The following is a 56,632-nucleotide window of genomic DNA, read 5'->3' on the forward strand; positions in this document are numbered from 1 at the left end:
CGACCGCGCCGACGTCGGCGAGCGTCGGCCGCGTCACGTGGCCGCCTCCCCCAGCGTGGACCCGCGGCGCACGAGCTCCACGGGCAGCACGAGCGTCCGCGGCCCCGCCGGACCGGCGCCGACGAGCCGGTCGTGCACGAGCTCGAGGGCCGCCCGGGCCAGCGCACGCGGCCCCGGGTCGACGGTGGTGAGCGTCGGCGCCGAGAACCGCCCGTCGTCGAGGGCGTCGTAGCCCACGACCGCGACCTGCTGCGGGACCATGACGCCCGCCGCGGCGAGACCCGCGAGCGCCCCGAGCGCCACCTCGTCGTTCGTGCACAGCAGGACGTCCGTCCCGGGGTGCGCGGCCAGCGCCGCCACCGCTGCGCGGGCGCCGGCCGCGCGGTCCGCAGGCGCGGGGAGGGCGACGAGAGGCGGGCCGGGTGCGGGGTCGGCGCCGGGCGCCGCGGCCGCCAGCGCGGCCCGCAGAGCCGCCGACGGGCGCGCGCGGTCCTCCGCCGGCCCGTGCGCGCGGTCCGGCCCCAGCAGCACCGGCCGTCGGCGCCCCATGACCGCCAGGTGCCGGGCGATGAGCACCACGGCCTGGACGACGTCCTCGTCGACGCGGTCGACGAGCGCCACGGGGACGGCCGGCGGCACCTCGTCGACGGCGACCGGCCCGCCCTGCACGACCACCAGCGGCCGGTCGGCGGCACCCTCGTCGAGCGGGGCGCCCGGAGGCAGCGGACCGACGTGCACGACCGCGTCCACCGACCGTCCCCGCGCGGCCAGCAGGGCGCGCAGCCGCCCGGGGTCCCCGTGCAGGGGCTCCACCGCGACGGGCATGCCCCGCCGCTCCGCCTCGATGACCAGCGCCTCGACCAGCGTCGCGAGGTACGGCCGGCGCAGCTCCGCGACGCCCACGCCGAGCATGCCGGTCCGGCCCGTGCGCAGGGTGCGCGCGGCGCCGCTGGCCACCCAGCCCAGCTCCGCGATGGCGGCGTGCACCCGCGCGACGAGCTCCGGCCGGGTGTGCGGCTCGAGGTTCACCACGCGCGAGACGGTCTTGACCGACACGCCCGCCAGCGCGGCGACGTCGCGCATCGTGGCTGCCACGGGGCCCAGCGTAGGGTCGCGCCCCTCACCCCTCCCGCACGACGAGGACCGACTTGCCGCGGGTGCGACCGGCGACGAGGTCGGCCACCGCCTCGGCCGCCGCGGCCAGCGGGTACGTGCGCCCGACGGCCGGTGCCACGTCCCCGGCGACGACCCGCGCGACCAGCCGCCCCAGCGCCTCGCGCCGCTCGGTCGCAACCAGCATGACGAGGCGCTGCCGCACGAAGGGAGACGTCGCCGCGGCGGCGAGCTGCCGCCCGAGGCCGCCCGTGAGCCGGCCACCGCCCTCCCCGCCGACGAGCACGAGGGTCCCCGCGGGCGTCAGCACCCGGCGCAGGCGGCGCACCGGCGTCCGGCCGCCGATGTCGACGACGGCGTCGTACCGCTCGTCGCCCGCCGTGGCGTCCTCGCGCGCGTGGTCGAGCACCCGGTGGGCGCCGAGCGCCCGGACGAGGTCCGCCTTCCCCGCGCTGCACACGCCGGTCACCTCGGCCCCGGCGGCGACCGCGAGCTGCACCGCGTAGGTGCCGACGCCCCCGGACGCACCGAGCACGAGGACCCGGTGGCCGGCCCGGACCGCCGCCACGTCGTCGACCGCCCCCTGGGCGGTCAGCCCCGAGACCGGCAGCGCCGCGGCCGCCACGACGTCCAGGCCCGCCGGCCGGCGCACCAGCCGGTCGACCCGGGCCCGCGCGTAGGGGGCGAAGGAGCCCCTGCCGGTGCCCAGCACCTCGTCGCCCACGGCGAGGTCCGTCACCCCGGGCCCGAGCGCCACCACCCGGCCGGCCAGGTCCATCCCCGGCACGGGCTGACGCGGCGAGCGCAGGCCGGTGACGAGCCGCACCACCGCCGGGTCCCCCGCGACGAGGTGAGCGACGCCGCGGTCGACACCCGCGGCGTGCACCTCGACGAGCACCTCACCCGCCCGGGGCACCGGCGTCGGCACCTCCTCCACCCGGAAGCCCTCCGGCCCGCCGTAGCGCCGCTGCACGACGGCCTCCATCCGCGTCGGCACCGCGACCACGTCCATGCCCCGCTCCTCCCGTACAAAGTACGACCACTGATGTGGCGGACCGTACTCGTACTTAGTACGGTCGTCCAGGGCCGCGTGGGGACGACGAGCGACGGCGGCCGTCGGAGAGGGACGGGCATGGCGGCAGGCACCGGGGAGCCGAGGGGCACCGGTCGACGGCCTGCGCTCACGCGCGACCGGGTCCTCGCGGCCGCCCTCGCCCTGGCGGACGCGGACGGGATCGAGCCGCTGACGATCCGGCGGCTGGCGGCGGCCCTCGACGTGAAGCCGATGACGCTCTACCACCACGTGCCGGGCAAGGAGGCGATCCTCGACGGGCTCGTCGACCTCGTGTTCGCCGAGGTGGAGGACCCGCCGACGGACGTCGGGTGGCGCGAGGCGCTGCGGGTGCGCTGCCACGCGCTGCGGGCGGTGCTGCGCCGGCACCCCTGGGCGGTGCCCCTGCTGGAGACGCGGACGACGCCCGGCCCGGCGACGCTGCGGCACCACGACGCCGTGCTCGGCACGCTGCGGCGCGGCGGCCTGTCGCTGCCGCTGACGGCGCACGCCTACGCGGTCCTCGACAGCTACGTCTACGGCTTCGCGCTGCAGGAGGCGACGCTGCCCGTGCACGACGACGCGGACCTGCCCGCGCTGGCCGAGGCGATCGTCGGCGGGCTGCCGCCGGGGGCGTTCCCGCACCTCGTCGAGCTCACGACGCAGCACGTCCTGCAGCCGGGGTACGCGTTCGGCGACTCCTTCGCCTTCGGCCTGGACGTCCTGCTCGACGGCATCGAGGAGGCGGCGGCGCGGGAGGCCTGAGGCGGGACACGCGCGTTGGCGGCCCCCGCCGGGGGGACCGCCGTCGCGTCAGGAGTGGGAGACCGTGTCGGCCTCGCGTCAGGCCGTGCGGGCCGGGGTCGGCGCCTCGACGGCCACCGGCAGGGCACCCTCGCGCTCGAGCTCGCGCTCGAGGTCGAGCACCTGCTCGGCCTCCGACAGCCGCTCGCTCTCCGGCCGCGGCCGCAGGTACCCGACGAGCACGAACGTCCCGAACCCGATCACCCCGGCCACCAGGGTCGCCCACCCGTCGAACCCCGCGCCGACGAGGTCGTTGGGCACGTACAGCAGGTCGTTCGGGACGCCGTACAGCGTCGGGGTGAGGGCGAGGAGGACCAGCCGCACGACGAGGCCGACGCCCGCCGCGGTGAGCGCCGCGACCGCCCCGGGCCGCCGCCAGAACAGCCCGATGACGAAGGGCGCGGCGAGGCAGGCCAGCATGAGGTCGAACGCGAGCGTCAGCAGGATCCCCGTCTGGGACACCCGGATCGCCAGCACGCAGCCGAGCACGCAGATCGGCACCATGGCCAGGCGCGTCCACCGCAGCAGCGGGTCCGGCCCGCCGACGACGATGCGCCGCTGCTGGAAGAGGTTGCGCACGGCCACGGCCGAGGTCGCGAGGATCGCCCCGGAGGCGGTCGAGAAGGACGCGGCGACGATCCCGGACAGCACGAGGACGGCCAGCAGCGGCGGCGCGTAGTCCGCGAGCAGGGTGAACAGCACCGGCCCGTCGTCGACGGAGATGCCGAGCACCGCGCTGGCGGTCAGCGCGACGAGCGCGAACACCGTGCCGATCGCGGCGGTGAAGCCGGCGGCGACGAAGCACGAGCGGCGGGCCACCTCGGGGCTCTTCGCGCCGAAGATCCGCTGCATGAAGTCGATGGCGACGATGTCGCCGATGCCGAGCGCGACGAGCGTGGCCCAGTTGATGGGGGCGCCCTGCGCGCTGTCCGTGAGCTGCCCGACGTCGAACGGCCCCAGCCCGTCGGGCACGACGATCCCGTAGCTGACGGCGACCCAGCCGAGCAGCGCGACGGACGCGACGACGGTGATCGTCGTCTGGATCGCGGCGGTGTAGGCGTCGGAGAACAGCCCGCCCGCGACGGTGTACGCCAGGACCAGCGACACCGACAGCACCACGCCCCAGGCGTACGGGACGTTCGCGAACCGCTCGAGCAGGAACCCGCAGGCGACGAGGTTCCCGGCCAGCAGCGTCACGAACGACAGCAGCATGACCAGCGACGCGACGACCTCCGTGGGCCGCCCGTACCGGATGCGGAAGAAGTCGGCGAGCGTGAACAGCTTCATGCGGTTGACCGGCCGCGCGAGGAACAGCCCGGTCAGCAGCAGGCAGATCGCCAGCCCGATGGCCAGCGACGCCCCCGACCAGAAGCCGAACTGCGACGTGAGGTCGGTGTTGCCGACGGTGGCGTTCGAGTCGACGGCCGCCGCGGTGAGCGACACCGCCACGAGCGGCACGCCCAGCCGTCGGCCGGCGACGAGGAAGTGCGCGCTGTCCCCGTCGATCTTGCGCGCGACGGCGATGCCGACCGCGAGGACGACGAGGACGGTCAGTCCGACTCCGGCGATGATCATGCGGGCTCCAGCGGGTCGCGGCGCGAGGACGGGTCCGGCGACAGGGCGTGCGTGACGGCGATCCGTCACCACGTTTCTGTCGTTCGACCCGTATTCATCCGCGCCGACGTCACCGCGCTGGGTCCGCGACGAAACGATCGTGTTACGACCCCCTCACACCGCCTCCCCGCGCCTCCCCACCGGAACGCCGACGACCGCCAGGACCGCGTCGGCGACGAGCGCGGGGGTGCGCTCGTCGAGCGTGGCCGGGGCGCGGCGGCGCTGGAGGATGACGCTCTCGACGAGGCCGAGGACGAGGGCGGTGCGCCGGCCCAGGTGGTCCGGACCGGCCGCGGCGGTGGCGCCCGGGTCGTCGGCCGCCTCCGCCACGCACTGCGCGACCAGGGCCGCGTAGGCCTCCTCCAGCTCGCGGCGGCGGGCGTGGAAGGGCGCGAAGCGCTCGTCGTCGAGCTCGGGGAGCAGGTAGAGCGCACCGAGGTTGTCCTCGCCGCCGGACAGCAGCCGCACGTCCCCGGCCGCCAGCGCCCAGAGCCTCGCGGCGGCGGGCTCGTCGCGGGCCAGCAGGGCGCGGGCGGCGTCGAGCGAGGGCTGGACCGTGCCGAGCAGGAGCTCGAGGAGGACCTCGTGCTTGCCGGCGAAGTGGTGGTAGAGCGTGGCCTGCCGGACGCCGGCGACCTCGGCCAGCGCGTGCGTCGACGTGCTGCCGTAGCCGACCGTGCAGAACAGGCGCGCGCCGGCGTGGAGGATGTCCTCGCGCGTGCCGCGGCCGGTGGGCGAGACCCCGGCGGTCCGCGGTCGTCCGGTCGGGCGGGGCACGGTGGTCGACCGTAGCAGCGGCCGGCAACGGCCCGGGCGGCCCCGGGCGGGGGCCCGCGGCCCCTCGTCGGGCCCGAGCCCGTCAGCTCACCAGGGTCTGCGTGCCCAGCACCGCGAGCAGCCGGAGCTTGCCCTCCGCCTCGCTGCGCGGCGCGGCGGTGAGGACGAGCAGCGCCTGCGACTCGTCCTCGGTGAACAGGGCCTGGCAGTCGACCTCGACGCGCCCGACCTCCGGGTGGACGAGCACCTTGTGGTCCTCGAACCGGCGCGCGACCTCGTGCGCCGCCCACGGCCGGACGAACTCCTCGCTGCGCGCGCTCAGCACCCGCACGAGCTCCGCGGCCTGCGAGCGCGGACCCGCCGTCCCCAGCGCGGCCCGCAGCGAGGCGACCTGGGCGCGGCTCTGCCGGTCGCGGTCCTCCTTGGGGTAGCGCAGCCGCTCGCTGCCGGGGTGGACGAACCAGCGGTAGACGGCGCTGCGCTCCCACCCGCGCAGCCCGGCGACGTCCCCCAGCAGCGCGCGGGCCAGGTCGTTCTGCACGAGCGTGCGACCCAGCGGGTCGATGACGAGGGCCGGTGTGTCGGTGAGCCGGTCCAGCACGCGCTGCAGCCCGGGCGCGACGTAGTCGCTCACCTCCCCGCGGTCCGGCGCGCTGTGCCCGGCGACGCGGAAGAGGTAGTCGCGCTCGTCGGGCGTCAGGCGCAGCGCCCGGGCGAGCGCGCCGAGCACCGGGACGCTGGGCTGCGGTCCGCGCCGCTGCTCCAGGCGCGTGTAGTAGTCGGTGGAGATGACGGCGAGCCCCGCCACCTCCTCGCGGCGCAGGCCGGCCGTCCGACGACGGGCGCCCGGGCTCAGGCCGACGTCCTCGGGACGCAGGGCCGAGCGGTGCACGAGCAGGAAGTCGGCGAGGGCGTCGCGGTCCACGTCGGCATCATGACGCCGGTGGACGCCGCCCCGACAGGACGCAGGCAGGGACCGCCGGTCCCCCGATCGCCCGGTCCTGGTGGCCCCCGTCGTCCCGGCGCAGGCTGGACGCCATGCAGATCACAGGGAAGACCGTCTTCATCCCCGGCGCGACGAGCGGCATCGGCCTGGCCCTCGCCCTCGCCCTCCACGAGCGCGGCAACGAGGTGATCATCGGCGGGCGGCGCACGGAGCTGCTCGAGCGCATCGTCGCCGAGCACCCCGGCCTGCACGCCGTCCGCGTCGACACCGCCGACGCGACGAGCGTGGCGGCGGCCTGCCGACGGGTCGTCGCCGAGCACCCCGGGCTCGACACCCTCGTCGCCATGGCCGGGATCATGCGCGTCGAGGACTGGACCCATCCCGAGGGCTTCCTCGCCTCGGCCGAGGAGGTGGTCACGACGAACCTGCTCGGCCCGGTCCGGCTCGTGGCGGGGCTCGTCGAGCACCTGCGCACGCGGCCCGACGCGACGATCGTGACCGTCTCCTCGGGCCTGGCCTTCGTCCCGCTGGCCGCGACCCCGACGTACAACGCGACGAAGGCCGCGGTGCACATGCTGAGCGAATCGATCCGCCTGCAGCTCGCACCCGCCGGCGTGCGGGTCGTCGAGATCGTCCCGCCGTCGGTGGCCACGGACCTGCTGCCGGGTCAGCGCGAGAGCGCGATCGCCATGCCGCTCGACGCGTTCGTCGCCGAGGTGATGGCGATCCTCGAGCGGGAGCCGGAGCCGCGCGAGGTCCTCGTCGAGCGCGTCGGCTTCCTCCGCCACGCGGAGGTCCGCGGGGACTACGACGAGGTCGTCGCCACCCTGAACGCCAGCGACCCGCACGGCCGTCCCGAGGCCTGACGAGCAGGGCCCGGTCGCAGTCAGAGCGACTTCCGGGTGACGCGGCGGCCGCTGTGCAACTAGTCTGCGAGGTGGGCCGCAGGTCACTTTGGGTCACCGAGGTGCGCCGGTCCACCGTCGAGCCGCTCCGCGAGGGGCGGCTCGTCGCACGTCAGGGCCAGCGCATCCGGTACGTCCGCACCTGCGGGAGCACGTACTCGTCGACCAGTCGCACGAGTGCGACGTTGCCGGCCGACATCGAGTCGCGGACCCTCTCAGCCCGCGCCAGTCCATACGCCGCCAGGTCGGCGAGCTGCACTCCCCGGTTGGTCTCCGAACGCACGAAGTGCACGGTGTCGACGATGTGCCGCAGCTGGCGACCTGCGACCACGCCCGCGCCCGTCGCCTGCAGACCCTTCACCATGTCGAGCGCGAACGCCTCGTGCTCGTTGGTCTCGTCGGCGACGAGCAGTGCGCGCTGCCGCAGCGGGTCTCGCTGGTAGGCCAGGTACCCGTCGAGCTTCTCGACGAGGAACTGCAGCGCCAGCAGGTGCGGTGGGTGCGGGCGGAGGTGTCGGGCTGCCAGCCGCCGCTTGTCGACTGAGGCGTGCGCCACGGCGCAGCCGTGGGCCTGCAGGAGCCTCAGCGCCTCCTCGTACACCTCCAGCCGCGTGCCGGGTGGCACGCCGCGCCAGCGCTTGTCGCCGCCGAACAGCTCCGCCCCGTGCAGCTCCCGGCGGGGGTCCTGCGGGACGTGCGCGGCGACGACGGCATCGACGGCAGCGGCGAGCGGGAGCACCTGCTCCTCGGGCACCAGCACGGCGACGAGCCAGTGTACGGGCTGGTCCGGGTCGTCGAGGCGTGAGCCGGTGTTCCCGCTCTCGTCGAGGTACGTAAGGAACATCCGTCAGAGGACCTCGCGGACGACGAGCACCTCGTCGCCGTACGTGTTGATGGCCTTCACCGCGATCTTGCCGCTCGTCGGGCGGGGGAACGGGCGGGACGTGGTGCTGTACAGCGACTGCCACGCGGCCTCGTCGATCTCGGCCTTCAGCGACGTGCGCAGCCGCTTGTACGGGTCCTGCCCGCCGGAGAAGTAGGCGTGCCGGACGAAGAAGCTCTCCTCGTCGTAGTCGGTGTCGATCATTCACAGCGCGATGCCGTCCGCCGAGTTCGAGCGCACGTCCCCCGTGGTCGGGTCGTAGACGTCGATGCCGCGAATCTCGACCAGGACCCCCTCGTCCGTCACTCGCACGTCGATGTCGGGCTCCCCGAAGACGGTGAAGAGGTTCGCGGCCGACGAGTTCTTCAGCAGCTCGTCACCCATCGCCAGGTCGGCGTTCATCCGCACCAGCAGGACGGGGAGCCGACCCAGGCGGTGCTCGGCCGCCACGTTGGCGAAGCCCTCGCGCTGCGCCTCCTCCACGGCGTCCAGCGCGTTGGCCTCGAAGGCGTAGCCCAGTACCAGCAGCATCTCGACGCCCGGCATCGCCAACGCCTCGCGCGCCGCGGCCTTCACCATGCGCGCGTCCACCGTGCCGTACTCCGGCCCGAGGGCGACGGCCACCTGCTGGGTGGCGGGCTCCGCCGTCGACGAGACCGCGCGCGCCGCCTCGAGGTTGGCCTCGGTCGTCGCCGCCGCTACGGCCTGCACGAACCGGCCCGGGTACGGGTCCACCGACGTGAGCAGCAATCGCTCCTTCCGGCGACCGTTCTGCACGCCTGCGGTCCGCAAGTTGTCGAAGATCGTCTCCTCGTACGACGAGGTGGGCGAGACGTCCTCGGCCGCCACGTCCGTGACGCGCGGAGCGGCGGCGTCGGCGGGGAACGCCGCGTCGAACGACGCCGAGCGGTGCGGCGACAGCGACTCGACCGTGAACGTGCCGGCGACGCGCACCTTCTTCGGGTTCTCGTACGGCTGGTCGTACAGCGTCTCCGTCTCCGCGTGCCGCGCGATGGCGGCGTCGATCTCGGCGCGCGTCATGCCCTCACGGATCTCGGGGTTGTTGGCGATCGACTTGAGGGTGACGTGCGGAACGCGCTTGTAGACGAACCCCTGCCGGATGTCGTCCCCGTGGGCGGTGGTGATGGCGTCCGCCGGCGTCCCGAGGCTGCGCTCCTTGGCAGCCCCCTCTGCAGAGTCGGCCAGCAGGTAGTACGGGAACCGCGCGGCCATGACGCGCTGCCGGGCGATGGTGATGGCAACCCGCGAGGTGTCGATGGTGATCCACCGTCGTCCCCACTGCTCTGCGACGTAAGCAGTCGTGCCTGAGCCGCACGTGGGATCGAGGACGAGATCACCGGGGTCCGTCACCATCAGGAGGCAGCGCTCGATAGGCCGAAAAGCGGTCTGAACCACATAGTGCTTTTCCGAGAAGGTGCCGAGCACCGTGTCGGACCAGATGTGCGTGAGTGGAGCAAGCGGGAAGTCGTCCTCGAATCGCTTGTACGCCAGCACAGTCTTCTGCGCCACGACGCGTCCAGCCGCGATAGCTCGCCTAACCGTCGGCGCGCTCCAGTGGCGACCTGGCGATGGCAAAAACTGGCGTCCAGCGAAATGCACGGCCTCAGGCGCTTTTGCCGACGCGCCCTGGCTGGAGATGTCAGCGGCACGGAATGCTCTTGAGCCAACAGGTCGCCGTTGCGGTTCGCTCCGCTCTTCGCTAGTCATGCGGCGGGAAGTGCCATCTGCCAGTTCGAGCCACGTGAAGGTCGACTCGCCCCGTTCGACGCGAGGGGACCACAAGCGTCGTACTTTCATCTGCGTTCGATCCTGCGCGAACCAGATAATGTAATCACTAGTGCGCGCAATAACGTCCGAATCGGTTGCGCCCGACTTAGCGAAAGCTATTTGGCTGACGAAATTCTCTACACCGAAAACTTCGTCGAGAAGCGACCGGACTAGATGGGCATTCTCTTCGCCAATCTGCACGAAAATGCTGCCCGACTGCGTCAGCAGCCCCCGCGCCACCAGCAGCCGGTCGCTCAAGTAGGTGAGGTAGGAGTGGATCCCGTCCTCCCACGTGTCGCGGAAGGCCTTGATCTGCTCTGTTTCACGCGCTATGTCGGCGAGGTTGCCGTCCTTGACGTCCCGCTTGTCCACGCGCGGCTGCCAGTTCGAGCCGAACTTGATGCCGTACGGCGGGTCGATGTAGATGGCCTGCACCTGCCCCCGCAGGTTCTCGCGCTCGGCCAGCGACGCCATCACGGCGAGCGAGTCGCCGAGGATCATGCGGTTGGCCCACTTGGACCGGTGCCGGTAGTACTCGACGGACTCGAACGGGCCGAGGTCGTCGAAGGACTCGAACAGCGTGGCCTCGGGCTCGCCCTCCGGCCGCTGCGCGGTGCGACGGAGGTTCTCCACCAGCGCGCGGGGGTCGATCTTCTCCTGGATGAAGATCGGGGGCGTCGTCACCTCCAGCACGTCAGCCTGCGCGTCCTTGCCGCGCCACACGAGCTGCGGGTCGAGCTCGGTCTGTCGCGGCCAGCGGGTGGTCACGGGCGCGGCGACCTCGTCTGCCACGAAGTCCTGACCGTCGACGGTGGGGATGTTGACGCGGCGGTCGTCGTGCCGGACGGCGGCGACGGGCGTCGGGTCCTTCGGCGCGGTGTGCTTCGGCGCGGGCATGTCAGCGGGCTCCTTCGGTGCGCGCGCCGGCGGCGGCCAGCACGAGTCGGGGGTCGTCGTCGAGGCCTGCGAACAGGTCCTCGCTGTGCCGTGGCGCCAGCGGCTGCCCGGTGATCGGCAGGTCGTCGTAGAGGTTCTGGATGGCGGCGGCGACCTCGGTCCGGATGGCGAAGGGGTCCGTAACCTCGACGTAGCCCCAGCGGCCGAACCGCCCGTCGGCGTTCACCGCCGCGCACCACAGGTCACGGGCCGTGTCGGCCTTGGCCTTCTTGGCCGCCTGGTCCTTGCGGCCACCAGAGACCTCGAGGATCAGGTAGCGCTCGCCGTCGCCCTCTCGCCGTTCCAGCCGGACCAGGAAGTCGGGCTTGTAGCGGCGGCCCACGCCGTCGTGCACGTACGGGATCGAGAACTCCAGGTGGTCGTTCTTGGTGTACGCGGCGACGCCGTCCATGACCTCGAGGTCCTGCGCCGCAATCTTCTCCCACGTGTTGCCGCCACCCACGGCGCTGCCGTCGAGCACGACGTGCGAGACGTGGCTGCGCGCGTTCGTCTCGTGCACCTGCTTCGTGGTGAGGAAGTCCACCTCCTCGGTGGAGCCCGTGGGGTCGTCCGCGCGGATGAGCGCGCGGACCACCGGCTCGCGCGTACCGGACTGGCGCATGACGAGACGCTCGATGGCCTCGGCGGCGCGGCTGGCCTCCGTCCCGATGAGCAGCAGGCCGGGGAACGCCTCCCCCGTGTACCGGACGCACTGGTCCATCCAGGTCCTGGTGATCCGGACGAGCTCAGGCACGAGCCACGGCTTCGGCGCCTGGTGCGGGTCGGCGAAGCGCTTGAGCAGCGTCCGCACCGCCAGCTTGAACGCGACCTCCGTCGGCCGCATCGCGCGCCACTCGTCCAGCGTGTGCGTCTCACCGACACCGACCACGCCCTCGACCTCGGTCGCCGTGGCGACGTGGCCGTTGCCCAGCTCGTAGATGGGAGCGTCGTCGAGGTCGAGGTGCAGACGCTCGTCGGGGAGCTCGAACCGGTAGCCCTGCACGCGCGGGAACACGATGCGCGCGGCCTCGCGACCCGCGACGGCCTGGACCCGCACGGCCGGCGGCCGGGGCGGCGGGTCACCGACCGGCCGGTCGGACGGGATGAAGGCGAACGGGATGCCGTACACCTCCGCGTACTCGGCCGGGAGCATCCCGTCCTCGTCCAGCGCGTACGAGCGGCGCCGCAGGCCACGGCCCACGACTTGCTCGCAGAGCAGCTGTGACCCGAAGGCGCGGACGCCGAGCACGTGCGTCACCGTGTTGGCGTCCCACCCCTCGGAGAGCATCGAAACCGAGACCACGCAGCGCACCTGGCCGCCGAGACGGCCTGGCTTGCCGACCGTGTTGAGCACCTCGCGCAGGAGCTGGGCGTCGTCGAGCTCGTCGGCAGCCGCACCGGTCCGCGCGACGTACTCCCGGCGGAACGCCTCGATCTCGTCGGCCGCTGCCGCGCGGAAGTCCTTGCTGACCGACTCTCCCGACTCCAGCTCCGCCGAGTCCACGAGGATCGTCCGGGGACTGGAGACGCGGCGGCCCTCGACGATGTTGGACAGCAGGGCGAGGGTGCCGGGCTCGGTCCGCGGGTGCACGACGCCCTCGTCGTCGGTCATCTCGTACTCGTACCCGGCGATCTGGTCGTACACCCACTTCGACACCGTGGTGTTGGGGCAGACGACGATGAAGACCGGCGGTGCGCCGGCTGCGTCCGGCGTCTCCAACGCGCGCTCCTCCCACCGCGCGAAGGCACGCTGGTAGGACGAGTACAGCGTCTGCAGCGCTCCGGCGAGCACGGCCGGCAACGGGCGCGTCGTGTCGTGGCCACCGCGGCCCGCGCGCTTCGGCAGCTCGTCACTGACCAACGGCCACAGGTCGCGGTAAGCAACAGTGCTTCCCTCGGCGTCGTCCTTGACCGGCAGCCGAGGGATCTTCACCAGCCCCGACTCGATGGCGTCCATGAGCGAGAAGTCCGAGACGACCCACGGGTGGATCAGCCCCTCGGGGTAGCCGGAGCCCGCAAGGAAGTAGGGCGTGGCGGACAGGTCGTAGACGGCCTTGATGCCCACAGCGGCATGGATGCGCTGCAACCCCGAGAACCAGACGCCGGCGTCGTCGTTGGCCTCCTTCGCCTCCTTCCTGACCTCCGCCTGCAGCCGCCTGACGTCCTCGTCGGTAGAGCGCGGCAGGTAGCAGTGGTGGGCCTCGTCGTTGAGCACCATGACGCTGCCCGCCGCGGCCCTGCCCCGCGCCCCACCCACGTCCCGGAGCACCCGGGCGACCATCTGGGCCTCCGTCTCGACGAAGGGGTCGGGGCCGGTGCGCTGGGCTGCGAGCAACTTCTTCGTCGTAGCGGAGATGCCCTGGCCCTCCTTGCGCGTTCGGAGCATGAACGCGTGGAAGTTCGTCACGGACACGCGCGCCTGCGACATCTGGGGCCAGAGGTCGGCCGGCACCAGGTCGCGCTCGCGGTAGTAGGACCCCGCGTCGGCGGGGTGCAGGACGCGCAGGCGGTCGCGGATGGTGATGCCTGGCGTGACGACGAGGAACCGCTGCGTGAACCGGGTGTCGCGCGGGTTGACCGCCTTGTTGAGCGTCTGCCAGGCGATGAGCATCGCCATGACGACGGTCTTGCCAGTACCAGTGGCCATCTTGAGGGCCACGCGAGGCAGGCCCGCGTTGTGCGTCGCGTTCTGCTCCGCGAGGGCGTCGAGGACCCAGCCGGATCCCTGCGCGCCCGCGGAGCGGCCGGTCTCGGCAGTGCGGCGACGTCCTGCCACCTCGGCGACGTAGATCGCCGTCTCCACCGCCTCGCGCTGGGCGAAGAAGACCCGGTTGTCTCGATCGGGGTCGGACCAGTGCATCAGCAGGCGACGTGTCGTCATCGTCACGCCCGGCCATCTCGCCGTCCGCCACGTGCGGACCTCGGCCCGCAGCTGGTTGATCTGCGAGTTGACGTCCTTGCGCTCGCCGGTGAGCGTGACGTCCAGCTCGTCCTGGACGAGCAGGGCCGCGGCCGCCACCGACCGACCCTTGCGGACCTGCGGCACCGGGACCCACGACTCCGAGGGGCGACGCCGCGGCGCGATGTCGCGGGTGAGGTGTCCTGCGGCGTCCTGCATCCAGTGCCGGGACGGCTCGTCGTACGGGCGGTTGAGCACGGGGTTGTCGATCATCTCCGCAGGCACCCGGTCATCCTGCCCCGAGGCGGACCCAGCACAGCCAAAGCGTGACCGAGTCCGTCGCAATTCATCCGCTACTAGGACCGTCTCGAGGCGATCGGAGGTCAGCCCTGGTCGAGCCGGCGGACCACCTCTCGACGTCGGCGCCGAACCGCCCGTCACCGAGGGCACGAACTGCACCGGGACCGCGCAAATGGCTGCGCCAACCGCCCGCGTTGCCCCACCCGGAACTACTCTGCGGCCTGCTGCGGCTCCTGGACAGCATGTCGACGGCTCCGGAACATGGCGCACATGATCAGGTATGCCCTTCGCACAGATCCGACGCATCCCGCCCCGCAACGAGAGCTTTGCTAGGTCGGGCTGCCTGGGTCCATCCGCCGCGAGTCAGGAGCTCGTGTCGATGATCGGGGCGCCGGGGTTGGCGTCTATCAGGGCCTGCTTGGCCGCGATCGCCTCGGCGGCCGAGTCGCGAATCGTGTTTGGGTTCGCCGCAATGGCTTCCTTCGCCCCTGCGATCGCTCCGTGCGTCAACACGACGTACTGCGCAGAGACCGCCTTGCCCTGCTCGAACTGCGGGGCCCGGATGACGATGAACGCGCCGACACCGGCGTCCTCCATCGCCCTAGCGTTGGCCGCCCGGTCCAGGTTCTGCTGCCCGAAGGACATGACGTCGACCGGTATGCCCCCGGCGACGGCGCGCACGTCCGCCTCCGCCTGCGCCGGCAGGCCCGCGGCCACGTCGATGACCACACCGGACCCGTCACCCCTCGGCGACACGTAGACCGCCGCACCAGCCTCGCGGGCCGCGTCGACGTCGCCTTGCGGCACGAGAGCGCCGACGCTCGTGTCGATGGCAGGAGACGCGGGCACGCTAACGGTCGCCTCCGCCACAGGCACGTCGACGGACGTGCTGACGCTCGACGCCGGGGCAGGGGTCTTCTGCGCGGTCACGCACCCGCCCAACAGCATCGCCAGGCTGACGCCGGCAACTCCGACGAATCGCTTCATCATCGTGGTCACGGTCGCCTTCCTTCCGTCCCCGCTGGGCGCCCCCGCGATGCGCCACGTCGACATGGCGATGGGCACGGGAACGGCGGCCGGCACCAACGAGAGCACACCGGCTCCGGACAGGCTAACTGGGGGCACTGCCCGCGATCTGTACGTTCAACCGGCATCCTGCGCGCTCGCCAACCATGGCGTCTGCACGCCGCAGTCCGGCCGAGATGCTTGCCGTCGCGCCAAACAAGTCAACGGTTTCGTGAGGCACGGCAGGTTCCGGTCGGTGGCCGACCTTGGCTGACGCGTGCCGGCGCCAGCCCCGTACGACCGAGACCCCCGATCGATGCTGTTGGGTACGCCGCCATGGGTAGCAGCGACGACTGCGCGGCGAGCGGCAGTAGGAGGCGCCAGTAACACGCCCGCAACACGGGGCACACCGCGGCGACACAGCAGTGGGGTTCCCTGCTTTCTGTCACCGGACAGAAAGCAAGGGACCGCCATGACGCAGACGACCACCGGCACCGGCACCACCGCTGGCGCCCGCGCCCACGCACGGGCGCAGGAGGGCTCGCCCGAGGGCCTCGCCGTCGCCGAGCGTCCCTGGCTGCCCGCGCGCACCGCCCCGCTCGACGGGCCGGACGCGATCGTCGGCGGCCTGCCCGACGGCGTGACACCCGACGACCTCGTCTGGGCCGAGCGCGTCGCCGCCGGCGGCTACACCCACCGCGAGGTGGCCCGCGGCACGCACGTCCGGCTCACCGACGTCACCGGCGACGCCTGCGCCTCGGTCCTGCTGTTCCACGCCGGCCACAGCCACGAGCGGCTCAACGTGGCCGACACCGTCAAGGTGCAGTGGCAGGTCTACCCCCGCGTCGGGTACCTGCTGCTGTCGGACCAGGGGCGCGTGCTGGCCAGCGTCGTCGACGACACCTCCGGCCGCCACGACGCCGTCTTCGGCACCTCGACCGCGGCCCGCAACGTCGATCGCTACGGCGACGGCAGCCCCCAGGGCCGCTCCCCCGCCGGCCGCGAGCTGCTGGTCCTCGCCGCCGCCAAGCACGGGCTGACCCGCCGCGACGTCGCACCCTGCGTCTCCTTCTTCCAGGGCGTGCGCGTCGACGACGAGGGCGTCGGCCGGTTCGAGGGCTCCGCCGGGGCCGGCGCGAGCCTCGTCCTGCGCGCCGAGCTGCCGCTGGTCCTCCTCGTCGCGAACACCGCCCACCCGCTGGACCCGCGACCGGCGTGGACGTGCGGCCCGCTGGAGGTCACCGCCTGGCGCGGCGCCCCGACGACCCCCGACGACCCGCGGTGGCACGCCACCCCCGAGGGCCGCCGCGCCTTCGCGAACACCGCCGACCACCTCACCGCCCGGGGGATCGCATGAGCACGACGACGAGCACCACGACGAGCAGCCGGACGAGCACGGGCACCGCCCACCGCTTCGGCCGCGAGCTCCACCGCGAGACGGTCGCACCGCGCGCCCCCTGGTCCTGGACGCTCCGCGCCGGCCAGGTCCTCACCATCACCGACGTCGACGGCAACCAGGCCGTGGACTTCCTCGCCTACGACGCCCATGACACCGCGAACGCCTACAGCGCGCAGGCCACGCTGCAGGCGCAGGGCTCGGTCTTCCTCACGCTCGGGTCCGTCCTGCGCAGCGCGGAGGGCGACGCGCTGCTGACGGTCGTCGCCGACGACGTGGACCGCCACGACACCCTCGGCGGCGCGTGCTCGAAGGAGTCGAACACGCTGCGCTACGGCCACCACACCTGGGCGCAGCACGCCTGCGCGGACAACTTCCTCGCGGAGCTGTCCCGGTACGGGATGGGCAAGCGCGACCAGGTGAGCAACGTCAACTGGTTCATGAACGTCCCCGTCGACCCGGACGGCGCGCTCGGCATCGTCGACGGCATCTCGGCGCCCGGGTTGTCCGTGAGCATCCGGGCCGAGCGCGACGTGCTCGTCGTCGTGTCGAACTGCCCGCAGGTCAACAACCCCTGCAACGGCTTCGACCCGAGCCGCGCGGAGATGACCGTGTGGTCCGGCGACGCCGGTACCGAGGCCGAGGAGGCCGACGCGTGAGCGGCGCACGCTTCGACACCCTCCTCGTCGCCAACCGCGGCGAGATCGCGGTCCGCATCCTGCGCTCCGCGCGCGAGCTCGGCCTGCGCACGGTCGCCGTCTTCTCCGAGGCGGACCGCGGCGCCCTGCACACCGAGCTCGCCGACGAGGCCGTCCTCCTCGGACCCGCCCCCGCGGCGGAGAGCTACCTGCGCATCGACGCCGTCGTGCGGGCAGCGCTGGCCACCGGGGCCGGCGCGGTCCACCCCGGGTACGGCTTCCTGTCCGAGAACGCCGCCTTCGCGCGGGCCTGCGGGGCCGCCGGGCTCGTCTTCGTCGGCCCGACCCCCGAGCAGCTGGAGGTGTTCGGCGCCAAGCACACCGCGCGCGACGCCGCGCAGGCCGCGGGCGTCCCCCTGCTCCCCGGCACCGGTCTGCTGGAGACGCTCGACGAGGCCGTCGCCGCCGCGGAGGCCATCGGCTTCCCGGTCATGCTCAAGGCCACGGCCGGCGGCGGCGGCATCGGCATGCGCGCGTGCCACTCCGCCGACGAGCTCCGCGCCGCCTGGGACGACGTCCGGCGCCTGGCCGGCGCCGCCTTCTCCTCCAGCGGTGTCTTCCTCGAGCGGCTCGTCACGCGCGCCCGGCACGTCGAGGTGCAGGTCTTCGGCGACGGCGGGGGCCGCGTCGTCACCCTCGGCGACCGCGACTGCTCCCTCCAGCGCCGCAACCAGAAGGTCGTCGAGGAGACCCCGACGCCCGGTCTGCCGGACGCCGTCCGCCGCCGCATCACGGACGCCGCCCGGGACCTGTGCGCCTCCGTCGGCTACCGCTCCGCCGGCACGGTGGAGTACGTCTACGACCCCGACCGCCAGGAGGCCGCCTTCCTCGAGGTCAACACCCGCCTCCAGGTCGAGCACCCCGTCACCGAGGCCACGCACGGCGTCGACCTCGTCGCCTGGATGCTGCGCCTGGCCCAGGGCGAGACGGCCGTGCTCGACGAGGCCCCCGCCGCCCCGACCGGCGCCGCCGTCGAGGCGCGCGTCTACGCCGAGAACACCGACCTCGGCGGCGTGCCGAGCGCCGGCACGGTGACGCACCTCGCCCTGCCCGACGACGTGCGCGTCGACACCTGGCTCGAGGTCGGCGCCGAGGTCAGCACCCACTACGACCCGCTGCTGGCCAAGGTCGTCGCGCACGGCCCGGACCGCGCGACGGCGTGGGCCGCCCTCGCCGACGCGCTGGCCCGCACCCGCGTCGACGGCGTCGCGACGAACCTCGGCCTGCTGCGGACCGTCGCGCAGGACCCGGACGTCGCCGCCGCCGCGCACTCGACCCGCACCCTTGACGGCCTCACCGACGCCACCCCCCGGTTCGAGGTCCTGCGTCCGGGGATGCTCACCACGGTCCAGGACCTGCCCGGCCGCGTCGGGCTCTGGCCCGTCGGCATCCCGCCGTCGGGGCCGATGGACTCCCTGTCCTTCGCGGCCGGCAACCGCGCGCTCGGCAACGCGCCGGGCGCCCCGGGGCTGGAGTGCACGATGACCGGCCCGTCGCTGCGGTTCCACACCGCCGCGCGGGTCCTCGTCGCCGGCGCCCCCGCTCCGGTGGACGTCGACGGCACGCCCGTGCCGCAGTGGGAGCCCGTCCCGGTCCCCGCCGGCGGCGTGCTGACCATCGGCACGACGACGGCCGGCATGCGCACGTACCTGCTCGTCGAGGGCGGCCTGGACGTCGTGCCCGTACTCGGCTCGGCCAGCACGTTCGACCTCGGCGGCATGGGCGGCGTCACCGGGCGCGCGCTGCGCCCTGGCGACCTCGTCCCGCTGGCCACCCCGGCCGTCCCCCAGGACGTGCGCGCGGTGCCCGACGAGGAGCGCCCGACGATCGGCAACCACTGGGAGGTCGCCGCCCTCGAGGGGCCGCACGCCGCCCCCGAGTTCTTCCTCCCCGAGGACGTCGAGGCGTTCTACGCCGCGGACTGGGAGGTGCACTTCAACTCGGCGCGCACGGGCGTCCGGCTCACCGGCCCGCGGCCGCGCTGGGCCCGCCCGGACGGCGGCGAGGCCGGCCTGCACCCCTCGAACATCCACGACACGCCCTACGCGGTCGGCGCGGTCGACTACACCGGCGACCTGCCGATCCTCCTGGGCCCCGACGGCCCCAGCCTGGGCGGCTTCACGTGCCCGGCCACGGTCGCCAGCGGGCACCTGTGGAAGCTCGGCCAGCTCCGCCCCGGCGACACCGTGCGCTTCGTTCCCGTGTCCGACGACGAGGCCGCGCGCCTGGCCGCCGACCGGCTGGCCCCCGCCGCCGCGACCCGGCCCGCGGTCGACGACGGCGGCATCCTCGGCGCGCGCCCGGCCCTCGAGGGCGCCCCCGAGCTCACCCTGCGCCGCAGCGGCGACGCGAACCTGCTCGTCGAGTACGGGCCGATGCGCCTGGACCTCGGCGTCCGCATGCGCGTGCACGCCCTCATGGAGGCGCTCGAGGCCCGGCGCGCGGCGGGCGACCTGCCCGGCGTCGTCGAGCTCACCCCCGGCATCCGCTCGCTGCAGGTGCACCTCGACCCGACGGTCACGAGCGTCGCGGCCCTCGTCGAGGTCGTCCGCGCCGCCGACGCCGCCCTGCCGTCCACGGCCGACCTGCGCGTCCCCAGCCGCACGGTCTGGCTGCCGCTGTCCTGGGACGACCCGTCGACGCGCGAGGCGATCGAGCGGTACATGAACGGCGTCCGCGACGACGCGCCCTGGTGCCCCTGGAACATCGAGTTCATCCGGCGCATCAACGGCCTGAGCAGCGTCGACGACGTGCACCGCATCGTCTTCGACGCGGAGTACCTGGTGATGGGCCTCGGCGACGTGTACCTCGGGGCGCCGGTGGCCACGCCGCTCGACCCGCGGCACCGCCTCGTGACGACGAAGTACAACCCCGCGCGCACGTGGACGCCGCAGAACGCCGTCGGCATCGGGGGTGCCTACCTGTGCATCTACGGCATGGAGGGGCCGGGCGGCTACCAGTTCGTCGGCCGGACCGTGCCCGTGTGGTCGACGCTGCGGCAGAAGGGCGCCTTCGAGCCGGGGACGCCCCAGCTCCTGCGCTTCTTCGACCGCATCCGCTGGTACCCGGTGAGCCCGGAGGAGCTGCTCGACCTGCGCGCCGACATGGCCGCCGGCCGCCTGCGCCTGCGCGTCGAGGAGGGCGAGTTCGCGCTCGCCGACCACGAGCGGTTCCTCGCGGAGAACGCGGACTCCATCGCGGCCTTCCGCGCGCAGCAGGCCGCGGCGTTCGGCGACGAGCGCGCCGCCTGGGAGGCCGCCGGCGAGTTCGACCGGGTGCACGACGAGCCTGCCGCCGTGGGAGGGACCGGCGCAACGGTCGAGGTCCCGGCCGGCTCGTTCGGGGTCGAGGCCGCCTTCGCCGCCAACGTGTTCCGCATCGACGTGGCCGTCGGCGACGACGTCGTCGAGGGTCAGACCCTGCTCGCCGTGGAGGCCATGAAGATGGAGGCACCCGTGCTCGCGCCGGCCGCCGGCCGGGTCCGCCAGGTCGTCACGACCCTCGGCGCCCAGGTCGGCCCCGGCAACGTCCTCGTCGTCCTGGACGGCCCCGACACCGCCACCACCGACGAGCCCGCCCCCACTGCCGGCACGACCGCCGAGGACGCCGCATGACCGCCGCGACCACCCCCACCACCACCAGCCCCACCACGACCACTCCCACCACCACCAGCCCCGCCACCACCGGCCCCATCACGGCCGCTACCATGCCCGCCCCGGCGGCGGCCCGGGCCGTGTCCCTCCCTGACGACCCTCGCGCGCACGTCGCCGAGCGCTACGCGCGGATGGCCGCAGCCGACCGCCCCGAGGTCTGGATCGCCCTGCGCCCCGAGGCCGAGGTCGCCGACGAGCTCGCGGCCGTCGTCGACCGCGCGCGGGCCGGTGAGGACGTGCCGCTGGCCGGCGTCCTGCTCGCGGTGAAGAACAACATCGACGTCGCGGGCCTCCCGACGACCGCCGCCTGCCCGGCCTACGCCTACCGGCCGGAGCGGGACGCCGTGGCGGTGGCCCGGCTGCGTGCGGCGGGCGCGGTCGTCGTCGGGACGACGAACCTCGACCAGTTCGCCACGGGCCTCGTCGGGACGCGCAGCCCGTACGGCGCGGTCCGGCACGCGACGCACCCCGAGCGCGTGTCCGGCGGGTCGAGCAGCGGCTCGGCGGTGGCCGTCGCGCTCGGGGTCGTCGACGCGGCACTCGGCACGGACACCGCGGGCTCGGGCCGCGTCCCCGCGGCCTTCCACGGCCTCGTCGGGGTCAAGCCGACGAAGGGCACGGTCCCCGCGACGGGCGTCGTCCCGGCCTGCCGCACCCAGGACGTGGTGACGTCCATGGCGGCGGACCTGAGCCTCGCCCGCCTCGTCGCGGCGACGATGACCGGCCCCGACGACGGCGACCCCTTGTCCCGGCCGTTCCCGACGGACCCCACGGTCGCCGCGCTCGCCGGTCGATCCACCGACACCCCCACCGCCTCGCGCCTCGGCGTCCCGGCGACCGCCGACCTCGGCGAGCTGGCCCCCGGCTGGGCCGAGGCGAACGAGCGGTCGGTCGCCGCGTTCGTCGCCGCAGGCGCGGTCACCGTCCCGGTCGACGTGACGCCGTTCCTCGCCGCGGCCCGCATGCTCTACGAGAGCGCCTTCGTCGCCGAGCGGTACGCGGCCGTCGGTGCCTTCGTCGACGCCCACCCCGACGAGGTCGACCCGACCGTCGGCCGCATCATCGCTGCCGCGCGCGACCTGCCGGCGTGGCGCCTCTACCAGGACCTCGAGCGCCTCGACGGGCTGAAGGTCGAGGCGCTGCGGACGTTCGAGGACGTCGACGCCCTGCTGCTGCCGACCACGACGCAGCACCCCACGATCGCGGTCGTGCAGGAGGACCCCATCGGCGTCAACGCGAGCCTCGGCCGCTTCACGAACGGTGCCAACCTCCTCGACCTCGCCGCCCTCGCCCTGCCGGCCGGCCTCGTGGACGGCCTGCCGTTCGGCGTCCAGCTCGTCGGGCCCGCGTTCAGCGACCACCGCCTGGCCGCCCTCGCCGCGACGGTCCTGCCGTGAGCGCGGGCCCGGCCGCCGAGCCACCCGCCGAGCCCTCTGCCGAGCCGCCTGCCGAGCCGCCTGCCGAGCCGCCTGCCGCCGAGTACCCCGACGTCCTCCTCGCCGTCGCCGGCGCCCACCTGCAGGGCCAGCCACTGCACGCCCAGCTCGTCGATCGCGGCGCCTCGCTGATGTCCACGACGACCACGGCCGCCACGTACCGCCTTTTCGCGCTGGCCACGGTGCCGCCGAAGCCCGGCGTCGTCCGCGTCACGTCCGGCGGCGCGGCGTTGGAGGTCGAGGTGTACCGCCTGGCAGCCGCGGCCTTCGGGGACTTCGTCGCCGCGCTCCCCCAGCCCATGGCGATCGGCCGGGTCGACCTCGCCGACGGCACGGCCGTCAGCGGCTTCCTCGTCGAGCCCGTCGCGGTTGAGGGCGCGCAGGACATCACCGCCCACGGCGGCTGGCGCGCCTATCTCGCCGCCCGCTGATCCGTCGCCCCTCCCTCCCTCTCTCCTGATCCGTCGCCCCTCCCTCCCTCCCTCCTGATCCGTCGCCCCTCCCTCCCTCCCTCCTGATCCGTCGCCCCTCCCTCCCTCCCTCCTGATCCGTCGCCCCTCCCTCCCTCTCTCCTGATCCGTCGCCCCTCCCTCCCTCTCTCCTGATCCGTCGCCCCTCCCTCCCTCTCTTCTGATTCGCCGCACCTCGCCTCCCTCCTCCGTCGCCCCTCGCCTCCCTCCTGCCCTCGCCCCCTGGTCCGGCGCACAGAAGTCGCGTGCGCGCGCTACGCCGAGATACCGCGCCCGGGCGGCCCTGGACGGCGTGTCGTGGCATCTCGACGGGCCGGCAGCGGCACACGGCACGGCGACAGGAACGACGACCGCTGCCGGGCGCGCCGACGGGCCGCTGCTGGTGCCGTCGCCCCGCGCGGATGCCGTCGTGCCGCTCGACGGCCCCCGTCGAGGTACCAGGACACGCCGATCGCCGGACGGCTCTGGTGGTATCTCGCCGTAGCGTCGGCGGCCCCGGCGGAGGAGACACACGACGGACGAGGCGTCCGTCGGGCGAGGGCGAGCAGACCCTGTCGCCCCGCCCGCTGCCTCCGCCGCCGTCCGGCGAGCGAGCGGCGACACCGTCATCACAGCCGTTCGACCAGGAGCGGCTACCGCTGCCCCTCCCGCCCGGTTCTCGCGACCGAGTGGCGTTCCCGCAGAGGCATCGGCAACCGGTGCTCGGTGGCGGGCGCAGGAACGGCGGGCTGGCCGTCGATCGTCGCCAGGAGCAGCTCCACCGCGCGGCGGCCGAGGGCCTCGTGCGGGATGGCGAAGGTCGTGAGCCCGGGCCGCAGCCAGCCGGCGAGGGGGTGGTCGTCGAAGGACACGATCGACACGTCCTCCGGCACCGACAGGCCCGCCTCCTGCACGGCCTGGTACGCACCGAAGGCCAGGCGATCGTTGAACGTGATGAGCGCCTGCCCGGGCCCGTGCTCGGCGAGCAGCCGGCTCACCGCGCGGTAGCCGTCCGGCGGCAGCCACTCCGTGCACAGGTGCCCGCTGACCGGCTCGACGCCCGCGGCCGCGAGCACCTCCAGGATGCCGACGAGCCGCTCGCGCCCCGCGACCGTGCCCGGGGGCGTCTGGCCCGGGTGCGCGCCCGCGCCGACGATGTGGATGGACCGGTGGCCGGCGTCGAGCAGCAGCCGGGCGGCGGCGCGGCCGGCCTCGAGCTCGTCGGGGACGGGGGACGGGACGAGGGACGGGACGAGGGACGGGACGAGGGACGGCGCGACGGACGCGCCGGCGGGCAGCGGCAGCGCGTTGAGCAGGACCGTGGGCACGTGCTCGAGGGCGGCGGGCAGCGCCCGGTCGAGCGTGAACATCGAGCCGAGGATGATGCCGTCCACCTGACGGTCCAGCAGCGCGTCCGTGAGCTCGGCCTCGAGCTGCGGGTCGCCCTCGGATTCGCCGATGAAGAGCATGTAGCCGCGTTCGTGCGCCGCCTCGAGCGCGCCCTTGATGAGGTCGCCCGCGAGCTGGGAGGTGGCCACGGTGTCGGAGATGAAGCCCAGCGTCCGGCTCGACCCGCGGCGCAGCCCGACGGAGACGATGTTCGGCCGCCAGCCCAGGCGCTCGGAGACCTCCCGGACCCGCTCCTGCACCACGTCGGAGATCCGCAGCTCCACCCCGCGACCGGACAGGACGAGCGAGGCGGTGGTCGACGAGACACCGGCCTCGCGGGCCACGTCGGCAAGGGTGACTCTCCTGCGTCCCACGGGTGTCCTCCTGTCGGGCGAAGGCTAACCGGCGTCGTCGCCGGCAGCCGCGGAGCGCTTGACACGGCGGGTGGCCGCGCTCACACGCACGCATGCTAAGACGGTTTAGCAGCGGGCAGAACTCCTCACCACGGCTCGGCCCGACCCCTCACGTCCACCCCGAAGAAGAGGAGACGCTGGTGTCTCGACCTCGTGGATCCGCACGGCGCGCCGCGCTCACGGCGACGCTCCTGGCGGGCGCCCTGACCGCCGTCACGGCCTGCAGCAGCCCGGGCAGCGACGCGCCCCAGCCCGCCGCGGACGACGCCTCCACCGCCGCAGGCAGCGGCGGCAGCACCGACGGACCGCCGAGCTGCGGTGAGGAGCCCGTCACCCTCTCGGGCTACTTCGAGACCGGGTTCCCGCTCGCCAAGGAGCTCACCGACGAGTTCAGCGCGCAGTTCCCGAACGTCTCGTTCGACATCCGCGAGGACCAGTTCGCGGTGCTCACGCAGAACGCGCCGCGCGTCCTGGCGGACGACCCGCCGGATCTCATGCGCCTGCCGCAGGTCTCCGAGCTCGCCGGCGACGGCCTGCTCCTCGACCTGGACCCCTACGCCGAGGCATTCGGCTGGGACCAGTGGCCGGCCTCGCAGCTCGAGCAGATGCGGGTCGACGACGTGGGCCGCCGCGGCGACGGCCCGCTGTACGCCATGGGCCTCAACTTCTCCATGACGGGCGTGTTCTACAACAAGGAGCTCGCGGCGCAGGCCGGCATGACCGAGCCCCCGGCGACGCTGGCCGAGCTCGACGGGTACCTCCAGGCGGCGAAGGACGCCGGCCTCACTCCCGTCGCTCAGTTCAACGGCGGCGCCACGGGCGGCCTGGCCTTCCCGCTGCAGGCGCTCATGGCGTCCTACGGCGACCCCGCGGCGATCAACGACTGGATCTACCAGCAGCCGGACGCCACGATCGACACCCCCGAGAACCTCGAGGCGGCCGAGCACCTGCAGCGCTGGATCGACGCCGGCTACTTCGCCGAGGACATCAACTCGATGGACTACGCCACGATGATGAGCCGGTTCATCGGCGGCGAGAGCGTCTTCATCTTCGACGGCGACTGGGAGTCCGGGAACCTCGACCAGCAGATGCCCGGCAACGTCGGCTTCTTCCTCATGCCCCCGCTCGAGGAGGGCGGCACGGTCGGCGCCATGTCGGCGCCGCTGACCTTCGGCATCTCGGCGCGGGCGGCCAACCCCGACTGCGCCGCGTTCTTCCTCGACTGGGTCGCGACCGACGAGGAGGCCCGCACGATCGCCGTCGAGACGGGCGGCTCGCACCCGATGGGTCCGGCCGACGCGTTCATGCCCGAGGTGGACCCGGACACCGTCACGGCGCAGACCCTGGCCGCCGGCGCGGAGATCGGCGAGCAGGACGGCGCCATGGACTTCATCGCCAACGCCACCGGCTCGATCTACGCCAAGAGCTGGACGCCCAACCTGCAGAAGATGGTCGCCGGCGAGCAGGACGCCGCCGGCCTGCTGGAGTCGGTGCAGGCCGACTACGCCGCGGAGATCGGCGGCTGACGCAGGTGGCACAGCGGCTCACGGGGCCCGTCCCCGCCGGCCGCCGCGAGCGGTCCTCCGCGGCCGCCCTCCCCCTCGAGGACAGGCGCCGCGCCCGCCGGGCGCGGCGCCTGCGCGAGGGCGGGGTGGCCCTGGCGCTCGTGGCACCGGCGGCACTGGCCTACGTCCTCTTCGTGCTGCGCCCCCTGGCGTACACGGTCCAGTACTCGTTCTACGAGTGGGACGGCGTCACGGCCTCGACCTGGGTCGGGCTGCGCAACTACACCGCGCTCGTCACCGATCCTGAGCTCGCCGGCCCCATCGTCAACGCCTTCCAGCTCATCGTGTTCTTCAGCTTCGTACCGGTGGCGCTCGGGCTGCTGACGGCGAACATGATCCGCGGGTTCGCGACGAGCCGGCTCGCGGTGGTCGCGCGCACGGTCCTGTTCCTGCCGCAGATCATCCCGCTGGTGGCCGCGGGCATCATGTGGAGCTGGCAGCTGTCCACGAACGGCCTCGTCAACCAGGCGCTGCGCCTCGTCGGGCTCGACGGGGTGACCCGCGCCTGGCTGGGCGACTTCGGCACCGCGCTGCCCGCCGTCGGCGTCATCGGCGCGTGGGTGCTCTTCGGCCTGTGCATGCTGCTGCTGCTCGCGGGCATGACGAAGATCGACGTGTCCCTCTACGAGGCGGCACGGATCGACGGCGCCGGGCCCGTGCGGGAGTTCTTCTCCATCACGCTGCCGAGCCTGCGGCAGGAGCTCGTCGTGTGCCTGACGGTGACGATCATCGCCGCGCTGGCCAGCTTCGACATCGTCTACATCGCGACGCAGGGCGGACCCGGCAACAGCACGCTCGTGCCGGGCCTGGAGATCTACTACCTCGCCTTCTTCGAGCGCGAGATCGGCATGGCGTCCGCCCTGGCGGTGGCGCTGGTGGTGCTGGTGCTGCTCGTCGTGCTGCCGCTGCAGTGGGTCAACCGGGAGCGTGACCGATGATCGTGTCGCAGCGGGAGCTGTGGACCGGGCGCCTGCTGCTCGTCGTCCTCATGGCCGTCACCGTCATGCCGTTCGTCAGCCTCTTCGTCACCGCCCTGCACCCGGCGGGCACCTACCCGAGCGGGCTGGAGTGGCCCGAGAGCCCGCAGTGGTCGAACTTCGCGCGGGCCTTCGAGGCCGCCGACATGGGCCGGCTGCTGGTCTCCAGCGTGCTCATCGAGCTCGGCGTCGTCCCGCTGGCCCTGCTCATCGCCACGCTGGCGGGCTTCGCGCTCGGGCACCTGCGGGCGCCGGGCGGTCGCGTCATCTTCATCGCGTTCGTCCTCGGCCTGACCCTGCCCTTCGAGGGCATCATCATCCCGCTCTACTACCAGATGCGGGACCTGGGGCTGCTCAACACCCGGTGGGCCATCATCCTGCCGCTGCTCGGGCTCTTCATGCCGTTCGCGGTCTTCTGGATGCGGGCGCACTTCGTCAACGTGCCCCCGGACATCTCCGAGGCGGCGCGCATCGACGGCGCCACCACCTGGCAGCTCTTCTGGCGCATCCACGTCCCGCTGTCGACGCCGGCCCTGTCGTCGCTGGCGATCCTGCTGTTCCTGTGGACCTGGAACCAGTTCCTGCTGGCCGTGGTGCTCGTCGACGACCCGTCGCAACGCACGATGGCCGGCGCGCTCGGCGCGTTCCAGGGCCAGTGGGGCACCGACATCCCGCTGCTGTGCGCCGGTTCGCTGCTCATCCACGCCGACGCTGCTGATCTTCCTCGCCTTCCAGCGCCGGTTCGTCACGGCGCTGCTGCAGGGCTCGGTCAAGGGATGACCGCGCCCGCCGGGCTCTCCCGGCTGCCGCGGCCCCCGTTCGACCCCGAGCTCGAGGCGGTCCTGCTCGCCCGGCGGGACGAGGTCGTCACGACGCTGACGGCCGAGGAGATCCCCGGGCTGCGGCGGCGCTCGGCCACGGCGGACGCGCTCGCGCCGCTGCTCGAGGACGGGACCTGGACGAGCAGCGTGCACGTGGTGCCCGGGGCCGCTCGCGGACCGGACGTGCGGCTCGTGCTGCTGCGGCCCGTCGACGCCCCGACGGCCGCGCCCTGCCTGTACCACCTGCACGGGGGCGGCCTGGTCACCGGCTCCGCCTACGACGACCTCGCCGTCGCCGCGCAGCTCGCCGCCCGCGCCGGGTGCGCCGTGGCCTCGGTCGACTACCGCCTCGCGCCGGAGCACCCGTTCCCGGCGGCGGTCGAGGACGCGTACGCCGGTCTGGTGTGGCTGGCCGACGCGGCGCCGGGACTGGGCCTCGACCCGACGAGGCTCGTCGTGGGGGGCATCAGCGCCGGCGGCGGCCTGGCCGCCGCGACCGCCCTCCTGGCCCGGGACCGCGGCGGCCCGCCGCTGCTCGGCCAGCTCCTCGTGTGCCCCATGCTCGACGACCGTGACGGCTCGCCCTCCGCCGAGCAGATGCGCGGCGCCGGGGCCTGGGACGCCGACGCCAACGCGACCGCGTGGCGGGCCTACCTCGGCGACCGGTACGGCGGCGAGGACGTCCCGGCCCACGCCGCCCCGGCACGCGCGACCGACCTCACGGGGCTGCCGCCGGCCTTCCTCGACGTCGGCTCCGCGGAGACCTTCCGCGACGAGGTCGTCGCCTACGCCGAGCGCATCTGGCTGGCCGGCGGCCGGGCGGAGCTGCACGTCTGGCCGGGCGGCTTCCACGGCTTCGACGCGCTCGTCCCGGACGCGGCCGTCTCCCGGGACGCCCGCCGGGCCCGCCTCCGCTGGCTCGCACGCGTCCTGTCCTGAGGAGCCCCCGTCCGGCGGCCCGGGCGGGACACCCGTCACCGCTGGCTCGCACGCGTCCTGTCCTGAGGAGCGCCCGTCCCGCGGGCCGGGCGGGACACCCAGCACCGAGCCGGGTCGGGCCGTGGTCGCCGCCGGCGCCAGGCGTCAGGCCTCGTGCTCCGGACTACGCCGAGATGCCTGTCCCGGCGGCTGCGCGCGGCGTGTCGTGGCATCTCGACGGGGTGTCGCGTGCGCGAGCCGCTCTCGTGCCGTCGCCAGGCACGGGGTGGGGCGAACGCCGGAGCCGTGCACAACTCTGTCGAGATGCCCCGACACGCCGACGGCCGGGGACGTCGGGCGGTACCTCGGCGTAGCGTCCGCCACCCCGCTCGGCGCCCGCGCAGGACGCGCGAGCCGTTCGACGCAGCGGTGGGCGGGTCTTCGATGAGGATGCGCGTGACGGTCGTCCCGTCGGTGCCGCGGCCGTTCAGTAGTAGACGGCGAGGCGGCCGCGGGGGCCGTCGACCACGTCGACCGGGGTGTCGAAGACGTCGGTGAGGACCTCGGCCCGGATGACCTCCGCCGGCGTCCCGGTGTACCGGACGAGGCCGTCCTTGAGCGCGACGACGTGGTCGGCGTAGTGCCCCGCGAAGTTCACGTCGTGCAGGACGACGACGACCGTGCGGCCGAGCTCGGTCGTCATGCGGCGCAGGAGCTGCATCATCTGCACCGAGTGCGCCATGTCGAGGTTGTTGAGGGGCTCGTCGAGCAGGACGACCTCCGTGTCCTGCGCCAGGACCATCGCCACGTAGGCGCGCTGGCGCTGGCCGCCGGACAGCTCGTCGAGGTAGCGGCCCTCGAGCGCGCCGAGGTCGAGGAAGTCGACCGACCGGCTGACCACCTCCTCGTCGTGCGCCGTCAGCCGGCCGCGCGAGTGGGGGAAACGGCCGAACCCGACGAGCTGGCGGACGGTCAGCCGCGTGACGAGGTGGTTCTCCTGACGCAGGACCGCGACGACGCGGGCGAGGTCGGCCGAGCGCGTGCGCGCCACGTCGAGGCCGGCGATCTCCACCGCGCCTGCGTCCATGCCGAGCAGCCGCCCGACGATGGTCAGCAGCGTCGACTTGCCCGCGCCGTTGGGCCCGATCAGCGCGGTGATGCCGCCGGCCGGGACCTCGAGGTCGACCGGACCGATCGCGACGTCGGAGGCGTACCGCTTGGTGACCGAGGACAGGGTGATCACAGGCGCCCCTTGCGCAGCAGGTGGACGAGGAAGAACGTGCCGCCGACGACCTCGACGAGGACGCCGACGGACCCGGCCGCGTAGAAGACGTGCTTGAGCACGACGTACGCACCGCCGAGCACGACGACGCCGACCAGCCACGCGACGGGCAGCACCTGCCGGTGCCCGTACGTGCCGGTGACCTGGTAGGCGATCATCGCGGTGAGGAAGCCGAAGAAGGTCATGGGCCCGACGAGGGACGTCGACACCGCCATGAGCACCGACACGAGCAGCAGCACCACGAGGCTGCGCCGCCGGTGGTCGACCCCGAGGCCCACGGCCACGTCCCGCCCGAGCGCGAGGACGTCGAGGTCGCGCGCCCGCCACCACAGCACCCCGCCGGCGGCAGCCGCCAGGGGCACGGCGACGCCGAGGTACGTGGCGTCGGCGTTCGCCACGGACCCGATGAGCCGGGCCGTCAGCAGGTCGAACTCCGTCGGGCTCAGCAGCCGCTGCAGGTAGGACGCCAGGGCGCCCATCCCGCCTCCCAGGACGATGCCGACGAGCAGCATGACGTGCAGGTTCGCCAGCCGCCCCGTGAACAGCCAGCCGTAGAGAAGCCCGGCGAAGGCGACCATGAGCACCACCTGCAGCACGTACTGCCCGACGCCCTGCACCAGCGCCAGCCCGGCCACGCCGAGGACGGACACCGCCGCGGTCTGCACCAGCCGGTACAGCGCCTCGAAGCCCATGATCGACGGCGTGAGGATGCGGTTGGCCGTCACGGTCTGGAACGCCACGGTCCCCAGGGCCTGGCAGAAGGCCACGACCACGACGACGACGAGGCTCGTCACCCGGAGCTCGGCGATGCGCCAGAAGCCCTCGCTGCCGACCGGCATCGGGTTGTCCCAGCCGACCATCGCGGCGGCGACGAGCACGGCGGCGACCGCCAGCGCGCCGACGAGCACGACGTAGCGGCGGCGGTCCCGGGTCGTCGGCAGCGCGCCGGAGCGACGCTCGTCGGCCCCGGATACGCCGACGGGCGGGCGTGCCGGGCGCAGCGCCTCAGCCACGACGGCGCTGCCGGAGCAGGAGGGCGAGGAACACGACGCCGCCCACGACCGACAGGATCGTCGCGACGGGGATCTCGAACGGCATGACGACGACGCGCCCGAGCAGGTCGGCCGCCGTCACGAGCGCGACGCCGACCACGGCGACCCAGGGCAGGTTCGAGCGCAGGTCGTCGCCGCGGGCCATCGACACCACGTTCGGCACGACGAGCCCCAGGTACGGCAGGTTCCCGACGACGACGGTGACGATGCCGGTCGCCGCCGCGATGAGGACCGTGCCGAGCAGGACCACACGGCGGTGGTCGAGGCCGAGACCCGTCGACACGTCGCGCCCGAGACCGGCGACGGTGAAGCGGTCGGCGGCGACCGCCACGGCGACGACCACGACGACCACGGCCCAGATCGGCTCGTACTGGCCCTGGATCACCGAGGTGAAGGAGCCGAGGAACCACGCGCCCATGCTCTGCAGCAGGTTCGTCGACAGGGCGACGTAGGTGGAGACCGCCCCGACGACGGCGCCGAGCATGAGCCCCACGATCGGCACCACCACCGACGAACGCAGCGCCACGCGCTGCAGGAACGCGAAGAACACGAGCGTCCCGACGAAGGCCGCGAGCACGGCTGCGACCATCTTCAGCAGCAGCGGCGCCCCCGGGGCGACGACCATCACCGCGAGCATCCCGAGCCCGGCCCACTCGGTGGTGCCCGTCGTCGTCGGCTCGACGAAGCGGTTCTGCGTGAGCTGCTGCATGACGAGCCCCGACATCGCCATGACGGCGCCGGCCAGCACGAGCGTGACCGTCCGCGGGACCCGCGTCACGAGGAACATGCGCCAGCCGTCGTCGGCCCCCAGCACGTCAAAGACCCCGACGAACAGGGAGGCGACGACGAGCGCGGCCGTGCCGACGACGGCCGCGACGAACGGCACGGTCACCAGGCGCGACCGGGACGACCGGCGGGACACGTTCCCGCCGGTCGTCGCGCCGGTCGGGCCGCCGGTCGTCTCGCCGGTCGTCGCACCCGTCGACGCCGAGCCGGCGAGGGCCGCCGACGTCACGCCTGCTCGAGGGCGTCCGCGACCGACTCGAAGAACTCGGTGTAGGTCTGGATGCCCTCGTTCGTGTAGGTGTCCTGCGGCATGTACACGATCCGGCCCTCGCGGACGGCCGTGACGCCCTGCAGGGCGGCCGAGCCGGCGAGCAGCTCGTCGGCCGGGACGTACGCGCCCTCCGTGCTCGCGCTCGTCGCCGCGTCGCGGTCCATGACGAGGATCAGCCCGGGGTCGGAGGCGGCGATGGCCTCGACGGAGATGTCGTCGCCCTCGTGGTCGGTGCTGCCGTCGGCCTCGATCGCGGGCGTCAGGCCGAGGATGTCGTAGACCGGGCCGAGCGTGCGGCCGGACCCCGGGGCGGCGTAGTTGATCTCGCCGCCGGAGGTGATGACCGACATGACGGTCGTCGCGGGGTCGTAGGCGGCCTTCACGCGGGCCACCGCGGCGTCGAACTCGTCGACGAGCGCCTGCGCGTCGTCCTCGCGGTCGAAGATCTGACCGAGCACCTCGACCTGGCGCTTGAGCTCGGCGTCGAGGGGCTCGCCGTCGCGGGGCGTGGTGTCGACGATCGCCGCGTCGGGCACCAGCGTCGCCAGGTCGGCGCCGTACTGCTGGAAGCGCTGACCGTTGAGGACGAGGTCGGGCTGCGCGGCGACGACCGCCTCGAGGTCCGGCTCGTTGTGGGTCCCGAGGTTCACCACGGACGCGTCGGTGCGGTACGCGATCGTCGTCGGGATGAGGTCGACCGGGGCCGCGGCGAGCTCGACGCCCCAGTCCGCGAGGGTCTCGAAGAGCCGGTTGTCGGTGGCGACCACCCGCGACGGCGGCACGGTGACCGTCTGCGTCCCCGTGTTGTCCTCGACCTGGACCGTGCTCGCGGTGGCGGTGGCGCTCGTCGTCCCCCCGGCCGTCGGGACGGCGCTGCTCGAGCAGCCGGCGAGGGCCAGCGCGAGGGTGCCGGCGACGGCGCCGAGGGTCAGGGACGAGGTGCGGCGGGGCATGCGTGCTCCTTCTCGGGGCGCCGTGCGGGCGCGACGGGGTCGGGACGCGAACCTGCCGGGGAAGCGCTCACCCGTGGTCGCCGTCCAGGCGAGGTGAGGCTAACCTTACCGATGCCGCACGTGTCAACTCGCAGGTGAGGGCGCCGTGCACGGCACGGCGCCCTCGTCCGTCACCGCGGAGACCTGGACGCCCGTGGTGCCGAGCGGTCGCAGCCAGCCCGGACCGCCGGGGTGGGGTGTCGTCATCGTGCTGCCTCCCGGCTCGTCGTCGGGCAGGTGCGCCCGTGCGGGAGCAGTCTGCCCCGACGGCTACGCGGCGGCATGAGAGGGTCGCGCCCATGAGCAGCGACGTCACCGAGGACGGGCCCCCGACCGACGGGGCGGCGGTGCTGGGCGTCGCCGGCGTCCCCTGGGCGGCCGCGCCGGCCGACCCCGCGCTCGTCGAGCGGCTGCGCGAGGCCCTCACCACCGACGGCCCGCCGGACCCGGCCGGGCTCCCCCGGGCCCGCACGCTGGTGCCGGCGCTCGTCGCGCTCGTGCCGGACGCGCTCGAGCGGTTCCGCTCGCTCGGCCTGCCGGCCGACGTGGCGCGCGCGACGCTGTCCGACGTGGGCCGCAAGGTCGCGGTGCACGACGACGACGTGCCGCCCTCCTGGCTCCTCGGGTTGCTGCGCGCCGACGTCGTCGCGCTCGGGCGGCTGCAGGTCGAACGGGTGGCCGTCGACGGCGAGCGCCCGGTGCACGTCCCGCAGACCGGGCCGCTGCTGCCGGCGGAGGTCGACCGCTCGCTGGCGTGGGCGAGGGACCTCCTGGGCGACGAGCGGTTCGTCGTCACGTCCTGGCTCCTCGACCCGACGTTCACCGCCCTCGGCCCGACGAGCAACATCGTCCGCTTCGCCGCCCGCTTCGACGCCGAGCCGGTGCCCGACGACGCCCCCGTCGACGCCGCGGGCTTCACCGCCGAGGACCGGTCCGTCACGCGCTTCACCGTGCAGCGCAGCCCGGAGGAGGTGCTCGGCCCGGAGTTCGTCCCGCGCACGCGGCTGGAGCACCTGCTCGTCGACCACCTCGGCGCCGGCCGGCACTTCGTCGGGCCGCACGGCGTCCTGCGCGACCCCGCGCCGCGCTGACGCCGGCGCCCCTCAGGCCGACAGACCCCGCGTCTCCCCCGGACCGCCGTCACGGTCGTCGACGCTCGTGACAGTCGTGAGCAGGAAGACGGCGTCCTCCAGGGCGACGACCGCGTGCCGCTCGTGCGCGAGCGTGACGAGCCGCCCCTGCGCGAGCTCCTCGTCGCCCTGCCCGGTGACGCGCACGCGGCCGTGCAGCACCTGCACGGACGCGGCGGGCGGCGCGTTGTGCTCCCCCAGCTCGGCGCCGGCGGCCAGCGCGATGACGGTCTGCCGCAGGACGCCGTCGTGCACGACGAGCTCCGTGCTGCGCCGGTGCGTCGAGGCGCGCGCGGACTGGAGGTGGCTCTCGACGAGGGCGGTCAGGTCGGGCACGGCGGTCTCCTTCGGCCGGTGACAGCTCGGACGCCCCCAGCATGTCGCGCCTGGCGCGTCACCGCCGGTCGGAGCCCCGGTCGCGAGCTCCGGACGGGCGGCTCGTCGTCGGGAGCGCTGTGCCGACGGCCGTCAGCTCGACGACCAGTCGCCGCGGCGCGCGACCCGGCGCAGGACGACGCCGAACGCCAGCAGCGCCAGGGCCAGCAGCACGCCGCCGCCGGCGGTCGTCCCGCTGTCGGCGAGCTCGGTCCGCGCAGGGCGGGCGACGACGACGGCCGCCGACGACGGCCGCGTGGGCGCGCTCACCGCCGCAGGGGCGGGCGCGACCGGAGCCGCGGGCGGCGTCGTCGGGCTCGCGTCCGGTACCGGCGTCGGGGTGGGCGGCGGCGCGGGGACCACGGCCGGCTCCCCGACCGCCGCCCCCACGCGTGCGTCCAGCGCGTCGATCGTGCGGTACGGGCCGCCGGCGGCGACCACCACGTCGGACGCCGTCGCCACGCTCGTCCCGCCGCCGTACACCGTCAGCTCCTCGCGCTGCAGGCCGGGGGAGGAACGGAAGAAGGCCAGCCGGTACGTCCCCGGGACGACGAGCGGGCTCCGCCACGAACCGTCCGGACCGATCGCGAGGTCGAACAGGCGCTGCCCGTCGGCCGCCAGCACGTCGACGTAGGCGTCCCCCGCCGTGTAGCGCCCGCCGTCGGACGCGTACAGGGTGCCGGCCAGCCGTACCGCGTCGAGGGTCGGGTCCACGACGATCAGGCCGTCGTCCTCCAGCGTGAAGGGCCAGGTGGTCGTCATCGGCGCCGTGGAGAGGTACAGCTCGCAGTCGGCCACCCCCTGCTCGGGCAGGCCGCCCGGCAGCCAGAACGCGCCCGTCTCGTCGGTGCTGCCATGGATGAGGCCGCACGAGGTCCACATCGGCACGTCGGGCACAGGTCCACCCAGCGGGTCGCGCACGGTGCCGCTCATCTCGCCGATGAAGGGCACCGACCACGCGCCGAGGTCGAGCACCGGGGCGTCCGGCGTGAGCTCGAGGCGACGCGCGTCGAAGACGTCCCTCGAGACGTCGTCCCAAAAACCGAAGACGGAGCTGAGGGTGTACCGGCCGAGCGGGAGGTCCGGCACGGTGAACCGACCGGTGGAATCGGTGGTGACCGTCACCGCACCGCAGGCGTCCAGGGGCTCGCACTCCCAGACCAGCCCGACGGCCTTCCCGGGCAGCGGCTCCCCGGACTCGTACTGCAGCACCCCGGTGACCGAGCCCGGGCCCGGCGGCATGTCCGGGCCTGCGGCCGCCGCCGCGGGCGCCGAGGTGACCCCCGCGACGAGCAGCAGCGCGGCTCCCAGGACCGTCCGCAGCACGCGCCCGCGCGGGGCGACCGGTCGGGGGCGTCGATCCTCGCGGGCGTCCATGACGGCAAGCGTGCCCGTGCGGCCGGCCAGGCGACAGGGTGCAGGCACCGGTCCTCGCAACCGACCAACGGCACCTGCCAGGATCGGCGGGCCCGACGAGCACCGCCCGCGACCCCGAGGAGCACCATGTCGTTCCAGGCCTACCTCGACACCATCGAGGACCGCACCGGCATGACGCCGCGCGCGCTGCTCGCCGTCGCGGCCGGCAAGGGCTTCGACCAGCCGACGACGAAGGCCGCCGACGTCGTCGCGTGGTTCAAGGACGACTACGGCCTCGGGCGCGGCCACGCGATGGCGTTCTGGCGCGTGCTGTCCCAGGGCGCGACCATCCCGGACACCCACGTCGGGACGTCCGGCGCCCACCGCGACGAGAGCACGGAGCTGTGGCTCGACGGCAGGGCGACACGACCGGGCGCCGCCGCCGGCTGACCCGCCGCCCCCGGCGGCCGGCGCGCGGCCGTCAGCGGTCGCAGGCGCAGGTGGCGTTGATCTCGACGACCTGCTCGCCCTCGTCGGGCCGCGCCCACGCCTCCGCCTCGGCACGGGAGACGAAGGACCGCGGCGCGAGCCGGCCGTTGGCCAGCAGCACGGTCACCTCGACCTGCTCGCGCGGGTCCTGCCAGGCGACATCGAGAGGCGTCACGCCGCCCATCCGATCACCCCATCTCGTCGCAGGCCAGTCCCGGCCCCGCGGTGTCGATCGGCAGCGCCGTCCTCGTCGAGGCCAGCACCTGCCAGTTCTCCCACCGCTCGCCGTCGGGCAGGACGCGCACCAGCTGGGCCTCCGCCGGGTAGATGCCGGGCAGCATGCGGCAGGGGTTGCCCCAGTAGTCGCCCCACACGTCGACCTGCACCACCTGTGGGCGCCCGGTGCACGTGACCGGCTGACCCGGGTTGTCGGCGTAGCGGCCGTAGTTGTCGTACCGAGCAGCCCTGGCACGCACCGCGTACTGCTCGGTGGTGCCCTTCGGGCAGACGACCTGCACGGAGAGCACGCCCTCGGGGATCCCCCACTCGTCGAGCCGCTGCTCGAGGCCCTTGATCGGCTTGCCGCTGTGGAAGCCGGTCTGGACCCCGGTCGCCTTGGGCCCGGGCGCCTTCGGCCCGGCCACCGCCGGCGCCACCGCGGCCGACACGAGCAGCGCCGCCGTGGCCCCGACGGTCAGCGCAGTCCTGAGCACGTTCATGGTGTCCCCCCGCAGGTCATCGGCCTCGTCGTCGACGCTGCCCCCACCGGCGAGGCTAACCAGCCGTGACACGAACGGGTGACCCGGACGAGGGTGAAACCGACATCTCACCCGCCCCGGGACGAGGCGGCACCGTCGGGCGAAGCGATCAGCGGGCCTTCACGACCGTCGCAGCTCGAAGGCCATGAGCACCGCGGCGCTGGTCCGCTCGAGGGCGTGCGTCACCCTCAGCCGCCGCAGCCACGTCACGGCCCCGATGGCTACCGGCGCGAGCACCCCGCGGAGCAGCGGCACGGCCGGCACCGGGGACGGCGGCAGCGCGGGCAGGATGTCCGCCATGAGCGACACGGCTCCCGACTACCTCGACGTCAACCGCACCAACTGGGACGCCCGCGCCCGGGTCCACGTCCGCGGCTACGGCATCGACCGGCTGCTGGGCGACCCGACGGCGGTGTCGGACGTCGTCACCTTCGACCTCCCGCGCCTCGGGGACGTGGCCGGCCTGGACGGCGTGCACCTGCAGTGCCACCTCGGCACCGACACGCTCAGCCTCGCCCGCCTCGGCGCACGCATGACCGGGGTTGACCTGTCCGGCGGCTCGCTCGACGAGGCACGCGCGCTCGCCCGTCGCGCCGGCGCCGACATCGCCTACGTGCAGTCCGACGTCTACGCGGCGCCCGAGGCGTTGGGCGGGCGGCAGTTCGACCTCGTCTACACCGGCATCGGCGCGCTGTGCTGGTTGCCGAGCATCGAGCGCTGGGCCCGGACCGTGGCCGCTCTGCTGCGGCCGGCGGGCCGGCTCTTCATCCGCGACGGCCACCCCGTCCTCCTGTCGAGCGTGGGTCTGACCGTGGGCGACGAGCACCCCGACCGCGCCCAGCAGCCGTGGATCAGCGGCCCGGGCACGCCGACGCCCGCGCTCGAGCTGCCCTACTTCGAGCAGACGGAGCCCCTCGTCTGGTCCGACGAGCACAGCTACGCCGGCACCGACCACGTCGAGCAGCCGCGGTCGATGGAGTGGAACCACGGGCTGGGCGAGATCGTGACCGCCGTCCTCGGCGCGGGCCTGGAGCTGACGTCGCTCGTCGAGCACGACAGCGCGCCGTGGGACGCCCTCCCCGGCCTCATGACCCTCGACGAGGCGTCGGGCGAGTACCGCCTCCGTGACCGCCCCGAGCGCCTCCCGGCCACCTTCACGCTGACCGCCCGGCGTCGCTGAGCCGCGCAGACCGGGCAGCGACCTGTCGACGCGGACCCCGAGCCGGCGCGTCCGTGGCTACGGCGCCGTCGGTGCCGATGGGTGCAGGGCCTGCGCAGCTCGCTCGACCAGGCCGTCGACGGTGGTCCGGTCGAGGCCCGGCGCCCACCACGGCGTCACGGTGAACCGCGTGCCGGCAGCCGCGAGCTCGTCGGCGGTCGGCGAGGGCCGGAACCCGCGCGTCTGCGACTCCAGGGCGAAGGCGGCCTTCTCCAGCAGGTCGGTCACCTCGTCGGGCGCGTAGCCCGGGCGCATACGTCGGGGCCGCAGCCGCGCGAGCTCCACCCGCAGCTGCGCCGCGACGAGGGGCGCCGGGGCCTCCTCATCGGACACGTGGCCGTCGACGACCCGCAGGGCCGCGACGACCCGGTCGAGGAAGTCGTCGACCTCGTCCTGGTCGTATCCCTCGCGGAACTTCGTCGCCTGGAACTTCGCGCTCAGCACCTCGTCGGCGGTCAGGTCCGGCACCCCGCCGGCGGCGACCACGTCCAGCGCGGCGGCGGCACGGTCCAGGAGCTCGTCGACCTCGTCCTGGTCGTAGCCCTCGCGGAACTTCGTCGCGGCGAAACGGGCGGCGCGGACACCGGCGGCGTCGATGGTCATGGGAGTCCTCTCGTCGGCGCCTCCCGGCGCCCGTGACCCGGAGATCGGGCCCGTCCCGTACTCGGGCGAGGGTCCGTCGGGAGGCAGGGGCCGTCACCATGCTCGACCGCCGGCACCGTGCCTGGCCAGAGTCCTGGGGCTCGTTCACCGCATCGGCTCAGCGGCGGGCTCGTGCTCAGCCGCCCCCGACGCCGTCGACCGCCCCGCGCCGCGGCCTCTGCACGCCGCCCCTGATCACCACGTCGGCGACGACGACGTCCCCCACCGGCTCGGCGAGCGGCTCCGCTCGCCGCAACCAGCCCGACGACGCCGGCGCCGACGGGACGCCCTGCAGGGCGCGGTCCTCGAGCCCGGTGCGCAGGGCCGCCTCGAGCACCACGACCGCCGGGGACGCGAGCCAGCGCAGGGCCGTGCTGTGACGTCGACGGGACCCGCGCGACGTCAGCCCGCGGTACCGGCGTCGCAGAGCTGGACCACCCGGTCGTGCAGCGTCTCGGCTGCTCCCGGGTCCGGCGCGGCGTCCTGGCCGGCGGCGTCCTCCCACGCGCGGGTCTCCTCGGCCAGAGCCGCGGCGAGGTCGGTGTGCTGGTCGTCGTCGGCCGCCGCTCGTGCCGCGAGGTCCGCGGCGGTGCGCACCTGCTCCGCGCGGGCGGCCAGCACCTCCTCGTCGAGCGCGGGCACGCCGTCCCAGGAGTCGTCGGCCGCGAGCGCACAGGCTTCCGCGACCTTGTCCGCGGTGGGGATGTCCCGCACGCACCCGGTCATCAGCGGCAGCGCCGCGATCGCGACGACGGCGAGGGCGAGGGGCCGGGGCAGACGGCGGCTGATCGAGGGCACGCGGCGAGTGTGCCCGCCCGGTGGTGCCCACCGACCTCGGGCAGCGCCTCCTCGCCGAGCGTTCACCCGACGTTCTCCCCCTGTCAGGACGGGCGTCCCGCGAGCGCCGTCGCCAGCCCGACGAGGTCGTCGTGCAAGCGCCGCCGTCCCGTGGGCGTCAGGTCGGCGACCATGGCGCCCTCGACCGCGGCGACCGCGGCGCTGGCCTCGGCGAGCAGCCGGGCACCCTCCTCGGTCAGCCGGATCGGCAGGGCGCGCCCCTCAGCCGCGGTGGCGGCCCGTTCGAGCAGCCCGCGCTCGACGAGACCCGCCAGCAGGGTCTGCATCGACTGGCGGGTGAGGAACGTGCCGCGGGCCAGGTCCGAGGCCGACAGGCCGGGCCGTTGCCCGAGCAGCTCGAGGCAGGAGTACTGCGACACCGACAGGTCGAGCGGGCGCAGGGCCGCGTCCATCGCGGCACGCAGGGCGGCGGCCGCCTGCTTGAGGGCGTACCCGATCGACGTGTCGAGCTGCACGCGGGGTTGCGACATGTCAGGAGTCTGACATACCGGCACGATGTCAGTTTTCTGACACACATCACGCCCCGATCGACAGGGAGACCGCCATGCCCACCGTCACCGGACCCGACTTCCTCGCCCTGCAGGTGCGCGACGTCGAGGCGTCGGCCGCCTTCTACGAGCAGCACCTGGGCCTGCGCCGCGCTCCCGTCAGCCCGCCGCACGCGGTCGTGTTCGCCACGTCGCCGATCGCCTTCGCCGTGCGCCACCCGCTGCCGGGGGTCGACCTCGACGCCGGTCCGCGCCCCGGCCTCGGCGTGGCGCTGTGGCTGCAGGCCGACGACGCGCAGGGCCTGCACGACGCGCTCGTCGCCGCGGGCGTCGAGGTCCTCGCCCCGGCGGTCGACGGACCCTTCGGGCGGACCTTCACGTTCGCCGATCCCGACGGCTACGCGGTCACCGTCCACGACCGCGCCTGACCCGCCGGGCCGCGCCCCTCCTCGCGGCCCGGCAGGGTGGGTCACGCGCCGAACGGCGCCACGACGTCCAGCACCCACGTGATGCCGAAGCGGTCGGTGACCATGCCGTAGAGCGGGGCGTACCCGGCCGGCGCGAGCGGGGTCCGCACGGTGCCGCCGTCGGCCAGCCCGGCGAAGAGGCGGGTGACCTCCTCGGGGTCGTCGCCCCGCACGGAGACGAAGACGGGGTCCTGGCCGCGGTCGAACCCGCGGCCCGGCGGCACGTCGTAGGCCATGACCGCGAAGCCCGAGGGCGCGGTCACCTGGCCCCACTTGAGCTCCTCGGGCACAGCGCCGTCGGCGGCGTCGGTCTCGTCGCCCGCCTGGGCGAAGGTGAACGCGAGCACCTCGCCCCCGACGACGGCCGCGTAGTGGTCCAGCGCCGCGCGGGCCTGGCCGCGGAAGTTCAGGTGCGTGGTGGTGGTGACGCTCATGGAGTCCTCCTCTGCCACCGGCGGTCTGTCCGCCGGTGCAGCACCACATTCGTCGCCGTTGCGGACAGGTTCTGTCCTCCAGGGGCGGCAGGATCGGACCCGTGAGCGGAACACCCGGACGGCTGCTGGCCCTGCTGTCGCTGCTGCAGGCGCGGCGCGACTGGCCCGGCGCCGTGCTGGCCGAGCGCCTCGAGGTCTCCGCCCGCACGGTCCGCCGGGACGTGGACCGCCTCCGCGAGCTCGGGTACCCCGTACGGGCGACCACGGGACCGGACGGCGGCTACCGGCTGGAGGCCGGCGCGCACGTGCCGCCGCTCCTGTTCAACGACGAGCAGGCCGTCGCCCTGGCGGTCGCGCTGCAGAGGGTGACGGTCGGCGGCGCGGACACCTCCGACGCCGCCGTCCGGGCGCTCGCCACGGTGCGCCAGGTGCTCCCGGCCCGGCTGCGGGCGCAGGTCGACGCCGTGCACGTCACCGCGATGACCCCGCCGGGCGGCGCGGGCGCCGCCGTGGACCCGGCCGTGCTGCTCGCGGTCGCGGCCGCCGCCCGGGACCGTCAGGTCCTGCGCTTCGGCTACGGCACCTCCCCGGTCGACGAGGATCCCGACGTCCGCGAGCCGCGACCTCCTCGTCGGGTGGAGCCGCACCACGTGCTCGCCCGTGCCGGGCGCCTCTACCTGCTGTGCTGGGACCTCGACGCCGACGCCTGGCGGACGTTCCGGCTCGACCGGATGCGCCCGCGCGTCCCGGTCGGCCCGCGCTTCGTCCCGCGGCCGGTGCCTGGCGGCGACCCGGCGGCCTTCGTCGCGGCGTCGTTCCGCGGCGCCGACGAGCCCGGTCGCGACGGCGGCTGGCCGTGCCGGGGCGAGGTGGTCCTGCACGCACCGGCGGCGGCCGTGGCGCCCTTCGTCGAGGACGGGGTCGTCGAGCCGCTGGACGACGACCGGTGCCGGCTGCTCGTCGGGTCCTGGTCCTGGCCCGCGCTGGCGGCGTCGCTGCTGCGGTACGACGTCGACGTGGAGGTGCTAGCCCCGCCCGAGCTGGCAGGCGCCTTCGCGGACCTGGCCGGCCGCTGCGCCCGAGCGGCGAAGCTGGCGTAAGCGACCGGTCCTCGGCTGGCCCTCATCGTCGGGCGGCCCGTGCTCCCGCGTCCGACGGCGGCGGCCCGCCCGACCGCAGCGCGCGGACCTTCGCGCTCACGACCGACCACACGACGAGCCCGACCAGCGCACCGGCGATCGGCCACGCCTCGAAGACCCACCGGGGTGCGGCGCCTATGCCGGCGCTGAGCTGAAGACCCCGCACGGTACCGACGGCCCTGCGCGCCCTCTGAGGGAGCGCGGGGCCGTCGGTCGCCGATGGCAACGGTCAAGCGACGAGGACGTCCGGTGCGACCTACTTGTGGGTCTTGCCGTTCGAGGCGAAGTAGCTCACGCAATCGCCCTGGTTGATGAACATGTCCGCGGGGAAGTTGGTCGCCCAACCGCCCTTGGTGCAATCGGCCTTCGAGAACACACGCGGCGCGAAGTCGTAGGTGGTGCCGTTCACCTCGAGCGTGTCGACGGCCGTGACCAGCCCGGGGTTGTACGAGCCGAGGTTGAGCCCGAGGCTGCCCTTGAAGCCCTTCGCCGTCTCGGGGGTCAGCGGGGCGTTGCCGATGATCGCCTTCACCTGGTTCCAGGTGCAGCCCGCGGACGCTCCGCACCCGCCCGCGCCGGTGTTGATCCACCACGTGCCGCTGCCACCGGCAATGGCGTCCCACGTCTGCCAGGTGTTGGTCCGCACGGCGTCGTTGCCCTTGTCGAGGTACGGCTCGTACACCAGGTAGGTGTCGCCCGAGGCGTTGCCGTCGGTGTCCACCACCAGGTTCAGCGCCACGCTCCCCGCGACGAAGCCGGTGCTGGAGCCGTCGCGCCACGTGGTGTAGCTCAGCGACGTGATGTCGTTGAGCGTCCTGCCGTCGTAGATGCTGGTGAAGGTCTGCACCTTCGCGGCGTTGGTCTCGTCGGTGACCATCTGCAGGGCGGAGCGACCGCCTACCGTGGTGAACGCCCTCGTCCCGCCCAGGCGGGTGTCCGCGCTGTGCCAGTCGACGCCGAGGTTGGTCTCGTTGACGACCACGGTGCCGGCGGCGACCGCAGGTCCGGCGACCAGCGTCACGGCGAGCGCGCCGACGAGGGAAAGGATGGACAGACGCTTGCGCATGTGGGCCCCCGGGAATCGTTCGTCAGGCCGGGAACCGATCGCTCGCGCCTCGACAGTTAGGTACTCGCCGGGTCTCCGTCGACCTTGCGCTGCTGCGCACCCCCACCGTCTCACGGGCCGCACAGGCAGCGCCAGCAATTCCTCATCATTCGCTGATTCTGTCAAAAAGGGAGGGCTCGGACCGCGGCCTCGGGGAACGACGAGATCGCAGGCGTCACCGACGGCACCGTCCGGCTGACGATGACGAAGGAGCGCCTGGTGGGCTGATGCAGCAGCGTGCGCACGAAGGGGGCCGGCGCATCGCCGGCCCCCTTATGCACCCGAGGTGGCGCTGATCAGCGACGGATCTCCACCCGCGTCGCCTGCTTCGTCAGCCACCGGGCGTCGTCCTTCGTCAGCCACTGGTCCTTCACCAGCTCGGTGATGCTGGCCCGGACCTCGCTGATGTAGCCGCCCCTGGTGCCGTACAGGTCGCGCAGCTGCGCAGCGCTGAACTTCACCTCGTACCCGGCGATCCGGCAGAACGAGGCCCCCGTCGCGGTGCCGAACCACGTGCTCGTCGGCACGTCGAGGTACGGCGAGCGCAGCCCGCCCTGGACGTTGCCGAACTCGTCGAGCACCGGCGCGCCGTCGCGCACGAGGATCGGCTCGGCCCGGGGCGGCGCGATCCCCTCGCGCACCCACAGGTCGAGGTTGCGCAGCGCGGCGTCGAAGAAGATCGCGCTGGGGAAGCGGCTGCGCTCGCCCTCGGTGCACCGCAGCGGCGGGACGGGCTGGCCGGCGGCCAGGATGTCGTCCGGCTCGGCGGAGTAGTACAGCTCGTCGGGCGTCGCGTGCCCGGCGCCGGCCATCTCGTAGTGGCGGTACCGGTCGCCCGGCTCGTCGCTGTCGGCCCGACGAGACCCGATGCCCGCCAGGTAGTCCGACTGGGACATCATGCGGATCACCGGCACGCCGACGTCCGCGATCTGCCGCCGCGGGTCGGTCGGCGCGGGCGCCGGCTCGCACTGGTTGAGCGGGTAGGCGCCGGCGAAGGCACCGCCGGCCACCGCGACGAGGTAGGCGTCGTACACCGGCGCACCGTCGGTCGCGACGACCCGCGGGTGGATGGCGTTGATGTAGTCGACGAGGTAGCCGCCGGTCTGCGAGTAGCCGAAGCCGTAGGCGTGCTCGACCTGGCTCGTCGTCGAGCGGTAGCGCAACGGGTTGCTCGGGTCGTCGCTCTTCAGCCACGTGCCGACCTGGCTGTAGATGTCCCACGCGAGGCCGCGCTCGGTGGTGCGCGTGTCCGGGGCGACGACGGCGCAGTTCGCGGGGTCGTCGAGCGGGAGCGGGTTGGCGAAGGACAGCGCGGCGTACCGCTGCGGGTCGAACTTCTGGAGCGCCTCGACCGAGACGGGCTTGGCCGTGATGCCGACCCAGGCGTCGCCGTTGGCGACCATCTGCCGGTGCGCCACCGCCCAGCCGATGTTGAGGTCGAACAGGTTGGAGGGGTTCAGCATCTCGACGACGACGTTGCCGCTGAAGTGCTGGCCCTTCGCGGGACGCCGGACCAGCGCGCGCGTGGTGTACGGCGCGTCGGGGGTGCGCACCTGCGCCGGCCCCTCGGTCGGCCACGTGTAGACGTTGGCCGTGCCGCTGACGAGGAACTCCTCCTCGACGTACCCGTCGCGGGACAGGTCCTGCGGGACGAGCTGGTGGTCGGCGGCGCCGAACGGGTACGACGTCGCCGTGCGCGGCAGCAGGCTCACCTGCGGCACGGGCGTCGCACCGGTGCCGTCCGCGACCGCCGCGGCCGCAGCCAGGACGGGTGCGACCGCCGGCGTCGGGCGCGCCGCCGCGGCGGGCAGCGCGACCAGGCCCAGGCCTGCCAGCGCGACCGGCAGCACCGTCGCCGCACCGATCAGGCGGGTGGATCTCCTCATGCGTTCCTCCTCGACCGACCGCCTCGTCGGCCTCTCCGCAGGCGCGGACGCCTGCCCCGGCCCGCGCCCACAGGACGGGCACCCGGCGGACCGGGCGGAGCACTGCTCGGACACAGCGCACGACGAGCCGAGGCTCAGGCTGCGCAGGCGGCGACACGGCCGGCAACCCGACTGCACGAACGTGCGACCGGAGGACTGCGGAGGCCGGCCGGCCGAGCACCAACTAGCTTCGCAACGAGGACACGCTGTGGCCGGACGGGCGGCAGACGGGCGGTCGACGCTCGCCGACGTCGCGGGAGCGGCGAGGGTGTCGACGGCGACAATGTCGAAAACCCTTTATGAGCGCCAGGACGTGGCAGCCAGCATGCGGGAGCGTGTCCTGGCCGCGGTAGCGTCCCTGGGCTACCGCTCCTCGACGCAGCCGAGCCCGGAGTCGGCGCGGCGGGCGGTGGCCGTCGTCTTCGACATCCCGGCCTCGCCATTATCCTGACGTCTTCCAGGGCCTGCTCGCCGCCGCCATGGAGGCGGGCCTGGACCTCATCACGCGCCTGGCACCGGACAAGCAGGGTCGTCGGCAGCGCACCACCGCGCACGCATGGGTGTCCGACCAGGCCGACTCCGGCGTCATCGGCATCGTCGGCCTGACGCTGTCAGCGCCGGACGCGCTGCTCGACGCCGCCGCTGACGCCGACCTGCCGTTCGTCATGATCGACCCCGTCGACACGCACCACCGCCGCATGGTCAGCGTGTGCTTGAGCAACTGGGCCGGCGCCCGCGCCGCCACCGACCACCTCATCGGCCTGGGCCACCGCCGCCTCGGCTGGATCGGCGGCCCCGAGGCCTCCATCGCCGCCCGTGACCGCCTCTACGGCTACCGAGCGGCTCTCTACGCCGCGCATCTTTAGGCGGACGCGTCGCTCATGCGCACGGGCTCTTTCGACGTCGCCTCCGGCGGACTCTACGGCCGCGACCTCCTGGCCCTCCCCGAGCCTCCGACCGCCATCATGGCCGCCGACGACGAGATCGCTGTCGGCGGCCTGGCGGCCGCCCGCACCTTTGGCGTCCCCGTTTCGGAGCGCCTCCGCGTGGTCCGCTTCGACGACACCCCGCAGGCACCGTGGATCACCCCACTCCACACCACCGTCCACCAGCACCTCGACGGAACGGGCCGCATGGCCGCGCAGACGGTCGTCGCCATGTCCAGCGACACCGCCCCGCCTCCCGCCACGTCGACCTAGCGACGTCCCTCACTCTGCGCGACACCAACGCTCCCCCACCACCCCGAGGCCCCTCGCGCGCGCAGCAACAACGACGACACCCGCTTTAGGAGTTCGACCCGAGGAAGTAGCCAGCGCGCTGATCAGCAGGAAACACATGCTGTGAGGCCTCTGATGCACCGATTCCGCGCCCGCTGCTAACCACTCGCTGACCACGCCTGGTCAGCCGACACCGGGCGCTCGATCTCTCGAGGCCGAGCGCCACCCGGGTACACCTCGGGATGCGCGCGGCAAGTGCAGGCACGCGCCCCTCCTCATACCACCTCTTGATCTTTGGGCGCCGGCCGGTGGACGCTTCAGAGGGCAAGGGCGGCTCAACACCTCTGTGCCAGAGCGCATTTCCGCATCAAGGCGCCACACGCAAACCGCGCTTCCTGTCGGGGGTTGCTCTCACGTTGGCAGCCTGAGCCACGCGCTCTGAGCGGAGCACATAAGTGCGAGGGACTTCCGGAGCAACGCGGCCAAGGGCATTGCGATGCGGCGCCAGGTGCCGTAGCGGCGGACCATGGCCGCGGCGCAGAGTCAGTGGCGACACCGCCCTCGCGGCGATCGTGAGACAGCGCGCGCCGCAAGGGCTCGCCCCGTCGATGACCACGCGCCGCACCCCGGCCTGTCGGGACAGAGATTCGCCCAACCTCACGACACTTCGCGGCATACTGCTCCCTGGACACGCACACTGACGGGGGCCACGATGACCGATCTTCTCCTGCTCATGACCAGGGTCACCAACGCGATCTCATTGGGCGAAGGACACTTCCGGGAGTTCAAGTCTGCCTTCAATCAGACGCCGGGGGACCACCGGCCGCGCAAGGTAACGGACATATGCACGGATATCGCCAGGACATTGGTCGCTTTCGCCAATGCTGACGGCGGCGACTTGCTTGTGGGCGTGGAGGATGACGGAAGGATTACGGGAGTTCCCCACACCGCTGAGCAAGTGCAGGCGCTCCTCAATGCACCGATTACCCATGTCATGAATGGCGAGCACCTAGGTCTGCAGCATAAGTCCTTGATACAAATCGGGTCAGAACACGTACTTCTATTCAGCGTATCGAAGGGCTCCGGCCGCATCTTCCAGACCATAGACGGTCGCACGGTCAAGCGTGACGGGCTTCAGACGGTCCCGATACATGCCGAGACGTTGCTCTTCGAGCAGCGCGAGCGGGCGTCGAGAACATTCGACTCGGAGTTCGTAGACGGAGCCGAGGTATCAAGCCTTGACCTCGATCTCTTGCGCGGCATGGCCGCGCGCTACATCCCCGGGATGACCCCGGAGTTGTACCTTCAGCAACTCGGCTTGGCCGAGTACGCTGCGGGCGGCCTACGTCTTCGGCGAGCAGCGCTCCTGTTGTTCGCGCGCGACATTCTCGAATGGCACCCGCGGTCCCAGGTGCGGATACTCAGAGTGATGGGTCACGAACTAAAGCAGGGCGTCGACTATAACGTACTTTCCCAAGAGACGGTCACCGGCAATCTCCTAACGCTGCAAGCGTCAGCCTGGGAGGCCCTGCGCCCGTTCCTGAGCCAATCAGCCACGCTCGGGTCGGACGCCCGATTCCAGCAACGTTACCTTTATCCTGAATTGGCCTGTCGCGAGGCATTGATCAACGCCATCACGCACCGTGATTACACCATTCACAACAGCGTTGATGTATTCGTCTACGACGATCGGATGGAGATCAGCAGTCCGGGCCGTCTACTGTCGACAGTTCGCGTGGAAGACCTAACGCGACTCAACGGCGTACACGAATCCAGGAACTCTCTCGTGGCGAAATGTCTGCGCGAGGCTGGCTACGTGCAGGAACTTGGCGAAGGAATGCGTCGCATCTTCCGACTTATGGAGGAAAACGCTCTCCGACAGCCCGAACTGACGAACGCGGCAACAACCTTCTCCGTAACGCTGTTTCACCGGTCTGTATTCACTGAGCAGCAGTCTGCATGGCTGCGGCTTTTCGACGAATGGCATCTTTCGCAGTTGCAGCAGCGTATTGTTGTCGCCGGAATCGGGGGGCATGAACTGTCCCCAGAGGACATCTACGAGGCGATCAATACTCACGATCGCGATACCTACGATCGCGAGGTCACATTCCTGCGACGCAATGGTCTCCTCCTCGAGACTTTGCGCGCAGACCAGGCTACTTCGAGGGCGCGCGCAACCGGAAAAAGCAAAGGCGGCATCAAGCGATTTGTCATCGCGAACCCGCTTACCACACCTCCCTCAGGGAGGATCGTCATCCACCACATTCCCCGCGACATCACCGAGAAGGATCTCGAGAACTCCCTCGGTCGGCATGGCAAAGTCGTATACGTGCAATTGTCGAAACGAGCCGGACGAACGGCCCGAGGTATCGCAATCATGAGCGATCCGCGTGTGGTCGATCGACTACTCGCCAGTGGAGGCGTGATCAGCGTGCGCGAGCACCGCTTAACCGTTCAGCGACCCGCCCAATACGTCGCCGAGGACGCGTCGCCTAACGGTTCCTAATCCTAGAGCGTGGCGACGTGGAAGGGACCCGACGAGTAAACGATGACGCCGGAGAACGGTGCTTCTCCGGGAATGTGACACGCAGGCGCCGGGTCAAATATGACCCACTCCAACGATCCTTCTGTCGGCCGGGACAAAAAGCGTTGGCGCCGTCGCACGGACAGGCAGGACTGCGTTACGTCGGCGTTGCTGTCGACGTGGACGCCCTGCACCGCCGATCCGTGATGGACCGCGGGAGCGCGGCGTATGTCCCGTGCATGGTGACCGTCGGCCATCACACACCGCCGCCGACGGGCACCCTCGCCGCCTACTGCCGCCCCGCAGGCGCTCGGCGGAGTATCCGCGGCGGCAGCCACAACACCCCGAAGCGCTGCTGGCGGTCACAGGCAAGCCTCACCTCCGCGATCTGGTCGCACACGCTGGCGCCGAGCGCGACGCAAGCGCTGTGCCGGGCGCGTTCAGTGAAGCAACTATCGTGAGACCCATGATGACAGCCCTCCTCGAGCGTGCCGAAGGCCGACGCATTGAGGCCTCGACGGTCTTGGAGTCAGCGGCTCGGGCTGAGCTGGGACAGTTCTTCACGCCCGCCTCTGCGGCCGCTCTAATCGCGAGAACCGCCCGAGTAACCGATGACGCGCATACTTTGCGCATTCTGGATCCAGGATCCGGATCCGGGATGTTGACGACAGCCCTAGTTGCGCGCGTGCTCGCGGAGACCAGCCGAACGCTCCACATCGTCGCCGTGGAACGCGACCCCATCCTAATTCCATTTCTCAACGCAACCCTGGAAGACTGCACAATCGCTTCGAACGGTCGCATGACGTACCAAGTTATTGAAGGTGACTACATCGAACTAGCGACCGGCACCACGGATTCTCGGCTTCTCAACTTCGACGTGGTTATTCAGAATCCGCCTTACCGGAAACTCGCGTCATCTTCCGCTCATCGGCGCCTGCTCCGCGACGCGGGCGTCGACGCACCGAATCTTTACGCTGCCTTCTTGGCTCTCGGCACACAGGCCCTGAAGCCGGGAGGACAACTAGTAGCCATCACGCCCAGGTCATTCGCAAACGGCCCTCATTTTGGGGCGTTTCGCCACTACCTGCTGGACCAGGTATCCTTTGATCGCGTACACATATTCGAGTCCCGGGCCAAAGTGTTTGCAGACACCGGAGTGCTCCAGGACAACATCATCTTCTCGGCCACTAAGGGCGGCGCGCACGACAGCATTGTGCTGTCCGTCAGTTCGGACCACGAGAACAATGTCGTGTGCCGAACAGCCGCATACTCGGCAGTCGTCCATGTGAACGACCCCCATCGCTTCATCCGTCTGGCGACGACCGATGCCGATGACGAGTTATCGGAGCGTTTCTTGTCGCTCCCGGCTACGCTCGACAACCTAACGCTGGAAGCATCCACGGGCCGTGTCGTTGATTTCAGGTCGCGGGCGTCGATTCGTGAAACCCCGCAACCCACCTCTGCGCCGCTGATCTACCCAGGAAACCTCCGCGCGGGTCGCGTCAATTGGCCGCGCACCGACATTCGCAAGCCTCAATGGTTCGAGCCGGAAACCGCTCGTGATAACTCTCTGTTGATGCCTAGTGGATGGTATTGCGTCGTCAAGCGCTTTTCGGCCAAAGAGGAACGGCGCCGCATCGTCGCGGCAGTTTGGTCGCCCACCCAAGCGCCGGGCCCCGTCGCCTTTGAGAACCACCTTAACGTCTTTCACTCCGGGGGCGCCGGCATCGACGAATCGACTGCAAAAGGTCTATGCCTCTGGCTGAACTCCACCTTGGTAGATAGATTCTTCCGTACCTTTTCAGGTCACACGCAGGTCAACGCTACGGATCTTAGGTCCATGCGCTACCCCGACGCGACCACACTTCGGCGCTTGGGCGCCGAAGCACCGAGTTGCTTACCTTCTCAAACGCAGGTGGATAATTTGGTAGAGAGCGCCCTTACATCGTGGGATTTGCGGCGTAGAGCGAGAACGAAAGCGGCCGGATAGTCCCAATCTTCCGCTAAGCGCCAAGCAGAATCATCTCGCACTGTTCAAGGGCGTTAACCCGGAATCGTCATGGCGACAGAACAGTTCAGGTGACGACGACAGCGCCACTGGCCTCGCTAGGGTCGGTACCTAGGGCTGCTAGCGTTTCCGGGTACATGAGGAGTTTCTGTCGTGAAGCGCCTCGGACGCGCTTTCTCAATTTTGCTTCGTGCTCGTGCGCCACGTAGTTCAGGACCGACCGATAAGGAGACCAGTCTAGACTGTGCGCGCCCGCACTCCGCTCCCGCCCTCGCACAAGCAACTCTTTTAGAAGTCGTGCTTTGTCCGTGTCCCCCCCGCTTTCTACAACAGTCAGCAAAACCTGGATCGACTCAGCTAGACGTCGAACATCACGGGGCAAGGCAGTCCCCGACCACTCCTCTGAAAGCACTGCGATGATTAGATTTATCTCGTCGATGGCCGGGTTCTCGGCTGGGAGGACGGCGCTCGCAGCCAGACCTTCTATCGCACCGATCACCACTTCGGCTTGTTCGAGGTTCGCTTTGATTTGGTACGCAACGCGCTCACGTCGCCAATCGCGCTGATCCGACTTGTAGACCAGGTCGTGGGTGGCTACTGTCCACGCGTGTTGCAAGAACGTCTTGACCTGCACCTCAAAGAGAGCTCCGTCCGGAATTGCAGTTCTTTCGCCCTCGGTGCGGGCATACCTAACATACAGTCGTATATCGTCGAACCGGAACTCCTCTGGCTTCTTGGTCGTAATCTGAGACCTCAACGGGCGCCGCTCTTGCAACCTGTATCGTTCTGTGACTACAGCCTCAGCGTCCGCGAGTAGTGCCGAATTCGGGACAACCAGAGTTGCGCCGAATACGTCTTCCACCTCGTCGAGGTTTTTTACTCGTCCTGTTTCGACCTTCAGAGCGAAACTCTCGTCGGCCTTGACACGGCTTTCGTAGTGCCACGCAGCGTGCTTCCGCTTGAGGAGGTCGCGATCTACCTCGCGCTTCAATGCACTCGCTATGGCCGCCTGCCGCTCGAACCGGGTACGAATGGCGGGATCAATCTTCACGGAACGGTCGGCGCCAGCGTCAGGGCCTGGGCCAACGCCTCAAGACGTGCCTGGCGCTGTGGCTCTTCGGTGGTCGCACCCCTTGAAGCCAACTTGTAACGCCGCACCCAGTCGTCATAGGTGTCGGAAGGGTCCGGCATACCGCCCTCTGCGACCTCCCGCGCCGGGTCCACTTCATACTGTCCGACAGCGCGCATGAACCGTCGATACGCATCGCCGAAGGCGGCATGGTCAACAGGCTTTTCCGGCAGCCGAGCTACGTATGCCCAGAGCGTGTAAAAGTGCATGAAAGGCTGCGCAACCTGTGCGACCACGCCGGTCTCGCGATCAAGGTCGGCTAGCCAATCACGAACAGCAAAGAAGTGTCTCCTGAAGTCATCCACGTCGAAGTCGCTCTCATCGGCCTCGACCTCGTCGTACTCGGCGAAGAAGGAATCGATGTCTTCCTGGTCGAAGCCGGACACCCGCCGCCGCATCACCGTCATCGCAAGTTCTGCAAGGTTCTGCACGTCGGTCATACGCTTTTCTTTTGCCGCGGTGTTGATCTTAAATACCGTCCAGATCGGCTGAGCGGCCTCTTCTTCCAGGAAACGAATCATCCAGCCGTCGAAGCGTGCATGGCGCAGTTCCTGCGGCGTCAGTTTCCTGGAGTTCTTGTTGAGCCGTTCGAAGACCTCCTGAACAAACGTTGGCGAGACGTCGTCAACCTCCTCAATAGTCACGCGGTAATTCCACAGCCGCGACTTGGCCTCGTCGTCGGTGAGGTCTCGCCATCGTTTGCCATCAAAGCGCAAGTCACCGAACTCTTTCGGCAAGTACACCTTGTTTGCCAGGAACATCAAGACCGTGCTTATGCGCTGTTTGCCGTCTACCACGTGGTACATCGACTCGCCGGTGGCGAAGTCGATGGTCTTGTGCAGGAAGACGGCTGGCGATGGATAGTTCTTGAAAATCGTGTCCATGAAGTAGCGACGGTCGCGCGGTGTCCAAACGCTCCTGCGCTGGTATGGGGGGTCAAGGTCAAGTTGCCCGCGCCGATGTTGCTCCAAAAGCCAACTCAGGTCCTGAGTCAGGACAATTCGATTGACAGTTGCGTACGGTGACTCGATTGACACTTGCCCTCGATTCCGGGTGGCAATCCGCGCCTCAGCACGCGGCTACCCTCCGACGCTATCAGCGGGACCAGTGGCGGAGCCACGCCGCCGTCAGCCGGGAGAGCGCCGCTTGGAGCCTGTGCCTTGATGCCGGGAGAGACGACTCGCAAAGGGAGAGGGAAGCCGCCGCGGCTGTCAGCCTCCCGCGCGGCAGCCCGCTTGCTCATGCATGCGCCCCGCTTCGCACGAAGTGCAAGCGGAGGCCAGAAGCCGTCATCGGCCCAATGGGCCAGCAGGGGGCCCGGGGCTTCGGCGACGGTCGTCGAACGCCGAGTCGTCGTCATGGCACGGGACACCCGGTGGTCGGTGGACTCGGCCCGGGAGCGATGACGGGTTCGCGTCGGACCGTCGGGGTGCGAGCAACAGCGCCTGCCCCCTGAGCCAACGACAGCACCGCAGAGGTTGTCGGCCGACTTGCCTATGTGCCACGAAGACCAGGCGGGGCGGTCCAGGCGGCGGCTCCCGGGTGGCAGCGCGCCGTGATGTGGACGCACATGTCGACGGCTGGGGTCGGGTACACGTACCTGACCCAGCATTTCGCTGCGGGCGATACCGACCTCGAGCCTGGGCAAACGCTGAAACAGTCCTACCATCAGACAGGCAGCCCCGCTGGCCGGTGGCAGGGTGCCGGCTTCGTTGGGCTGGGCGTCGGCGCGGTCGAGCAGCTCGTGCTCGGGGCACACGTCAGCGAACGGGCGATGACCGCGTTCTTCCGAGACGGTAACGGCTCCGTCACCGGGGCGCCTCTCGGGCGGCCGTACAACCGCTACGGGCCGCCAGTGCAGGGCGGCGATGATGGTCGCGGTGCGCAGCGCCGGCCTGCTGTCGTCGGTTACGACCTTGAGCTCACCGTGCCGAAGTCTGTCTCGGTCTTGTGGGCCGCGCCGACGACCGGACCCGATCCACCGCCTACGCCGCACATCGGGCGGCTCTCGGCCCGCCTTGGCGTCGTCGAAAGGTGCGTCATCCGCACCCGGGTCGGGGAGGCGGGCGACGGCAGGTCACCACACTAAGCATGATTGCAGCCGCGTTCGACCACTGGGATATCCGCGCAATCGATCCGAATGTGTACAAGCACGCCGTCGTCGCGGACAAGGTGCAGGGTCCGGACGGGATCTGGCGGTCGGTGGATCGCAAGACGGTCCACGCGGCGACCATTATCGTCTCTGAGCTGTGCGATTCCGTGCTCGCCGACGAGGTCGCCCGCCGACTCCCGGTCCGATGCTCGCATCGCGACCGCGGCCCTCGACGGAATCCCGTGTTCGAGATCGACGACATCGACGACGCCGTCCTGGCGCACTTCTCGGTTTGCTCGGAGCAGATCCGCTGCGCCGAGCAGGATTGGGCCGCCAAGTTCGTCGCGGACCACGGTCGGGAGCCGACGCGAGTCGAAACGACGAAGGCTCGCCAGTACCTCGCGCGGACCATCCGGCCACCGAAGACTGTCCGGCCCCTGGCCGAGCTGCTGACCGAGTGGGCCAACCACGCCCGCGCGCTCACCGGCGCCGCCAGGACCTCGCGGCCAGGGCCTACAAGGGCGGTACGGGCGCGCGCTGCACTTCACGACATCGGGCCCGATGTGCGGGCGATGATGAAAGACCAGCTGCTGGCCGAGGTCTCGGCCAAGCGGTCGGTGTGGACCACGTGGAACCCCGCCACCGAGGCCCTGCGCGCCTCCAAGCCTTTGCGCATGGCATAGCCCGCCGAGCGACGCGCGCTCCTTGACACGCTCGTCACCGAAGCGGCTCAGGCCTGCATGCACCCGGACGACACCCGGGACCCGGACGCCCGCGGGGTCGGCGAGAACGTGTGCACCTCCACCAAGCTGCTCGCCGCGGAACGTGCGCTCATCGTCAGCACCGAGACGGACGCCGCATGTTCGGCTGGGCAGTCATGCTCGACCGATCGGTCCGCCGGCTGCCGCTTCACTTCGTCGAGCTCGCCCTCGAATCAGGTCGCCGCAGTCGAGGCGATCGTGGGCTCCGCCCGTGTGGTTGACGCGCTGCTGGGGCCGGCCGGCTCGGGCAAGACCACCACTCTGCGCGCGCTCACGGACTTCTGGCAGGGCACCGTCGGCCCGGTGGTGCGCCGGGCGCCGTCCGCCACCGCCGTCCACACCCTGTCCCAGAGCGTCGGGATCGGGTGCGAGACCACCGCCAAGACCGCGCGCGTGGCGCAACCCGCGCCACCCCTCCGGGGCCACCGTGGCTCCGGAGGACAGCCGTCACACCGAAGGAGAACCATAATGACCATGCCCACGCGGCCGGAACCCGCAACCGTCACCCCCGCCCGCCAGTATTGTCGCACCAAGGACGCGGCCGCGGTGCTCGGCGTGCCCGTCCGCACGCTGTGCCACCTGGCCGACACCAGCCAGATCCTGTCGATGCCTCGGCATGGTTGTGCTGCTTCCGGGTTCGTGGGTGGACCAGAATCCGGCCCTACCGCGCCGACACGGATGTCCGTCGCCCGTCGCCGGCCGCCTACCGCCGACCGGCACGATCACGTGGCGGGCGAAGGTCTTCTTCGAGCACCGCGTCATCGCGGGCCCGTGCCGAACTCGGCGCGAGGGTGCGGTGGAATCGTTCGATCTTTCCCGTGGTGGTCGGCGACCTCGGCTTGGTCAGCAGGGGCTCGATGCCGTTGCGCCGGCAGATCGCGTCGAACAGCACCTCCGTAGGCGGGTGGTTGAACCGGCCCGTGGAGACCTTGCCGTGGTCGGTCAGCACCTGCTGGGGGCATCCGTACCTGGTCAACGCCGCGCTGAACGCGTCGCAGACCTTCTGGGTGCGTTCGGCGCTCATCAGGGCCGCGCACCCGCAGAACCGCGAGTGGTCGTCGACACCGGTCAAGCATTTCTCGCTGGTGCCGTCGACCAGGCCGACGCAGCCCACGACGTCCATCTGCCACAGCGGGACTGCTGCAGGTTCGGTTGACACCTGACCTGTGGGGACGTGTGTCCCCGCTGGAAGGATGTGTCCCGTGCCCGCACCCTACCCCCAGGAGTTCCGCGACGACGCGGTCGCCCTCGCCCGTAAGGGCGAGGCCCCGATCTCGACGATCGCCAAGGACCTCGGCATCTCCGAGTCGTGCCTGCGCAACTGGATGAAGGCCGCCGACGTCGAGGCCGGCACCCGGCAGGGCGTCACCGCCAAGGAGTCCGAGCAGCTGCGTGAG

The 56,632-nt window shown here is 72.1% G+C and carries 52 protein-coding genes and 4 pseudogenes (1 of these 56 only partly in view); 25 read left to right on the forward strand and 31 right to left on the reverse strand.

The window, feature by feature from the left end:
* The 3 genes in view from BM048_RS18650 to BM048_RS06330 are tightly spaced (at most 25 nt apart) and all read right to left on the reverse strand, a layout consistent with a single transcriptional unit that may run on beyond the window.
* Positions 1–37, reverse strand: partial view of a LacI family DNA-binding transcriptional regulator gene (locus BM048_RS18650; protein WP_090031595.1) — the 5' end (the start) only. The gene continues 1,763 nt to the left of window position 1, outside the view; the window shows 37 of its 1,800 coding nt (coding positions 1–37); the start codon lies at positions 35–37; its stop codon lies beyond the left edge, outside the window.
* On the reverse strand, positions 34–1,095 hold the full coding sequence (locus BM048_RS06325) for a LacI family DNA-binding transcriptional regulator (protein WP_239078875.1): 1,062 nt from the start codon (positions 1,093–1,095) through the stop codon (positions 34–36). The genes BM048_RS18650 and BM048_RS06325 overlap by 4 nt, the downstream gene beginning before the upstream one ends.
* Before the next feature lie 25 nt (positions 1,096–1,120).
* Positions 1,121–2,125, reverse strand: a complete 1,005-nt coding sequence (locus BM048_RS06330) for an NAD(P)-dependent alcohol dehydrogenase (protein WP_203708883.1) — start codon at positions 2,123–2,125, stop codon at positions 1,121–1,123.
* A gap of 120 nt (positions 2,126–2,245) precedes the next feature.
* Here BM048_RS06330 and BM048_RS06335 point away from each other — a divergent pair, with 120 nt between their 5' ends.
* A complete protein-coding gene (locus BM048_RS06335) occupies positions 2,246–2,929 on the forward strand; it encodes a TetR/AcrR family transcriptional regulator (protein WP_090031598.1) in 684 nt (227 codons plus the stop codon).
* A 78-nt stretch (positions 2,930–3,007) separates the two neighbouring features.
* Here BM048_RS06335 and BM048_RS06340 read toward each other — a convergent pair whose 3' ends face one another.
* From BM048_RS06340 to BM048_RS06350, 3 genes are all read right to left on the reverse strand, one after another.
* Positions 3,008–4,543, reverse strand: coding sequence for a high affinity choline transporter 1 (locus BM048_RS06340; protein ID WP_090031600.1), 1,536 nt, complete (start codon positions 4,541–4,543; stop codon positions 3,008–3,010).
* A gap of 153 nt (positions 4,544–4,696) precedes the next feature.
* Positions 4,697–5,359, reverse strand: coding sequence for a TetR/AcrR family transcriptional regulator (locus BM048_RS06345; RefSeq protein WP_139224334.1), 663 nt, complete (start codon positions 5,357–5,359; stop codon positions 4,697–4,699).
* A gap of 82 nt (positions 5,360–5,441) precedes the next feature.
* Positions 5,442–6,284 carry a helix-turn-helix transcriptional regulator gene (locus BM048_RS06350; RefSeq protein ID WP_090031602.1) on the reverse strand — a complete coding sequence of 281 codons (843 nt, stop codon included), beginning with the start codon at positions 6,282–6,284 and terminating at the stop codon, positions 5,442–5,444.
* Positions 6,285–6,397: 113 nt separating this feature from the next.
* On the opposite strand from BM048_RS06350, the gene BM048_RS06355 reads away from it, so the two are divergent.
* Positions 6,398–7,171 (forward strand): SDR family oxidoreductase, encoded by a 774-nt coding sequence (locus BM048_RS06355; protein ID WP_090031603.1) that lies wholly within the window; start codon positions 6,398–6,400, stop codon positions 7,169–7,171.
* Between the two features lie 151 nt (positions 7,172–7,322).
* On the opposite strand, the gene BM048_RS06360 is transcribed toward BM048_RS06355, so the two are convergent.
* The 5 genes from BM048_RS06360 to BM048_RS06375 all read right to left on the reverse strand — a co-directional run bounded on the left by BM048_RS06360 (position 7,323) and on the right by BM048_RS06375 (position 15,015).
* Positions 7,323–8,054, reverse strand: a complete 732-nt coding sequence (locus tag BM048_RS06360; protein WP_090031604.1) for a DUF3800 domain-containing protein — start codon at positions 8,052–8,054, stop codon at positions 7,323–7,325.
* 3 nt (positions 8,055–8,057) lie between these two features.
* Complete coding sequence (locus BM048_RS18655) at positions 8,058–8,297, reverse strand: hypothetical protein (protein WP_239078876.1); 240 nt, start codon at positions 8,295–8,297, stop codon at positions 8,058–8,060.
* Positions 8,298–10,778 (reverse strand): site-specific DNA-methyltransferase, encoded by a 2,481-nt coding sequence (locus BM048_RS06365; RefSeq protein WP_239078877.1) that lies wholly within the window; start codon positions 10,776–10,778, stop codon positions 8,298–8,300.
* A gap of 1 nt (position 10,779) precedes the next feature.
* Complete coding sequence (locus BM048_RS06370) at positions 10,780–13,989, reverse strand: BPTD_3080 family restriction endonuclease (protein WP_090031605.1); 3,210 nt, start codon at positions 13,987–13,989, stop codon at positions 10,780–10,782.
* A 390-nt stretch (positions 13,990–14,379) separates the two neighbouring features.
* A complete protein-coding gene (locus tag BM048_RS06375; protein WP_139224335.1) occupies positions 14,380–15,015 on the reverse strand; it encodes a hypothetical protein in 636 nt (211 codons plus the stop codon).
* Positions 15,016–15,493: 478 nt separating this feature from the next.
* On the opposite strand from BM048_RS06375, the gene BM048_RS06380 reads away from it, so the two are divergent.
* The 5 genes from BM048_RS06380 to BM048_RS06400 are packed head-to-tail and all read left to right on the forward strand — an operon-like array spanning position 15,494 to position 22,635.
* A complete protein-coding gene (locus BM048_RS06380; RefSeq protein WP_090031607.1) occupies positions 15,494–16,378 on the forward strand; it encodes an urea amidolyase associated protein UAAP1 in 885 nt (294 codons plus the stop codon).
* Positions 16,375–17,076: an urea amidolyase associated protein UAAP2 gene (locus tag BM048_RS06385; protein WP_090031608.1), complete on the forward strand. Its 702-nt coding sequence runs from the start codon at positions 16,375–16,377 to the stop codon at positions 17,074–17,076. Before BM048_RS06380 ends, BM048_RS06385 begins: the two co-directional genes overlap by 4 nt.
* On the forward strand, positions 17,073–20,729 hold the full coding sequence (uca, locus tag BM048_RS06390) for an urea carboxylase (RefSeq protein ID WP_090031609.1): 3,657 nt from the start codon (positions 17,073–17,075) through the stop codon (positions 20,727–20,729). Before BM048_RS06385 ends, uca begins: the two co-directional genes overlap by 4 nt.
* Entirely contained in the window at positions 20,726–22,165 is a 1,440-nt protein-coding gene (locus tag BM048_RS06395; protein ID WP_239078879.1) for an allophanate hydrolase, read from the forward strand. The genes uca and BM048_RS06395 overlap by 4 nt, the downstream gene beginning before the upstream one ends.
* The gene (locus BM048_RS06400; RefSeq protein WP_090031610.1) at positions 22,162–22,635 is read left to right on the forward strand and encodes an allophanate hydrolase-related protein; all 474 of its coding nucleotides are present in this window, start codon (positions 22,162–22,164) and stop codon (positions 22,633–22,635) included. The genes BM048_RS06395 and BM048_RS06400 overlap by 4 nt, the downstream gene beginning before the upstream one ends.
* Before the next feature lie 671 nt (positions 22,636–23,306).
* On the opposite strand, the gene BM048_RS06405 is transcribed toward BM048_RS06400, so the two are convergent.
* Positions 23,307–24,416, reverse strand: coding sequence for a LacI family DNA-binding transcriptional regulator (locus tag BM048_RS06405; RefSeq protein WP_090031612.1), 1,110 nt, complete (start codon positions 24,414–24,416; stop codon positions 23,307–23,309).
* A gap of 179 nt (positions 24,417–24,595) precedes the next feature.
* Here BM048_RS06405 and BM048_RS06410 point away from each other — a divergent pair, with 179 nt between their 5' ends.
* The 4 genes and pseudogenes from BM048_RS06410 to BM048_RS06425 form a co-directional block, all read left to right on the forward strand.
* Positions 24,596–25,981 (forward strand): ABC transporter substrate-binding protein, encoded by a 1,386-nt coding sequence (locus BM048_RS06410; protein WP_239078880.1) that lies wholly within the window; start codon positions 24,596–24,598, stop codon positions 25,979–25,981.
* 5 nt (positions 25,982–25,986) lie between these two features.
* Positions 25,987–26,958: a carbohydrate ABC transporter permease gene (locus BM048_RS06415; RefSeq protein WP_090031613.1), complete on the forward strand. Its 972-nt coding sequence runs from the start codon at positions 25,987–25,989 to the stop codon at positions 26,956–26,958.
* A pseudogene (locus BM048_RS06420) lies at positions 26,955–27,777 on the forward strand (carbohydrate ABC transporter permease). The gene BM048_RS06415 and the pseudogene BM048_RS06420 overlap by 4 nt, the downstream one beginning before the upstream one ends.
* 257 nt (positions 27,778–28,034) lie before the next feature.
* Positions 28,035–28,757 (forward strand): annotated as a pseudogene (locus tag BM048_RS06425) (alpha/beta hydrolase); the annotation flags it as partial.
* A 466-nt stretch (positions 28,758–29,223) separates the two neighbouring features.
* Here the strand turns inward: BM048_RS06425 and BM048_RS06430 are convergent.
* The 4 genes from BM048_RS06430 to BM048_RS06445 form a co-directional block, all read right to left on the reverse strand.
* The gene (locus tag BM048_RS06430) at positions 29,224–29,979 is read right to left on the reverse strand and encodes an iron ABC transporter ATP-binding protein (RefSeq protein WP_090031615.1); all 756 of its coding nucleotides are present in this window, start codon (positions 29,977–29,979) and stop codon (positions 29,224–29,226) included.
* The gene (locus tag BM048_RS06435) at positions 29,976–31,031 is read right to left on the reverse strand and encodes an iron chelate uptake ABC transporter family permease subunit (protein ID WP_203708885.1); all 1,056 of its coding nucleotides are present in this window, start codon (positions 31,029–31,031) and stop codon (positions 29,976–29,978) included. The genes BM048_RS06430 and BM048_RS06435 overlap by 4 nt, the downstream gene beginning before the upstream one ends.
* A complete protein-coding gene (locus tag BM048_RS06440) occupies positions 31,024–31,965 on the reverse strand; it encodes an ABC transporter permease (RefSeq protein WP_239078884.1) in 942 nt (313 codons plus the stop codon). Before BM048_RS06440 ends, BM048_RS06435 begins: the two co-directional genes overlap by 8 nt.
* 116 nt (positions 31,966–32,081) lie before the next feature.
* Positions 32,082–33,080 carry a siderophore ABC transporter substrate-binding protein gene (locus tag BM048_RS06445; protein ID WP_090031616.1) on the reverse strand — a complete coding sequence of 333 codons (999 nt, stop codon included), beginning with the start codon at positions 33,078–33,080 and terminating at the stop codon, positions 32,082–32,084.
* Between the two features lie 338 nt (positions 33,081–33,418).
* Between BM048_RS06445 and BM048_RS06450 the strand changes: the two genes are divergently transcribed.
* On the forward strand, positions 33,419–34,210 hold the full coding sequence (locus BM048_RS06450; RefSeq protein WP_090031617.1) for an acyltransferase domain-containing protein: 792 nt from the start codon (positions 33,419–33,421) through the stop codon (positions 34,208–34,210).
* Positions 34,211–34,222: 12 nt separating this feature from the next.
* Here BM048_RS06450 and BM048_RS06455 read toward each other — a convergent pair whose 3' ends face one another.
* Both BM048_RS06455 and BM048_RS06460 read right to left on the reverse strand, forming a co-directional pair.
* Positions 34,223–34,585, reverse strand: a complete 363-nt coding sequence (locus BM048_RS06455) for a cupin domain-containing protein (RefSeq protein ID WP_090031619.1) — start codon at positions 34,583–34,585, stop codon at positions 34,223–34,225.
* A 132-nt stretch (positions 34,586–34,717) separates the two neighbouring features.
* Positions 34,718–36,001 carry a carboxypeptidase regulatory-like domain-containing protein gene (locus tag BM048_RS06460; RefSeq protein ID WP_139224336.1) on the reverse strand — a complete coding sequence of 428 codons (1,284 nt, stop codon included), beginning with the start codon at positions 35,999–36,001 and terminating at the stop codon, positions 34,718–34,720.
* A gap of 126 nt (positions 36,002–36,127) precedes the next feature.
* Here BM048_RS06460 and BM048_RS06465 point away from each other — a divergent pair, with 126 nt between their 5' ends.
* On the forward strand, positions 36,128–36,430 hold the full coding sequence (locus BM048_RS06465; protein WP_090031622.1) for a DUF4287 domain-containing protein: 303 nt from the start codon (positions 36,128–36,130) through the stop codon (positions 36,428–36,430).
* Positions 36,431–36,461: 31 nt separating this feature from the next.
* On the opposite strand, the gene BM048_RS06470 is transcribed toward BM048_RS06465, so the two are convergent.
* From BM048_RS06470 to BM048_RS06480, 3 genes are all read right to left on the reverse strand, one after another.
* Entirely contained in the window at positions 36,462–36,644 is a 183-nt protein-coding gene (locus BM048_RS06470) for a hypothetical protein (protein WP_239078881.1), read from the reverse strand.
* A gap of 13 nt (positions 36,645–36,657) precedes the next feature.
* Positions 36,658–37,188 (reverse strand): hypothetical protein, encoded by a 531-nt coding sequence (locus tag BM048_RS06475; RefSeq protein WP_090031625.1) that lies wholly within the window; start codon positions 37,186–37,188, stop codon positions 36,658–36,660.
* A gap of 159 nt (positions 37,189–37,347) precedes the next feature.
* On the reverse strand, positions 37,348–37,536 hold the full coding sequence (locus BM048_RS06480; protein WP_139224338.1) for a hypothetical protein: 189 nt from the start codon (positions 37,534–37,536) through the stop codon (positions 37,348–37,350).
* Here BM048_RS06480 and BM048_RS06485 point away from each other — a divergent pair.
* Complete coding sequence (locus BM048_RS06485; protein ID WP_090031629.1) at positions 37,526–38,407, forward strand: class I SAM-dependent methyltransferase; 882 nt, start codon at positions 37,526–37,528, stop codon at positions 38,405–38,407. The two genes, BM048_RS06480 and BM048_RS06485, sit on opposite strands and share 11 nt — an antisense overlap.
* Before the next feature lie 57 nt (positions 38,408–38,464).
* Here the strand turns inward: BM048_RS06485 and BM048_RS19120 are convergent, their stop codons facing one another.
* The 4 genes from BM048_RS19120 to BM048_RS06505 all read right to left on the reverse strand — a co-directional run bounded on the left by BM048_RS19120 (position 38,465) and on the right by BM048_RS06505 (position 40,416).
* Positions 38,465–39,049, reverse strand: coding sequence for a DivIVA domain-containing protein (locus BM048_RS19120; protein WP_090031630.1), 585 nt, complete (start codon positions 39,047–39,049; stop codon positions 38,465–38,467).
* Positions 39,050–39,224: 175 nt separating this feature from the next.
* Positions 39,225–39,428, reverse strand: a complete 204-nt coding sequence (locus BM048_RS06495) for a hypothetical protein (protein ID WP_090031632.1) — start codon at positions 39,426–39,428, stop codon at positions 39,225–39,227.
* A gap of 62 nt (positions 39,429–39,490) precedes the next feature.
* Positions 39,491–39,886 (reverse strand): hypothetical protein, encoded by a 396-nt coding sequence (locus tag BM048_RS06500; RefSeq protein ID WP_090031633.1) that lies wholly within the window; start codon positions 39,884–39,886, stop codon positions 39,491–39,493.
* 83 nt (positions 39,887–39,969) lie between these two features.
* A complete protein-coding gene (locus BM048_RS06505; protein WP_090031635.1) occupies positions 39,970–40,416 on the reverse strand; it encodes a MarR family winged helix-turn-helix transcriptional regulator in 447 nt (148 codons plus the stop codon).
* A gap of 74 nt (positions 40,417–40,490) precedes the next feature.
* Between BM048_RS06505 and BM048_RS06510 the strand changes: the two genes are divergently transcribed.
* Positions 40,491–40,862, forward strand: a complete 372-nt coding sequence (locus BM048_RS06510; RefSeq protein ID WP_090031636.1) for a VOC family protein — start codon at positions 40,491–40,493, stop codon at positions 40,860–40,862.
* Positions 40,863–40,903: 41 nt separating this feature from the next.
* On the opposite strand, the gene BM048_RS06515 is transcribed toward BM048_RS06510, so the two are convergent.
* On the reverse strand, positions 40,904–41,335 hold the full coding sequence (locus BM048_RS06515; protein ID WP_090031638.1) for a VOC family protein: 432 nt from the start codon (positions 41,333–41,335) through the stop codon (positions 40,904–40,906).
* Positions 41,336–41,436: 101 nt separating this feature from the next.
* On the opposite strand from BM048_RS06515, the gene BM048_RS06520 reads away from it, so the two are divergent.
* A complete protein-coding gene (locus BM048_RS06520) occupies positions 41,437–42,435 on the forward strand; it encodes a helix-turn-helix transcriptional regulator (RefSeq protein ID WP_090031640.1) in 999 nt (332 codons plus the stop codon).
* A gap of 295 nt (positions 42,436–42,730) precedes the next feature.
* On the opposite strand, the gene BM048_RS06530 is transcribed toward BM048_RS06520, so the two are convergent.
* Positions 42,731–43,540, reverse strand: a complete 810-nt coding sequence (locus BM048_RS06530) for a hypothetical protein (protein ID WP_090031643.1) — start codon at positions 43,538–43,540, stop codon at positions 42,731–42,733.
* A gap of 335 nt (positions 43,541–43,875) precedes the next feature.
* Entirely contained in the window at positions 43,876–45,465 is a 1,590-nt protein-coding gene (locus BM048_RS06535) for an alpha/beta hydrolase domain-containing protein (RefSeq protein ID WP_139224339.1), read from the reverse strand.
* On the opposite strand from BM048_RS06535, the gene BM048_RS18925 reads away from it, so the two are divergent.
* From BM048_RS18925 to BM048_RS06550, 5 genes are all read left to right on the forward strand, one after another.
* A complete protein-coding gene (locus BM048_RS18925; RefSeq protein WP_275407346.1) occupies positions 45,464–45,955 on the forward strand; it encodes a LacI family DNA-binding transcriptional regulator in 492 nt (163 codons plus the stop codon). The two genes, BM048_RS06535 and BM048_RS18925, sit on opposite strands and share 2 nt — an antisense overlap.
* A 28-nt stretch (positions 45,956–45,983) precedes the next feature.
* Positions 45,984–46,370 (forward strand): type 1 periplasmic-binding domain-containing protein, encoded by a 387-nt coding sequence (locus BM048_RS18680; protein ID WP_239078882.1) that lies wholly within the window; start codon positions 45,984–45,986, stop codon positions 46,368–46,370.
* Positions 46,371–46,469: 99 nt separating this feature from the next.
* Positions 46,470–46,703, forward strand: a complete 234-nt coding sequence (locus BM048_RS18685) for a substrate-binding domain-containing protein (protein WP_239078883.1) — start codon at positions 46,470–46,472, stop codon at positions 46,701–46,703.
* Positions 46,704–47,433: 730 nt separating this feature from the next.
* Positions 47,434–49,227: an ATP-binding protein gene (locus BM048_RS06545; RefSeq protein ID WP_175499346.1), complete on the forward strand. Its 1,794-nt coding sequence runs from the start codon at positions 47,434–47,436 to the stop codon at positions 49,225–49,227.
* Positions 49,228–49,711: 484 nt separating this feature from the next.
* Entirely contained in the window at positions 49,712–51,235 is a 1,524-nt protein-coding gene (locus BM048_RS06550) for an Eco57I restriction-modification methylase domain-containing protein (RefSeq protein WP_090031647.1), read from the forward strand.
* An 85-nt stretch (positions 51,236–51,320) separates the two neighbouring features.
* Here the strand turns inward: BM048_RS06550 and BM048_RS06555 are convergent, their stop codons facing one another.
* Positions 51,321–52,304: a nucleotidyltransferase family protein gene (locus BM048_RS06555; protein ID WP_090031649.1), complete on the reverse strand. Its 984-nt coding sequence runs from the start codon at positions 52,302–52,304 to the stop codon at positions 51,321–51,323.
* On the reverse strand, positions 52,301–53,419 hold the full coding sequence (locus BM048_RS06560) for a GmrSD restriction endonuclease domain-containing protein (RefSeq protein ID WP_175499348.1): 1,119 nt from the start codon (positions 53,417–53,419) through the stop codon (positions 52,301–52,303). The genes BM048_RS06555 and BM048_RS06560 overlap by 4 nt, the downstream gene beginning before the upstream one ends.
* Positions 53,420–53,952: 533 nt before the next feature.
* Here BM048_RS06560 and BM048_RS19125 point away from each other — a divergent pair.
* From BM048_RS19125 to BM048_RS19130, 3 genes and pseudogenes are all read left to right on the forward strand, one after another.
* Positions 53,953–54,333 (forward strand): annotated as a pseudogene (locus BM048_RS19125) (relaxase domain-containing protein); the annotation flags it as partial.
* Positions 54,333–55,157, forward strand: a complete 825-nt coding sequence (locus BM048_RS18690) for a relaxase domain-containing protein (RefSeq protein WP_275407345.1) — start codon at positions 54,333–54,335, stop codon at positions 55,155–55,157. The pseudogene BM048_RS19125 and the gene BM048_RS18690, both read left to right, overlap by 1 nt.
* Before the next feature lie 57 nt (positions 55,158–55,214).
* Complete coding sequence (locus BM048_RS19130) at positions 55,215–56,135, forward strand: AAA family ATPase (protein WP_090031655.1); 921 nt, start codon at positions 55,215–55,217, stop codon at positions 56,133–56,135.
* Here the strand turns inward: BM048_RS19130 and BM048_RS06580 are convergent.
* Positions 56,023–56,379, reverse strand: a pseudogene (locus tag BM048_RS06580) (DDE-type integrase/transposase/recombinase); the annotation flags it as partial. The gene BM048_RS19130 and the pseudogene BM048_RS06580 overlap by 113 nt on opposite strands.
* Before the next feature lie 58 nt (positions 56,380–56,437).
* Here BM048_RS06580 and BM048_RS06585 point away from each other — a divergent pair.
* Positions 56,438–56,632: transposase (locus tag BM048_RS06585; protein WP_090031657.1), on the forward strand; the 195-nt coding region annotated here is incomplete at its 3' end.

The organism is Cellulomonas marina (assembly GCF_900111925.1).
Lineage (GTDB): Bacteria > Actinomycetota > Actinomycetes > Actinomycetales > Cellulomonadaceae > Cellulomonas > Cellulomonas marina.

Bases quoted from the DNA above. Each gene is read 5' to 3' on its own strand.
- BM048_RS06330 (WP_203708883.1), bottom strand. From the start codon at position 2,125: ATGGACGTGGTCGCGGTGCCGACGCGGATGGAGGCCGTCGTGCAGCGG.
- BM048_RS06335 (WP_090031598.1), top strand. From the start codon at position 2,246: ATGGCGGCAGGCACCGGGGAGCCGAGGGGCACCGGTCGACGGCCTGCG.
- BM048_RS06340 (WP_090031600.1), bottom strand. From the start codon at position 4,543: ATGATCATCGCCGGAGTCGGACTGACCGTCCTCGTCGTCCTCGCGGTC.
- BM048_RS06355 (WP_090031603.1), top strand. From the start codon at position 6,398: ATGCAGATCACAGGGAAGACCGTCTTCATCCCCGGCGCGACGAGCGGC.
- BM048_RS06360 (WP_090031604.1), bottom strand. From the start codon at position 8,054: ATGTTCCTTACGTACCTCGACGAGAGCGGGAACACCGGCTCACGCCTC.
- BM048_RS18655 (WP_239078876.1), bottom strand. From the start codon at position 8,297: ATGATCGACACCGACTACGACGAGGAGAGCTTCTTCGTCCGGCACGCC.
- BM048_RS06365 (WP_239078877.1), bottom strand. From the start codon at position 10,778: ATGCCCGCGCCGAAGCACACCGCGCCGAAGGACCCGACGCCCGTCGCC.
- BM048_RS06370 (WP_090031605.1), bottom strand. From the start codon at position 13,989: ATGATCGACAACCCCGTGCTCAACCGCCCGTACGACGAGCCGTCCCGG.
- BM048_RS06380 (WP_090031607.1), top strand. From the start codon at position 15,494: ATGACGCAGACGACCACCGGCACCGGCACCACCGCTGGCGCCCGCGCC.
- BM048_RS06385 (WP_090031608.1), top strand. From the start codon at position 16,375: ATGAGCACGACGACGAGCACCACGACGAGCAGCCGGACGAGCACGGGC.
- BM048_RS06395 (WP_239078879.1), top strand. From the start codon at position 20,726: ATGACCGCCGCGACCACCCCCACCACCACCAGCCCCACCACGACCACT.
- BM048_RS06445 (WP_090031616.1), bottom strand. From the start codon at position 33,080: ATGCCCCGCCGCACCTCGTCCCTGACCCTCGGCGCCGTCGCCGGCACC.
- BM048_RS06450 (WP_090031617.1), top strand. From the start codon at position 33,419: ATGAGCAGCGACGTCACCGAGGACGGGCCCCCGACCGACGGGGCGGCG.
- BM048_RS06460 (WP_139224336.1), bottom strand. From the start codon at position 36,001: ATGGACGCCCGCGAGGATCGACGCCCCCGACCGGTCGCCCCGCGCGGG.
- BM048_RS06465 (WP_090031622.1), top strand. From the start codon at position 36,128: ATGTCGTTCCAGGCCTACCTCGACACCATCGAGGACCGCACCGGCATG.
- BM048_RS06475 (WP_090031625.1), bottom strand. From the start codon at position 37,188: ATGAACGTGCTCAGGACTGCGCTGACCGTCGGGGCCACGGCGGCGCTG.
- BM048_RS06485 (WP_090031629.1), top strand. From the start codon at position 37,526: ATGAGCGACACGGCTCCCGACTACCTCGACGTCAACCGCACCAACTGG.
- BM048_RS19120 (WP_090031630.1), bottom strand. From the start codon at position 39,049: ATGACCATCGACGCCGCCGGTGTCCGCGCCGCCCGTTTCGCCGCGACG.
- BM048_RS06505 (WP_090031635.1), bottom strand. From the start codon at position 40,416: ATGTCGCAACCCCGCGTGCAGCTCGACACGTCGATCGGGTACGCCCTC.
- BM048_RS06510 (WP_090031636.1), top strand. From the start codon at position 40,491: ATGCCCACCGTCACCGGACCCGACTTCCTCGCCCTGCAGGTGCGCGAC.
- BM048_RS06515 (WP_090031638.1), bottom strand. From the start codon at position 41,335: ATGAGCGTCACCACCACCACGCACCTGAACTTCCGCGGCCAGGCCCGC.
- BM048_RS06530 (WP_090031643.1), bottom strand. From the start codon at position 43,540: ATGCGCAAGCGTCTGTCCATCCTTTCCCTCGTCGGCGCGCTCGCCGTG.
- BM048_RS18925 (WP_275407346.1), top strand. From the start codon at position 45,464: ATGCGTTCCTCCTCGACCGACCGCCTCGTCGGCCTCTCCGCAGGCGCG.
- BM048_RS06535 (WP_139224339.1), bottom strand. From the start codon at position 45,465: ATGAGGAGATCCACCCGCCTGATCGGTGCGGCGACGGTGCTGCCGGTC.
- BM048_RS18680 (WP_239078882.1), top strand. From the start codon at position 45,984: ATGGAGGCGGGCCTGGACCTCATCACGCGCCTGGCACCGGACAAGCAG.
- BM048_RS18685 (WP_239078883.1), top strand. From the start codon at position 46,470: ATGGCCGCCGACGACGAGATCGCTGTCGGCGGCCTGGCGGCCGCCCGC.
- BM048_RS06545 (WP_175499346.1), top strand. From the start codon at position 47,434: ATGACCGATCTTCTCCTGCTCATGACCAGGGTCACCAACGCGATCTCA.
- BM048_RS06550 (WP_090031647.1), top strand. From the start codon at position 49,712: ATGATGACAGCCCTCCTCGAGCGTGCCGAAGGCCGACGCATTGAGGCC.
- BM048_RS19130 (WP_090031655.1), top strand. From the start codon at position 55,215: ATGCACCCGGACGACACCCGGGACCCGGACGCCCGCGGGGTCGGCGAG.